Source organism: uncultured Psychroserpens sp., assembly GCF_947500255.1.
Lineage (GTDB): Bacteria > Bacteroidota > Bacteroidia > Flavobacteriales > Flavobacteriaceae > Psychroserpens.
This window is the reverse complement of sequence record NZ_CANMRL010000001.1, coordinates 922,747-980,417: the sequence shown is the minus strand read 5'-3', so window position 1 is coordinate 980,417 and position 57,671 is coordinate 922,747. Positions and strand designations below refer to the sequence as shown.

Sequence of the window (57,671 nt, the reverse complement as noted above, 5' to 3'; positions counted from 1 at the left end):
GATAAGTTACAAGAAGTTCTTGATCAAAACGTTATGAATGGAGGTGAATACCAGATTAATGATGGTATCAAACGTATGATGGCCGATGGAAAGGTCTTTAAAACAGGTACGGTAGATGAGTGGATGGATTGCGGAAACAAGAATGTTACACTAGAGACCAATACTAAAATGTTAGGGTTTTTAAAGGCTGATGGCGAAGAGCAAATGATTGCAAATTCTATCAAAAATAATGGTTCAACTATTATTGAGCCCTGTTACATTGGTGAACATGTAGAGTTACATAATGCAACCATTGGTCCAAATGTCTCTATAGGAAACAATTGTGTTATCCAGAATTCAAGCGTTAAAAATAGCTTAATTCAAAACCATACTAACATTAAAAACGCTAATTTAGACCATGCTATGATTGGTAATCATGTAAAGTACAATGGTGGTTTTAAAGCCATTAGTATTGGCGATTACTCTGTTTTGGAATAATTCTTGAATTATCTTTCAAAGCATACGAAGAATTTTATAATGAAAACTAAACTATACACCCTGCTTCTTGTCTTCGGAATACTTATGTTTCCGCAGAATAGTGTTGCGCAAGTTGATTTCAATAAGCGTCCAGATGATGATTTGGGAAATGTAGAAGATAAATTTCAAGAGTATTTCTTTGAAGCTCTTAAACAAAAAGGCATTGAAAACTATCAAAAATCTGCTGATGCGCTTCTCAAATGTATCGAACTAAAAGATAATGACCCTGTTTTATATTTTGAACTAGGAAAAAATTACAAAGCACTTAAGAATTATGGAGCAGCAGAAGATGCTTTAAAAAAAGCGGTTTCAAAATCACCTGAAAACGAGTGGTTTTTAGACGAGTTGTATGATGTGTATATCTTACAAAATGATATGGATAGAGCGCTTAAAACAGTTAAGCAACTGGTTAAGTTTCATCCAGATTATAAACAAGATTTAGCATCTCTTTACATTAGAGTAAAAAAGTATAAAGATGCTTTGAAGTTACTTGACGAAATGGATGAACAGCTTGGCTATAGTGAAGATAGAGATTACTTACGAAACCAAGTATATAATATAACAGGGAATGATGAAGATCGTATAGAAAACCTTGAGGAGCGCGTAAAAAGCAATCCTGAAGACGAATCAAATTACCTACGCCTTATTTTTAGATATAGTGAAACAGGTGAGACTAAAAAAGCATTTGATGCAGCAAAACGTCTGTTAAAATTAAATCCAGAATCACAATTAGTGCATTTGGCTTTATATAAATTTTATTTAGATGAAGGTAATGCTACGAGCGCTATAGCATCTATGAAAGTGGTTTTGACAAGCCCAATAATTAAGCCCGAAGCCAAGGCTAAAGTGCTTAATGATTTTGTGAAATTTGTAGGAGAAAACCCAGAATACGAAACAGATTTGATTGAAGTCACATCATTAGTAAGCGAAGATAAAAGTGTCAAAACTTTGTTAGAGCTCGGCGATTATTACTTAAAATCTAACGATAAAGAAAAAGCCTTAGGATATTATCAAGACGCTTTAAAACAAGAGCCAAATGAATTCAAAATTATTAGAGATGTACTTCTACTTCAGATAGATTTGAATAAGGATAAAGAAGCCGCTCAAAAAAGTATGGAAGCCCTTGACATCTTTCCAGCCCAACCTATTCTATACTTAATTAATGGTGTCGCTAATAATAAAATCAAACAGCCTGAAAAGGCCATTGAAAGTTTGGAAATGGGTGTTGATTATGTGGTTGAAAACCCTAAAATGGAAGCCGATTTCTACAAGCAATTAAGTGAAGCATATAAACAGATTAATAATATAACACAATCTGAGACGTTTGCTAAAAAGGCAGCAGCCTTATTGAAAGATCAATAATATATATGAGGATTTTAAAAATCAGTTTAATTTGTCTGATCATTACATTAGGCATTTCATGTAAATCAGCACGAAGTGTTGTTGCATCAGGAAAAATAGATGATAAATTATCGGCAAAACAATTAATAAAGGAAAATGGAAAGCGTGATGCCAAGTTTAAAACACTTCAAGCTAAAGTTAAAATTGATATTATTCAGGACCTTAAAGAATCATCATATACGCTCAATCTTAGAATGGAAAAAGATAAAACCATTTGGATTAGCGCTACGCTAGGCTTAGCTAGAGCTATAATTACACCAAATAGCGTGAGATTTTATGATAAGATAAATAACCAATATTTTGATGGTGATTATAAGTTGTTGAGTGATCTCTTAGGAATTGAACTTAATTTTGATAAAGTACAGAGTTTATTAATTGGAGAGCCACTGTATGATTTAAATGATGACAAGTATATCATTTCAACTAATGAGAACTCTTATATCCTTCAACCTAAAAATCAAGACTTGTTTTTAGAGTTGTTTTTACTACTTAATCCATCACATTTTAAAATGGATTCGCAACAATTATTACAACCTTCAAAAAAACGATTCCTTCAAATAGATTATTTAGGGTATCAAAAAGTAGATAAGGAAATTTTACCTCAAAATATGAAGATCATTGCAGTAGAAGATAGCGAAGAACTCAATGTAGTGATGGAGTACAAGTCGGTCTCAGTAAACGAAGACGTTAGGTTTCCTTTTAAAATTCCATCAGGTTTTGATGAAATCATATTAGAAGATGCGAAATAGATCTATTTACATAGCGTTTCTTTTTTTACTGTTCAACAGCTTTTTTATAACAGCACAAAGTGATAAACAAAAAGCTTTAGAAGCCAAACGTGTTAAATATCAAAAGGAACTAAAGCAACTAAATGCATTATTGTTTTCTAATAAGAAAGAAGAGAAATCTGTAATTTCTTTAGTTGAAGATCTAAACTACAAAGTAAGTGTAAGGCGTAACTTAATAAAGGTCACTAATGATCAAGCTAATTTGCTAACGCGTGAGATTAATGCAAATCAGAATGAAATTTCAAGTTTGCGAGATCAGTTAACGACATTAAAAAAACAATATGCAGAGATGGTCGTGAAGTCTTACAAGAATAAATCTGAGCAGAGTCGAGTGATGTTTTTGTTATCTTCTGAAGATTTTAAACAAGCGTATAAAAGGTTACAATATATCAAGCAGTATGCAGATTATCAAAAAGAACAAGGGGATTTAATTAAGGCTAAAACTAAAAAGCTTCAAGAGTTAAATACTGATCTATTACGTCAGAAAAAAGATAAAGAACAATTGGTTGCTGAAAATAGAATTGCTAAAAAAGAACTTGAAAAAGAACTCAAAGAACAAGAAAAACTTATGGCTACCATACGAAAGAGTATGAGTTCGTATACCACTAAGATTAAAAAGAAGCAGCAGGAAATTGATGAGATCGACAGAGAGATTAATCGTATTATTAGAGAAGCTATAGCAGAATCTAATAGAAAAGCAGGAAAATCATCGTCGTCTAAAGGATTTGCTCTAACACCTGAATCTAAATTAATTGCTAAGAATTTCGCATCTAACAAAGGGAAGTTACCTTGGCCAGTTGAAAGAGGTGTGGTGAAAATCCGTTTTGGTACACAGCCTTCACCGATTGACAGAACAGTACCTATTAAAAGTAATGGTGTTAGGATCGCCACAGCTAAAAACACACAAGTAAAGGCAGTATTTAATGGCGAAGTCTCTAGAATAATTGTGGTTAAAAATGGAAACCCGATTATCATGCTTAGACATGGTAATTATATTACCATTTATAGAAACTTATCTAAGATTTACGTAAAGAAAGGTGATAAGGTGACCACAAATCAAGTGATTGGTGAAGTATTTACTAACGGACAAGGCGAAACCATTTTAGGTTTTGCCATATTTAAAGATGCCAAACCACAAAATCCAGCGAATTGGATTTACAAAATGTGATAGCATTTTGAAACACATTATTTGAGATTTACAAAATGTGATAGCATTATTGAGGATTTACAAAATGCGGCTCCATTTAAAAGAAGTTGTGAGAGCTACACTCTCGCAACCACATATCCTTTTCTAGTTTTTTTATAGTGTTTCCCATTCCAGAAGTAGTAACGCTTCCCTTTAACTCTTACAATTTTGTAATGTTTCGGAGGTGTTTTTATAACCGTTACAGTTGCAGGTCTAGCAACTACACGAGTAGCACAAGATGATGAACTTAATAGGCATACGGCCGAAAAAATAAGGATTAAAGTTCTCATAGTATTTTAGATTTGATTCTACTATAAGACTTTCTGCTTGAAAAAAGGTTTAATTATTCAAATAAAGCTTTTAATTCTGTGGCATCTGCAGGCTTCATTTTACCAGCAACAACCAAGCTTAATTGTTTACGGCGTAAAGCGGCATCATAACGTTCTTTTTCTAGTTTAGTTTCGGCAATAAGCTGAGGTACTTTTACCGGACGACCTGTTTCATCGACAGCTACAAACGTATAAATAGCTTCGTTAGCTTTAATGCATTCACCAGACTCTCTATCTTCAATCCAAACATCGAGATAAACCTCCATAGAGCTTGTAAATGCTCGGGAGACTTTAGCTTCAATAGTCACAACACTTCCTAAAGGAATAGATCTATTAAAAGCCACATGATTTACAGAAGCTGTTACCACAATTCGTCTACTATGACGACGTGCAGCAATACTAGCAGCACGATCCATTCGTGCTAAAAGTTCACCTCCAAAAAGGTTGTTTATAGGATTGGTTTCACTAGGAAGTACCAAATCGGTCATGATAGTCTTAGACTGAAAAGCTGTTCTTGGCTCCATTAAAATAGGCGTTTAATTTCGTGCAAAGGTAAGATGAATTTAAATCTTAGCTAAACGATTTAATGAAATTATAATGAAATAAAAGAAAGCTACCTTACCATCAGTTCTAGTGATTGAGAGCAAGGTAGTTGTATTGTGAATTAGTCCAATGCCTTCACCAATAACCAAGCATCGCGGTTGTGTGTACGTTTTATAGTTCTCAGGGCATTTAAAGCTTCAATTCTGTCAGTATGACTAGAATATACGACTTCATGGAGTCCGTAACGATTAACACCAATTTTACGTGCTTTAAACCCTTTGTCTCTTAGCTGCTTGACCTTTTTATCTGAGTTAGCTTCAATACGAAACGCTCCAGCTACGATATGATAGTTTCCTGTTGGCTTTTCAACTGTTAAAGTTACTGCAGGTAAAGGGTTATCAATGATAAATGTTGCTTCCTGTACTCTGGCATCTAATTGTTGATTAGCTTCATCTTGTGCTAATTCGTTGTGGTTTTCAATTTGATTTACATAATAATTAGACGCAGTAAAACCACCAAGCGTTAAAGCGATCAATGCTATAGCTGCATATTTAAGATAAGGTCTAGTTTTACGTGTTTCTGGTGTAATAGTTAACGGAATAATGTCTTCAAGCTCTTCAACCTGTTCTTTGTAAACCTCTCTGGTAATATTAGAAGACGTCAATTGAGATAAACCAAACGCATCAGTAAGGTAATTGATATGGTGAGAAGGATCGAAATTTATTTTTCCTTCAGTATTTAAAATTAAGTCACCAATATTGTGCAATGTAATTGTCTCGCCTTCAATTAAATATGATTTAATTGCTTTTACTTGTTTTGCGACTTTTTCTACAGCAACCTGATATGGTATTTTTTCAATTTCAGCTATATAATTAGCTAATAACCCGTCATTATTTTGCAATTGCTCGTTAAAAGACAATGCTTTTTTTGGTGGATAAAATGAATGTGTAGTTTCGTGCACTTTTGCCGAAACACGATGTGTTAAAAAAGCACCAAATTGAGGTACAGTAACACAATCGTATCTATATAGTAAATCGCTGATGTAAGTCTCTAATTGCATAAAAACAAAGTTAAAAATTTTTAAATGCGAATAAAACATCCCATTAAGTATTTATTAACAAGTAAATTTTGTTTCTTGCGTGTAGAAAATATACTATATGACTGATCAAGATTTAATTCATGTGCTAGCATTACAGCATATACCAAAAATAGGAGATGTAATCGCTAAGAAATTAATCAATCATTGTGGTTCTGCTGAAGGTGTTTTAAAAGAAAAGAAAGCGAATCTGCTCAAAATAGATGGTATTGGATTAACAACAATTAAGGGCATTTTTGATTCGACACATATACAAGCAGCTGAAGATGAATTGCGATTTATTAAGGCCAATGATATCGTCAGTTTGTATTTTACCGATGAAGACTACCCCGAAAAGTTAAAACACTGCATTGATAGTCCAATTTTACTATTTCAATCAGGACATATTACACTAGAGAAAAAACGAATTATTAGTATTGTTGGCACACGAAAAATTACGACCTATGGAGTTGCCTTTTGCGAAAAACTCATTGAACAACTCAGTTCTTTTGATCCAGTAATTGTTTCAGGTTTTGCTTACGGAACGGATATCACAGCTCATAAGTCTGCGATTAAAAATAATTTGCAAACCATTGGTTGTTTAGCACATGGTTTAAATCAAATTTATCCTAAATCACACAAAAAATATAGGGTTGATGTTGAAAAGCATGGTGGGTTTCTAACCGATTTTTGGAGTAGTGCAATTTTTGATAGAAATAACTTTTTAAAACGAAACCGAATTATTGCTGGTATAAGCGATGCCACCATTGTGATTGAATCTGCAGAAAAAGGTGGTAGCCTCGTTACTGCAGATATTGCGAACTCCTATAATCGTGACGTGTTTGCAGTTCCAGGTCGTGTAACCGATACCCAAAGTATTGGCTGTAATAACTTGATAAAAACGCAACAAGCGCATGTATTATCTAATCCATTAGATATTGCTTACATGCTTAATTGGCAATTGGAAGACCATAAAAAAGCACCAATACAAAAACAGTTGTTTGTAGAATTGACTTCCGAAGAAAAAGTAATTTATAAGTATCTCAAAGAAAACGGAAAGCAATTGTTAGATGTGATTGCCCTAAACTGCCAAATGCCTATTTTTAAAATTGCAAGTATGCTGTTAACAATGGAATTGAAGGGTGTGATTAGACCGTTGCCAGGAAAACTATTCGAAATTATTTAAACCAAGGTTCTACAATAAGTAATAACAGAACAAGACCATAAATAACATCTAACCAGAAATAGTGTAGCAGTCTCGCCAAGTAGATAATCAATACCAACGGAAAACCAATTAAAGCAATGTAATTTTTGTTTTTAACTTCCATGAGGCTTTGTTTCCAGAGTAAATCGCCATTTTTACTTGTAGGAAATGCATGTGCTGCAATAGAAATACCTAACCAATTAAAAACTAATCTTAAAACACCATCATTTGAATCCAGTGAATACCCCAAAACAAACATCAATATAGCAACGAGTGTTGAGATAAAAAATGGACCAATAGAAATTAAGAAGACTTTTAAATAGCTTTCTGGAATATCATGAATGACATATCCAGCAGGACTTTCAAATTGTAAATATTTCACTTCATGAACTTCTATGTCTAATAGATTGCAAACTATTTTATTTGCAAATTGATCAAAAATAATTCCAGGAAATGTTATTATTTGAATTAAAAGCCCAACGATACTACCCATATAAGTCTTGACTATATAAAATTAATATCCAACCTTTTCACGTACACGTTTCAAGACATCGTCGGCAACATGTTTTGCTTTTTGAGCTCCAACAGCTAAGGCGTCATCAATCTCGTTGAGGTTGTCCATGAAGTGGTTGTAACGTTCACGCTGTACGGTAAATTTATCTAAGACTAATTCATATAGCGCTTGTTTGGCATGGCCATAACCATAACCACCATTCTCGTAATTGGTTTTCATTGTAGCTATATCTTCTTTTGAAGCTAGTAAGCTATATAAAGCAAAACAGTTACATGTTTTCCAATCTTTAGGATCTTCAAGAGGTGTACTATCGGTTTCGATAGACATGATTTGTTTGCGCAATTTTTTTTCTGGTAAGAATATATCGATAATATTCCCTTTACTCTTGCTCATTTTAGCACCATCAGTTCCGGGAACCAACATGGTGTTTTCATGAACTTTCCCTTCAGGCATAACAAATGTGTCTCCTACTTTTGCATGAAAACGTGAGGCTACGTCTCGTGTCATTTCTATATGCTGCAGTTGATCTTTTCCTACTGGAATAATATCAGAATCATATAATAAAATGTCTGCAGCCATCAACATTGGATAGGTGAACAGTCCTGCATTAACATCTTCTAAGCGATCGGCTTTATCCTTAAAGCTATGTGCTAGAGTCAAACGTTGGTATGGGAAGAAACAGCTTAAATACCAAGATAATTCTGTTACTTGTGGAATATCACTTTGTCTATAAAATACAGTTGTATTAATATCTAATCCAAATGCCAGCCAAGTAGCAGCAGTAGAATAAGTGTTTTGGCGCAGCGTTTCAGCGTCTTTGATTTGAGTTAACGAATGCATATCTGCAATAAATAAAAACGAATCGTTTTTATCGTCATTTGCCATTTCAATAGCAGGTAAAATAGCACCTAGTATATTTCCTAAGTGAGGTGTTCCTGTACTTTGTATTCCTGTAAGTATTCTTGCCATGTTCATTTTCCGCGAAAGCAGAAATCCGTTTTAGTAAATTAAACTTATATCGTCAGCAAAGGTATTTTTTTTAATTAAATAGCTCAAAACAATTATGTACTTTTGGCGGATATGATTTTTTTTAAGTACATCTTTTGGTTAATATACCGTATTTGGTTCTACATTTTAGTAGCACTGCCTATTGTTGTACTACTTCCTATTTTGATCATTTCAATTTTAAAAGAATCTTGGTATCCATTCTTTTTTAAACTCGCTCGTTTTTGGGCGCGTTTTATTTTAATAGGTATGGGTTTTAATGTTACTATAGAATATGAAGAAACACCCGAATCGGGAAAGAGTTACATGTTTGTAGCTAATCACACATCGATGACAGATATTATGCTCATGTTAGTTACTGTAAAAAACCCATTTGTGTTTGTTGGAAAAAAAGAATTGGCAAAAATCCCATTATTCGGATTCTTTTATAAGCGTACTAGTATTCTGGTAGATAGAAGTAGCTCTAAGAGCAGGCAAGGTGTGTTTTTGAGAGCCCAAAGACGATTACAACAAGGGATGAGTATTTGTATTTTTCCTGAAGGCGGTGTACCTGATGAGCATATCGTATTAGACGAATTTAAAGATGGTGCTTTTAGAATGGCTATTAATCATCACATTCCAATTGTTCCTATTACGTTTGGCGATAATAAAAAGCGATTTCCGTATATATTTTTTAGTGGAAGTCCTGGGAAAATGAGAGCCAAAGTACATCGATTTATCTCAACCGAAGGTTTAACAACTGATGATACAAAACGTATAAATAGTGAAACACGCACCTTATTGTTAAATCAATTAGAAACGTATAATTCTTAAACAAAAAAGCTGCTCTTGGCACAGAGCAGCTTTTCGTCATCATTGCGAAGTTTGCAATAACTATCTAACCAACTAAAAAACCTAAAACTTAAAACTAAGTCCTGTATAAACACCAATGAAGAATGGTTGAAAATCACCAGACGTATCATTGAATGTGTTAATTTGATACTTGAACGTTGGTTCAAGATTAAATCGTAATTGTTTTGAAATGTTATAGTTAACTCCAATTCCGAAATTGGCACTATAACTCATATCATTAATATTTGTAGCCTCACCTAAAAGCGCTCTATCACCATTATTTTGAACCGAGTAAATTTCATTGTTACTTAAAAATAATGTGCTAAAACCACCAATAAGATTTAGGCCTATTTTTTTATCTATTAAATTGTATTCAACCTCAATAGGAACTTCAATAAAACCTAACTGTTGATCTATTGAACCTTGTTCTTTTGTAAACAAAATTTCAGGTCCAGTTGTATAGCTTATACTATTAGCACTTATAAATGTTGTTGTAGTATCGTGTAATTTAATGTTTTGTAACTGACGGCTTGAGCCAGAGCTACTTGGTCTACTAAAAGCAACAACATTATTCGTAGTATATCCTAGATCTACCTTATTAATTCCTGCTCTAATTTTTAATTTTTTATTAATCGCATAGCTACCTTTAACACCATAACTTACATTGATATCACCTTCTTTGGTATTGTTTATAAATTGATCATCAATAGGCGACCCTTTTCCTAAGGTATTAAAATAAACAGGCGCTACGTTAGGAGCGATACTCCAACGTTTTATAGGCTCTTCAGTTTCATCAACTTCATCTTTATTTTGCTCAGCTTCGGCAATTGCTTTATCGATAGCATTTTCTTCTTTAAAAGGGTCTTTTGTTTTAGATGTATCTATAGTAGTAGTCCCGTTTTCTTTTTCAGAATTATTTGCCGAAGTTACCTGAGTCTCTTTAGATGATGATGTTTCTTTAATAAGCTTGTCAATTTCAGACTTTTCCTTTTTAACAGGATTCAAATCTATATTTTTATTCGGTTTAGGCGTATTAGAGTTATTGACTACAGCATTCTTTTCGTTATCAATAGACGCCTTGGTTTTATCTTTATTCGTATTATTAAGCTTAGTGTTGTTTTGATTTGCAACAGCATTTTCTTTTAAAGATTTGTTTTTAATTAAAGAAGAGTTTTTAGATGATGATTTTTTCTCGTCTTCATTAGAAGATGCAACATTAGTTTTAGTTGTTGAATCGTCAGTAGTCGTTAAATTATCATTTAATTGTTCAGAAGAGTTATGAGTGTTTTCTCCATCTTCAGAACTATCATTATCGACAATCGGGTTCTTATCTTGATGGCTTGATGAATTTAAGTCTGAAGGATCTTCAGCATCATTACTATCATTTGTAGAATTAGTATTCGATTTATTAGTGTCAACAACTTGCTGTTCGATTGTATTATCACCATTAGTATTAAATAATGTGTTTCCTACAGTAAACAACAATAGTAATGCAGCAGCAACACCTGCTAATCGCCACCAAATAGGAATAACTCTACGTTTACGTTTGTCTTTGTGGAGTTCTTGTTCTATATTTTCCCAGACAGCCTCAGGAGGTGCAACCTCAAAATCTTTGAGTTGCTCCTTAAAGAGTTTGTCTATGTTTTTCTTTTCACTCATTATAAACTTTGCGAGTTGGGTCTCGTTTTGTATTGTTCTATTTTATCTTTTAAAATCAATCGAGCTCTAGCTAGATTTGATTTTGATGTCCCTGTCGAAATATCTAACAGGTTTGCAATTTCCTTGTGCGAATAATCGTCCAAAGCATATAAATTAAATACCAACCGATAACGATCGGGTAACTCTTGAATGATATTCAGCAAAAAATCAATACTTATATTATCATCATCAACTTCTACGCTTACATCTTCAATTTGATCTTCATTAATAATGTCAAAAACACCAGCGCTTCTATAGCGTTGAAGAGCTGTGTTGATGGTTATACGTTTCATCCAACCTTCTAAAGAGCCTTGATTTTTAAACTGATCAAACTTTTTAAAAATCGTAATGTAAGCGTCTTGCAAATTATCTTCTGCTTCTGCATAGTTACGTGAATACTTCAAGCAAATCGAAAACAGTTTACTCGCATATAGCTTATATAGTTGACTTTGTGCTTGAGCATCATTTTTTTTACATCGCTCTATGAGTTGTTCTAAACTCAAATGGTTAGGTTTAGTTAGTTTTTATTCTTCTACTGGAACTTCAACAATTAAATACGTGTCTAGACCACTCTCATCATCACCTTGCCAAAACCTAAAGGTATAAGTTCCTGTGTTAGTCACTTTAAAATTAAAAGAGACTTCTTCTTCTTCATTAAGATCATTACAGCCATTATCTGGAAATACAGCTGTAACAATTGCAATATCACGTTGATTTAAATCACTTTCATAAAATAAGTTATTGTAAACATGGCAATCTGTTGGCTTAATGTAAGTCAACAAAATCTCGTAGGTTTCACCAAATTGAAATGTTTCTGGAATAACCACAGATTCAATAGGTAGCGCTTCATAATAAAAATTTGGGTTGTTGTCATCAGAGATATCACATGAGAACAACGAAAACATTAAAAAACTTAATAAAAATATCTTTTTCATATTCATTTAAAATTTAGAAATACGTATCGATTTCTATTATTAGATGCACAACATAACAAAAGGTTGCGTCTAAAAACAAAAAAAATCCCAAAAAGAGGGATTTTTTTATATTATGTTAGTCTTTCGACTTAAGAATTGATGTTTTCTCGAACTTTTTCTTCGAGCTCTTCCATCAATTCTGGATTATCTTTTATTAATGCTTTAACGGCATCTCTACCTTGACCTAACTTGGTGTCACCATAGCTAAACCATGAGCCACTTTTTTTAATAATTTCAAGTTCTACGGCAATATCTAATATTTCACCTACTTTAGAAATACCTTCACCATACATAATATCGAACTCACACATTTTAAAAGGAGGAGCTACTTTATTTTTCACCACTTTAACTCTTGTTTTGTTTCCTGCAACATTACCATCAGACTCTTTTATCTGTGTAGATCGTCTAATATCTAATCTAACTGAAGCATAAAATTTAAGTGCATTTCCACCAGTGGTCGTTTCGGGATTTCCAAACATCACACCAATTTTTTCACGTAATTGATTAATGAAAATTACGGTACAATTAGTTTTACTTATAGAACCTGTTAATTTCCTAAGTGCTTGAGACATTAAACGTGCATGCAATCCCATTTTAGAGTCTCCCATTTCGCCTTCAATTTCACTTTTAGGTGTTAATGCAGCAACCGAATCGATCACTACAATGTCAATCGCTCCTGAACGAATCAAATTATCTGCAATCTCTAAAGCTTGCTCGCCATTATCAGGTTGAGATATGATGAGGTTATCGATGTCTACATTTAAATTCTCAGCATATGTTCTATCAAAGGCATGCTCTGCATCAATAAAGGCAGCTATACCTCCAGCTTTTTGAGCTTCGGCAATAGCATGTAAGGTTAATGTGGTTTTACCAGATGATTCTGGACCATATATTTCTATCACTCTTCCTCTAGGATAACCACCAACGCCTAAAGCGATATCTAGTCCTAAAGATCCCGAAGAAATTGCATCTACATCAACGACTGCTTGGTCGCTCATTTTCATAACAGTTCCTTTTCCATAGGCCTTGTCTAGTTTGTCTAAAGTTAGTTTTAATGCTTTTAATTTTGCGTCTTTTTCACTGCTCATCGATCTGAATATTTTTAATTGAATACTTGTTTGAAGCGGGTAGCTAAAATACAATAACTTTTAATTTTTTTTAGGGTTATGACGCAACCTTTTTAAACTTTTTGCATCTACTAATTGAGATTGGGAAATCTTGCTATGATAACCAAGCCTTAACTGGCTTATCCTAAATTCAATTCTTACAGAGGAATGAGATTTTTTAGAAAAATTATTTTTAACAAGACATTAGGTGTTTCAGGAGCTGTAACAGTAAACAGTAACTGTAAAGCCGATGGAGGCTAACTCGTATTATTTTTAAGATGAACATTTTAAAATATTAATAACGAGTTAGTCCTCAAAAAAGCCCTTTAGTCAAACTAAAGGGCTTTTTTATGCTGTTAATTTGTTTTTCTACTAAAAATAATACCTTTGCAACTTAAATTAATCTTTAACCTTAAAATTGGTATAGCATGCAACTGTACAATAACTTAAGTGCTAAAGAAAGAGCAGAACTTATCGAACAAGCGGGAAAAGAACGCTTGACCATCTCTTTCTATAAGTACGCCAAAATTGGCAACACCGAAATTTTTAGAAACCACCTGTTTTTAGCTTGGGACGAACAAGAGGTCTTAGGCCGCATTTATGTTGCTCATGAAGGAATCAACGCGCAATTATCTGTTCCTGCAGAAAATTTTGAAACTTTTAAAAACCACTTAGATACGATTACCTTTTTAGAAAATGTAAGACTAAATATTGCTGTCGAGCATGATAACTTTGCCTTTTTAAAACTGAAAGTGAAAGTGCGTAAAAAAATTGTAGCAGATGGTTTAAACGACGATACTTTTGATGTCACCAATAAAGGCGTTCATGTAGGTGCCAAAAAATTCAACGAACTCATAGAAGACCCAAATACTGTTTTGGTTGATATGCGAAATCATTATGAAAGTGAGATTGGTCATTTTAAAAATGCGGTAACACCAGATGTAGATACGTTTAGAGAGTCGTTAGATCTCATTGAAGAAGATTTAAAAGAACATAAAGAAGATAAAAATCTTGTAATGTACTGTACTGGCGGAATTCGATGTGAAAAAGCTAGTGCGTATTACAAACATAGAGGGTTCAAAAATGTGTTTCAATTAGAAGGCGGTATTATCAATTATGTGAGGCAAGTAGAAGCTAATGACTTAGAGAATAAATTTCTAGGTAAAAACTTTGTGTTTGATCAAAGACGATCAGAACGTATTAGTGATCATGTTATTGCTAATTGCCACCAATGTGGTGAACCTGCAGATCTGCATACCAATTGTGCTAATGAAGCTTGTCATTTACTGTTCATTCAGTGTGATACATGTAAGGAAAAAATGGAAAATTGTTGTTCTACATCGTGTATGGAAGTCAATAGACTGCCTTATGAAGAACAAAAAGCATTACGAAAAGGTCAAGGGAATAGTAACGACATCTTCAAAAAAGGTCGTGCAGATCACCTGCCTTATAAAAAGGATTTGAGAAATATTTTTGACTCATTTTCTAAATAAGCTAGATAGCCTCAATTAGTATAAGTTTAAGACTTAGATGCTCATTTATTTTACTTAATAAATAATAGTATCTTTACATTTGAAAATAAATACTAATCGTCATTCGGCAACTATCTAAGTTGCCGAATTATATATAAAATTTCATGAGTTGTAACAGTTGCTCAACTGGAAAGGATGGACAACCAAAAGGATGCAAAAACAATGGTACCTGCGGCACAGATAGCTGTAATAAACTTACTGTTTTTGATTGGTTGGCCAATATGTCGTTACCACAAGGACAAGAACCCTTTAAAGGGATTGAAGTTCGTTTTAAAAACGGACGCAAACAATACTATAGAAATACCGAAAACCTTACACTAAGCATAGGAGATATTGTAGCTACACAAGCTAAATCTGGTCATGATATTGGCATGGTAACACTTACGGGAGAGTTAGTGAGGGTACAGATGAAGCGTAAAAAAATCAATATCGACGACGAAGAAAATGTCTTGAAAATTTATCGCAAGGCTAGTCAGAAAGATATCGACATTTGGTCTTCAGCACGAGATAAAGAAGAGCCAATGAAAGTCAAGGCAAGACAATTTGCAATTGATTTAAAGCTTCAGATGAAAATCTCAGATATCGAATATCAAGGCGATGCAAGTAAAGCGACATTCTACTATACGGCAGAAGAACGTGTAGATTTCAGAGAGCTTATCAAAGTATTTGCTCGCGAATTTAGAACACGTATTGAAATGAAACAAGTTGGCTTTCGTCAAGAAGCTGCGCGATTAGGAGGTATTGGTTCTTGTGGAAGAGAATTATGTTGTTCAACTTGGTTGACCGATTTTAGGTCGGTAAGCACGTCTGCCGCACGATATCAGCAATTGTCTTTAAACCCATTAAAGCTTGCAGGCCAATGTGGAAAACTAAAATGCTGTTTAAATTACGAGCTTGATGCGTATTTAGATGCTCTAAAAGCATTTCCAAAAACAGAAACAAGATTATATACAGAGAAAGGAAAAGCTGTTTGTCAAAAAACAGATATTTTCAAAGGGCATATGTGGTATGCTTATGAAGGTGAATGGATGAATTGGCATAAATTAACTACAACTCAAGCCAATGAAATTATAGAAAAAAACAAGCAAAAAGAAAAAGTAGCTAGTTTAGAAGAATACGCTTCAGAACTAATTGAAGATACTAAAACAGAGTTTGAAAACGTTGTTGGTCAAGATAGTTTAACGCGCTTTGATAATCCAAAACGTAAAAACAAACGTAGAAATAATAAGGGGAAACAGAGACGACGTCATAAATCGAATAATAACAATGCAAAAAAATAAGTATTGGATCATTTGTTTATTAGTAGTAGTCATTACAATCTCTTGTGACTCTAGCCGAGTGTTTGACGAATACAAATCTGTTCCTGATCAATGGGATAAGGATAATTTGATTGAATTTAAGGTCACACCTCCAGATTCAATAAATAGCTATAATTTATTCGTTAATTTGAGAAACACCGAAGATTATAAATACAGTAATTTATTTCTTATAATCGAACTTAATTACCCAAACGGAAAAACCTTAAAAGATACTCTAGAGTATGAAATGGCAAATCCTGACGGAACATTTTTGGGAACAGGTTTTACCGATGTTAAAGAAAATAAATTGTGGTATAAAGGTTATGAAAACCCTTTTATTTTTGATGAATTGGGAGAATATACAATCAATATACAGCACGCCATGAGACAAAATGGAAGTGTTGATGGTATTAACAAATTAGAAGGGATTACAGATATAGGTTTTAGAATAGAGCATTCAAAAACAAATTGATTATGGCAAAAAAAACAACGACAAAAAAGAAGGCTACTAATAACACAGCTCAAGATTTTTCAAAATATGTAAGACGTTTTTGGATGATTTTTGCAGGAGGTGTTTTCGCATTCTTCTTAATGTTTTTACTAGCATCATGGGGTTTATTAGGCGATATGCCCGATCACACAATTCTTGAAAACCCTAAAACATTTTTAGCAACTGAGATTATTTCTTCAGACGATAAGACTTTAGGCAAATTTTACCTAGACGATAATAGAACTCCTGTTGATTACGATGAATTACCTAAGAACTTGGTCGATGCCTTAGTGGCTACTGAAGACATTAGGTATTATGAGCATGCTGGTATTGATCTTAGAGGAACCTTAAGGGCTATTGTAAAAATGGGAAGAGGCGGCGGAGCAAGTACTGTTTCTCAGCAATTAGCCAAACAGTTGTTTACAAAGCAAGTGTCTTCTAACAAGTTTCAACGTATTTTTCAAAAAGTGAGAGAATGGGTTATTGCTATTCGATTAGAACGTCAGTATACTAAAGAGGAAATTATTGCCATGTACTTCAATATTTATGACTTCGGAAATAATGCCGATGGGATTAGAAGTGCATCTCGTATTTATTTTGGAAAAGAGCCTAAAGACCTTGATTTAAAAGAATCTGCAATGTTGGTTGGGATGTTTAAAAATTCATCATTGTACAACCCAATACCATCTCGAAATCCTATTGGAGTTAAAAACAGACGTAATGTTGTTTTTGCTCAAATGCATAAATATGAATACATTTCAGAAACAGAAAAAGATAGTCTTCAAGCAACAGAATTAGATCTTAATTTTTCTCCAGAAACACATCGAGAAGGAACGGCAACTTATTTTAGAGCGTATCTCGATAAGTTTATGAAAGACTGGATTAAAAACAATCCAAAGCCAGACGGCGAGACATATAATTTGTATAATGACGGACTCAAAATTTACACAACCATCGATTCGCGTATGCAGAAATATGCTGAAGATGCCGTAGCACGTCATATGCCTAGGTTACAAGCAGAGTTTGATAATCAAAATACACCTAAGCGTAATAAAACAGCACCTTTTTTAGAACTTGATGAAAAAGAAATTAAAGACTTAATGAACCGAAGCATGACACGATCAGAACGTTGGCGTGTTATGAAAGCCAATGGTAAGTCTGAAAAAGAAATTAGAGACTCTTTTCAAAAGCCAACCCAAATGAGCGTATTTGCTTGGATTGACGGAAAGCCTAGCGAAATAGATACGGTTATGAAACCTATTGATTCTATGCGTTATTATAAATCTTTCCTACAGCCTGGAATGATGTCTATGGATCCTCAAACAGGCCATGTAAAAGCTTGGGTAGGCGGTATGAATTTTAGACACTTCCAGTATGATCATGTAAAATTAGGTAAGCGCCAAGTAGGTTCAACATTCAAACCATTTGTATATGCTACGGCAGTTGATCAATTGCATTTATCACCATGTGATACGATACCAAGACAACAAATTACTATTGAAGCTGATAAATATGGAAATCCAGAACCTTGGACGGCAAAAAACTCAGATGGTCGATATGATGGTTTCTTGACATTGAAAGATGCTCTAGCCAATTCGGTTAATACAGCAACCGCTCGTTTAATGGATAAAGTTGGACCAGAACCAGTAATTGATATGGCCAGAAATTTAGGAGTTGATTCTGATATACCTCCTGTACCTGCAATAGCATTAGGTACTCCAGATATTAGCGTTTATGAAATGGTGGCAGCCTATTCTACGTTTGCAAATAAAGGTGTATATAACAAACCAGTTATGGTCACACGAATTGAAGACAAAAACGGAACAGTCTTATATCAATTCACTCCAGAGACCAAAGATGTTTTGAGTGCCGAAGTAGCTTATACAACCGTTAATTTAATGCAAGGTGTTGTAGAATCTGGTTCAGGAAGTAGATTAAGAGGTAGTTGGAGAGCGAGTCAAACACTATACAAAGAAATCATTACTGGATATCCATACGAATTGAATAATCCAATAGCAGGTAAAACAGGGACAACTCAAAATCAAAGTGATGGCTGGTTTATGGGAATGGTTCCAAACCTAGTTACAGGTGTTTGGGTTGGTGCTGAAGATAGAGCGGCACACTTTAAAACGATTGCTTATGGTCAAGGAGCTTCTATGGCCTTACCAATCTGGGCTTTGTATATGAAGGCATGTTATGCAGATGAAGAACTGGGGATTTCAAAAGATAATTTCGAAAAACCAGCGAACCTTTCTATTGAAGTAGATTGTAGTAAGTGGAAAGGTAATGATGGAGAAGGTACAGATCCTTCAGATGAGCTTGATGATGTACTCGATTTTTAAAGCTTTATTTTATTATAAAATCGCAAGCCATTCATTTTTGAATGGCTTTTTTATTTCGTAATTTTCCAATGCTAAATTAAAGACAAATGATTAGTAAAAAAGTAGCTAATGTCCAAGAGGCACTTAAAGGTGTTGCAGATAATATGACATTTATGTTTGGTGGCTTTGGATTATCAGGAATTCCTGAAAACTCTATTGCCGAACTAGTGCGTTTAGGTGTCAAAGGCCTAAAATGTATTTCTAATAATGCAGGTGTAGATGATTTTGGTTTGGGCTTATTATTACAGGGCAAGCAAATAGATAAAATGACGTCTTCATACGTTGGAGAAAATGACGAGTTTGAAAGACAGATGTTGTCTGGAGAATTAGAGGTTGAGTTGATTCCTCAAGGCACCTTAGCTGAGCGCTGTAGAGCTGCGCAAGCAGGTTTTCCAGCGGTATATACTCCAGCAGGTTATGGAACTGAAGTTGCTGAAGGTAAAGAAACCAGAGAGTTTGATGGAAAAATGTATGTGTTAGAGTATGCTTTTAAAGCAGACTTCGCTTTTGTGAAAGCATGGAAAGGTGATGAAGCAGGGAACCTCGTTTTTAAAGGAACTGCTAGAAACTTTAATCCCAATATGTGCGGCGCAGCTAAAATAACTGTTGCTGAAGTTGAAGAATTAGTTCCGGTTGGAACATTAGACCCCAACCAAATTCATATTCCAGGTATTTTCGTTAAGCGTATTTTTCAAGGAGAACGTTATGAAAAAAGAATCGAGCAACGAACTGTTAGACAAAGAGATTAATTATGTTAGATAAAAATGGAATCGCAAAACGAATAGCGAAAGAAGTTCAAGATGGTTATTATGTTAATCTTGGTATTGGTATCCCAACACTAGTAGCTAACTACGTGCGAGATGATATAGAAGTTGAGTTTCAAAGTGAAAATGGTGTGTTGGGAATGGGACCGTTTCCTTTTGAAGGTGATGAGGATGCAGATATAATTAATGCTGGAAAGCAAACGATTACCACATTACCAGGTGCTAGTTTTTTTGATTCGGCAACTAGCTTTTCGATGATACGAGGACAACATGTAGATTTAACTATTCTAGGTGCAATGGAAGTTGCAGAAAACGGAGATATTGCCAATTGGAAGATCCCTGGAAAAATGGTTAAAGGCATGGGAGGAGCTATGGATCTTGTAGCTAGCGCAGAGAATATTATAGTCGCCATGATGCATACAAATAGAGCAGGCGCTTCTAAATTATTAAAGCGATGTTCTCTTCCTTTGACTGGTGTAGGCTGCGTAAAAAAAATAGTGACAAATCTTGCAGTTTTAGAAGTAACTGCTAACGGATTTAAACTTTTAGAACGTGCTCCAGGAGTTTCTGTAGATGATATAAAAAATGCGACAGAAGGGACTTTAATTATTGAAGGCGATATTCCCGAAATGAATTTATAAAAAGAAGATTTCTATAAAAACATGAAGCCACTTTTTAAGTGGCTTTTTTATTATCAAATAAAAAAAGAATAATATTAATTGTAGGAAAATTCTATTTTACAATAGATAAATGTTAAAAAAAGATGTATTTCATCGATTAATTATGTGTTTTAACTGATTAATTGAAAATAAGTTTCATATTAGCAGAACCAAATCGAAACAACCAAATTTACTATTTACTAACATTTATGATTTGCCCCAAATCTATCATAAATTTTAACCGAATGAACTTTTTTGCCCCAAATCTACCAAAACCTACACCTACTGAAAACAAGTTTATAACTGGTTTTCAAAACACCCTAAGATTGCTCAAAAACATCTTAACTTTAACTAAAAAAATATTCATGCTATAGCCCTTTTGGAATAGCATGAATAAGTTTTTTAGTGTATTCTTTTTTCGGATTATTGTAGATTTCATCTGCATCATCTAGTTCTTCAATTTCACCTTTATTCATAACAATCAATTGATCTGACATGTATTTCACAACTGCCAAGTCATGAGATATAAAGATGTATGTGAAACTATAATTATCTTTAAGGTCGTTCAATAAATTTAGTACTTGAGCCTGAACAGAAATGTCTAAAGCAGAAACTGATTCGTCGCAAATTATGAGTTGAGGTTTTAAGGCAATCGCTCTAGCGATTCCAATTCGTTGTCGTTGTCCACCAGAAAATTCATGAGGGTATCGATTGAAATAGGTGTCGTCCAATCCAACTTTTAAAAGTAGTTCTAAAACAATTGTTTTTCTGTCTTTGTCATTACTTCCAATACCATGAACTTTCATAGGTTCCATAATCGCTTTACCTACTGTAAGCCTCGGATTTAAAGATGCATAAGGATCTTGAAATATGATTTGAATATCTTTTCTAAGTTTTCGTATGGCACTCTTAGAGAGCTTAGTAATATCCTCTCCTTTATAGAGTATAGAACCAGCAGTAGCTTTATCTAATTGTAAGATGGCATTTGAAAGTGTTGACTTACCACAACCAGATTCCCCTACTAAGCCTAGGGTTTCTCCTTTATATAATTTAAACGATACATTATTAACAGCCTTAAAAGATTCAGGTTTTGAAAACCAACCCGATTTTGAGACGAATTCCTTTTCTAGGTTTTTAACTTCCAAAAGAGGGAGCTCATTATAGATTTGTTTATGCTGTAACGCTCTTTCTTCCGAAGTAATAATTTCAGAATTTGTCGTACCACTTATAAAATCATCAATGGTTGGTAATTGTTTTAATCGACTATCCATAGAAGGTCTAGAGTTTATCAACGCTCTTGTATATAGTTGTTCGGGAGATTTAAAAATATGAGATACATTACCTTGTTCTACAATATCTCCTTTATACATTACCACAATGCGATCTGCAATTTCGGAAACCAATGATAAGTCGTGCGAAATGAAAATAATACTCATCTGTTCTTCTTGTTGTAACTGTTTTAATAGTGAAATAATTTCTTTTTGTACAGTCACATCTAGTGCAGTAGTAGGCTCATCGGCAATTAGAATTTTTGGCTTACACGAAATAGCCATAGCAATCATGACACGTTGTTTTTGTCCGCCAGAAATTTCATGAGGATATGCTTTATAAATACGTTGAGGTAAAGGGAGTCTTACTTTTTCAAAAAGTGATAAAGTCTCAGTTTTAGCCTCAGATCTTGAAAGTTGAGTGTGTCGCAATACTATTTCACAAACTTGCTCTCCACAGGTCATCGAAGGGTTTAAAGAACTCATGGGTTCTTGGAAAATCATAGCGATTTCTTTACCTCTTATATTCTGAAACTGTTTTTGATTGAGTAAGGTGAGGTCTTGTGCATTAAATTGTATTGATCCTTGGGTGATTTTTGAGATATTCTTCGGAAGTAAACCCAAAATAGCCAAAGAGGAAACCGATTTTCCAGAGCCTGATTCTCCAACAATACCCAAGACTTCATTTGTATGCAAATGATATGATATGTTGTGAATGATCTCATTTTCAGTTTCTTCGGAAAAAAAAGAAATAGAGAGGTCATTTATGTCTAACAATTTATGTTTTTGCATAGGTAAATGTAGTCAATTTCTGTTATTGATTTACGGAAAAACCGTAACCAATTTTTTTATGATTGCAGTTCAACGAAAACGCAATAGTTAAATTTTGATATTAACAAAATTTTAATACTTTCACGATCGAAAATTTAACATTAATACTAATTTTTTAAACAATTAACATGAAAAAAACATTTACACTAACACTATTGTGCTTTCTATCAATGTTTTCCGTTTTTGCTCAAGAGACCCTTGAACGAAATTGTGGAGCGATGGAAAACTTAGAATTAAGAAAACAATTAGACCCAGGCTTAGAAGCTCGAATGCAGAAAATTGAAACGTTTACTCAAAACAAGGTTCAAGAAATGCAAATGAATAGAGTTGATGGAAACATCATTACTATTCCAGTAGTGGTACATGTTTTATATCGTAATAGCACTGAAAATATTAGTGTTGCACAAATCCAATCACAACTAGACGTTTTAAATGAAGATTTTAGACGAACAAATCCAGATGCTGATAATACATGGTCTCAAGCTGCAGATTCTGAGATAGAGTTCTGTTTAGTAACGGTAGATCCAAATGGAAATGCAACGACTGGTATCACAAGAAAGTCAACAACACGACAAGATTGGGGAACGAGTGATGATATGAAAAGATCATCTTCTGGAGGTGTTGATCCATGGAATACAAGTGAGTATTTAAATATGTGGATTGTACCAAGAATGACAAGTGGAGGAAGAACAATTTTAGGATACGCACAATTCCCTGGAGGTAATGCTGCAACTGATGGAGTTGTAATGGCTTACAATTACTTTGGAAGAGTAGGAAATGTTTCTGCACCTTTTGATGGTGGTCGTACAACGACTCACGAGGTAGGTCACTATTTTAATCTACGTCACATTTGGGGAGATTCTAACTGTGGAAATGATTTTGTAGCAGATACACCTACACACCAAACTTCTAATGGTGGATGTCCTGTTGGACAAGTATCTTGTGGTTCTACCGATATGGTACAGAACTATATGGATTATACTGACGATTCTTGTATGAACTTATTCACTCAAGGTCAAAAAGATAGAATGCGTGCAGTTTTAGAAGCTGGAGGCGTGAGAAGAAGCTTAGCTTTATCTGATAAATGTGGTGGTGGAGCACCAACACCAACATGTACAGATGGTATCCAAAATGGAGATGAAACAGGAGTAGATTGTGGAGGTTCATCATGTGCGCCTTGTCAAACAGCTTGCTCTGATAATGAAGTTAATTTATCAATTACTTTCGATAACTACCCAGAAGAAACTGCTTGGACATTAACAAACAGTGGAGGACAAACAGTAGCCTCTGGAGGAACATATGGTAGCCAAGCAGATGGTTCTACATATACAGAAGATTTATGTTTACCTGATGGATGTTATACATTTACAATCACAGATGTTTATGGAGATGGTATCTGCTGTTCTTACGGAAATGGTTCTTACAGCCTTACAGGTTCATCTGGAGTTCTTGCTTCTGGAGGATCGTTCACAAGCTCTCAAGCAACAGACTTCTGCTTAGGAGGAGCACCAGCACCAACATGTACAGATGGTATTCAAAATGGCGATGAAACAGGAGTAGATTGTGGCGGTTCATCATGTGCACCTTGTTCAACACCAGGAACAACAGTTTTAAGTGAAGGTTACTTCGAGACTGGATGGGACGGATGGTCTGATGGTGGTAGTGACTGCTTTAGATACAGTGGTACTAGATCTTATGAAGGTAACTACTCAATTAGATTAAGAGACAATTCAGGAACGGCTTCAGCAATGACATCTTCAGCTTTAGATTTAACATCTTATGATCAAGTAGAAGTAGAATTCTATTTCTATGCAAACAGCATGGAAGCAGGAGAAGATTTCTGGTTACGTTACTATAATGGATCGTCTTATAGCACTGTCGCATCTTATGCTAGTGGAACTAACTTTAATAACAATACGTTCTATACAGCTACAGTAACATTAAATGCTTCAGATGTTAATTTTGCATCTAATTCTAGATTTAGATTCCAGTGTGATGCGTCAGCTAACGCAGATCAAGTCTATATTGATCAAGTAACTATTAGAGGTATAAATGGTTCTGGTAGAGTAGATACTATTAGAGCGCTTGGAACGGATCATAGACCAGATAATTCATTTATGTCTGAGGAAGATTTCATTATCCACCCTAACCCAGTAAAAGGAAACACATTATTTGTGAAGTTACCAGGAAATGTAAGTGCTTCTTATAGAATCATGAACATGTTAGGTCAAACAATGATGAAAGGAGATTCTGTAAAAGAAATTAATGTTTCTAGTCTGAAATCAGGAATGTATTTCATTGAAGTTAATGATGGTGAAGAAACAATGACCAAAAAATTCATTAAGCAATAAACACTAACCGTTTACTTAATGTTAAAAGTCCAGATTTTATTATCTGGACTTTTTTTATGAATTTTTCAAGCTTTGTAAGTAAAATCTGAAAATGACTTACGGAAAAACCACAAATATTACATAAAACGTAAAATTTTTGGATTAAATCTATGGATACTATAATAAAATATATTTAACTTCAAGTGAATTTGAATAAACTTTCAAAGCTATTAATTTTAAACTTTAAATCCTTCGACAGATGAAACAGAGACTACTCCTGCTCATTTTTACAATGAGCGTTTCCTTTGCAATGTCACAAAGTAAAACACTTTGGCAAAAACAAACAATTGACAATTCAAAACAAATTAAAGCAAGCAAACAAGACTTACCCAGGACACAAACATTTACATTAAATATAGATGTGTTAAAACAGTCATTAGTTAACGCTCCTCAACGAAATAATCTATATGATGTGTCTTCAGGAGTTGTGTTATCATTTCCAAATGATGAAGGTAAGCTTGAACGATTTAGAATAGCCGAATCTTCGACAATGAGCCCTGATTTACAGGCAAGATATCCAGAGATTAGGTCTTATGTTGGACAAGGCATTGATGATCCATCAGCGATTATTAGATTTAGCGTGTCTCCTTTAGGGTTTCAAAGTATGCGTTTATCAGCAAATATGCCTGCTACATTTATTGAGCCATATACCGAGGACTTAACACTATACACGGCTTACAAAAGAGCAGATAAATTAAATTATAACAATGATTTTGAGTGTGAGGTAACCGATCAAGTTAATCAAAAATTGGATAATGGAGATGTTGCATTGAGAAATGCCGATGATGGTATTTTAAGAACGTATCGATTAGCAGTATCAACTACAGGTGAATATACAGCTTACCATGGTGGAACTAAAGCCTTAGCTTTAGCTGCAATTAATACAACCATGACACGTGTTAATGGTATTTTCGAAAATGATTTTAACGTAACTATGATACTCATTAGTAATACTGATGACGTGATTTATACAAATTCTGGTAGTGATCCTTATGGAAATACAACAGGAGGATATAATACACAACTTCAAAATACATTAACAAATGTAATTGGAGAAGCTAACTATGATATTGGTCACTTATTTGCAAACTTGCAAAATAATGGTAATGCAGGTTGTATAGGATGTGTTTGTGTAAATGGACAAAAAGGAAGTGGATGGACATCACTTACTATACCAGAAGGAGATCCTTTTGATGTTGATTATGTTGCTCATGAAATGGGACACCAGTTTGGAGGAAACCATACTTGGACTCATGGAGGAAATGAAGGAACTAATGCACAAATGGAACCAGGAAGTGGGTCTACAATTATGGGTTATGCTGGAATTACTGGAGCTACAGATGTACAATCTAATAGTGATCCGTATTTTCATGCAAGATCAATAGAACAAATTACTAATTATATAAAGACAACAAGTTGTCAGACTAATACGGCTACAGGTAATGCTGTACCTTCAGTAAATGCAGGTGCCAATTATACGATTCCTAGAGGTACAGCATTTGTGCTGGATGGTTCAGCAACAGATGCAGATGCTGGAGATGTATTGACCTATTGTTGGGAACAATATGATGAAAACAATGCAGCAACAACCAACCCAAACGTTAATGCAACATCTGGAGTGGCGTTTAGATCTTTCAATCCTACTACAGATACGAAACGATATTTCCCAAGATTATCTACGATTAAAACAGGTGCAACATCTTGGCAATGGGAAGCTGTTCCTAATGTAGCTCGTAACTTAAATTTTAGATTAACAGTAAGAGATAATAGAGCAGGTGGAGCAACCAACAATAGTGACGATATGGTTGTAACTGTTAATGGTACTGCAGGACCTTTTGTAGTGAACACACCAAATACAAATGTAACCTGGAATGCAGGAACTACTCAAACAGTAACTTGGAATGTTGCAGGGACTACTGGAAATGGTGTTAATGCAGCAAACGTTGATATTTTCTTATCTACCGATGGAGGTGACACTTACCCTATAGCACTTGCTTCTGGAGTTGCTAATGATGGGTCTCATGATATTGTAGTTCCTAATAATCAAGGAAATCAAAACAGAGTCATGGTAAAAGGAGCTAATAATATTTTCTTTGATATTTCTAATTCTAATTTTACTATCGCAGGCCAAGTTGTTTGTAATGCAAATGTACCAACAGGTCTTGCTGCATCTAATGTGGCTGCTACAACGGCAACATTAAGTTGGGATGCTGTTCCTGGAGCGACTTACGATCTAAGATACCGTCAAACAGGGACATCAACTTGGACAACAACTGCTGTTACTGGAATCTCATCAAATATTTCTGGACTAACCACATTAACTCAATATGAGGCGCAAGTAAGAAGTAAATGTTCTGGAGGTAGTAATTCAGCGTATAGTTCCTCTATAAACTTTACTACAACAGATGTGCAATTGAACTATTGTAACTCGGCAAGTACAAATACAAATGATGAGTATATAAGTAGAGTACAATTAAATACAATTGATAATGCTTCTGGACCACAATTTTATTCAGATTTCACTAGTATTTCAACAACCTTAACTAAAGGTTCACAATATACTATTACTGTAACACCAACTTGGACTGGTACAGTATACAACGAAGCGTATTCTGTTTGGATTGATTATAATAGAGATGGTGATTTTACTGATGCAGGAGAGCAAGTATTTACACAAGGAAACACGCAAGCTACTTCAGTAAGTGGAAGTTTTACAATTCCGTCTGGAGCTGTTGAAAACTCAACAAGAATGCGTGTATCAATGAAGTATAATGCTTTACCTACATCTTGTGAAACCTTTCAATATGGAGAAGTAGAAGATTATACTGTAATCATTGAAGGTAACGGTCCAGATACTGAAGCTCCAGTGATTACTTTAAATGGCGCATCAACAATTAATTTAAATCCTGGAGATACATATAACGAATTAGGTGCAACAGCTACCGATAATGTTGATGGAGATATTTCAGGAAATATTATCATTGCAGGTGACACAGTAAATACTAATATACTTGGAACATATGTAGTGACCTATAATGTTAGTGACGCTGCTGGGAATGCTGCAACCGAAGTGACTCGAACAGTTGTAGTTGCCGATACAATAGCGCCAGTTATTACGCTTATAGGTGCTTCGACTATTAATCTAAATGTTGGAGACACATACAATGAACAAGGAGCAACAGCAACAGATAATTTCGATGGTGATCTTACATCAAGTATTGTTATTTCAGGTTCAGTTAATACATCTACAGCCGGAACGTATGTTGTAAATTATAATGTAAGTGATTCATCTGGTAATGCTGCAAATCAAGTTACAAGAACCGTTAATGTAACAGCAGATACAACACCACCTGTAATTACTTTAATAGGTGCTTCAACTATAAATCTAACAGTTGGAGATGCCTATAACGAGCAAGGTGCAACAGCAACAGATAATCAAGATGGAGATTTAACCTCTAGTATTGTTATTTCAGGAACAGTAGATACTGCAAATGCTGGATCTTATGCAGTGACTTATAGTGTAAGTGATTCCGCAGGAAACAATGCGCAAGCAGTAAGAACAGTAAATGTATCAGATCCTTCATCAGGATGCTCAGGTGGAATTTCAACATTCCCTTATTCTGAAGGGTTTGAGAGTTCTTTTGGAGCTTGGACCCAAGCAACAGGTGATGATTTGAATTGGACAAGAGATGCCAATGGAACACCATCTAATGGAACAGGACCATCAAGCGCTACCGAAGGATCATTCTATATTTTTGTAGAAGCTTCTGGGAACAACACAGGTTACCCTAACAAACAAGCTATATTAAATTCACCATGCTTCAATTTATCTGGATTGACCGAAGCAACATTTAGTTTCAAATACCACCAATTTGGTTCATCAAATATGGGAAGTATAGACTTAGAAATAAGTGATGATGATGGTGCTAGTTGGACCTCTATTTGGAATAGTACAGGAAACCAAGGTAACCAATGGTTAACGGCTAATGTTAGTTTAAATGCTTATGTTGGAGGTAGTGTTCAATTACGCTTTAACAGAGTTACAGGAAGCACATGGCAAGCAGATATTGCTATTGATGATATTAGTTTAATTGAAGGAGAAGTTGTTGTAGAGAGCTGTTCTGGAGGAATAACATCATTCCCATACTCTGAAGGTTTTGAAACCTCTTTAGGTGCTTGGACACAGTCTGGAGCAGATGATTTAAATTGGACTAGAGATGCTAATGGAACACCATCAAATGGTACAGGACCGTCAAGCGCTAATGAAGGCACTTTTTATGTCTATGTAGAAGCCTCTGGAAACAATACAGGTTATCCAACAAAACAGGCCATATTAAATTCTCCTTGTTTTGATTTAAGCGGACAAGCTTCAGCGAGTTTTAGTTTTAATTACCATCAATTTGGTTCATCAGATATGGGAACTATTAGCTTAGAGGCCAGTGATGATAATGGAGTAAGTTGGGTAAGTATCTGGAATAGTTCGGGTAACTTAGGAAACTCATGGCAGTCGGCTAATGTTAGCTTGTCTTCATATGCTGGAGGAAGTGTTCAACTACGTTTCAATAGAGTGACAGGTGGTACGTGGCAGGCAGATATTGCAATTGATAACGTAAGGCTTTTCACTGCTCAGGCTAAAGGGGAGACTTCGAGACCAGAAGTAGAAAACGTAAAAGAAATCACATTATATCCAAACCCTGTTAAAGGAAATGTATTAAATGTGAAGTCTGATTATTCAGATATCCAATACGAAATCTATAACACAGTTGGTCAACTCGTAGGAAAAGGAATCGTTAAAAATGATATCATAGATATTAGCCATTTGGATGGTGCTATTTATCAAATACGATTTACTTCGGAAGGCGAAACGTTTACTAAACGATTTATAAAACAATAAAAATTAATTAACTAACTAATTTTTAAAGTCCAGATATTTTGTCTGGACTTTTTTTATTGCATCTGCTATAAATACTAGAGTTAGCCCAGTTTAAACATGAACGATCTCGTTATCATGTAATAAGTTATCACCTCTTAACCTCAAGAAAATCTGAGCAACAGCAATGGTGTCTTTTTCACAATACGTGATGATTCTATCGATTTCTTTTTCTTTGTAGTACACGTGATATACTTGACTACCATCAATATCATCTTTTGGTGATGGTATCCCTAAAACATTAGTTAATAGCTTTAAAGAGGTATAGGTTTTATAGTCTCCAAATTTCCAGAGCTCTAAAGTGTCAAGATGAGGTACTTCCCAAGGTTTTTTTCCAAAGAGATTTAACTTATATGGTAATTCTATGTTGTGAATAATCATACGACGAGCGATATACGGAAAATCAAATTCTTTCCCATTGTGTGCACAAAGTAGGTGTTTGTTACTACTGAAATGTGTAATCAATAGGTTTTTAAAATCTTCAGAATCTTTATTTCATCACCATAAAAAGACGTCACTCTAAACGTTCTGATGTCTCCTTCCATTTTAAAATACCCAACAGATATACAGATGATTTTTCCAAATTCTGCCCATATACCTGCACGTTCATAGAATTCTTCTGCAGTAAACTCATCACGTCTTTGGTATTGAGACTTATGTTCCCACAGTTCTTGTTTGGTCTTGTCAAGATCAGAAAACTGTTCAGACTCTGGAACAGTTTCAATATCTAAAAATAGAATATTTTCTATATTTAATTTTGTTATCATGCCTATTTCGGTTTAAATGAAATGTTTAATTAATCTTTAATCTTTTGGTTAGTTGTAATTGATTGATTAATGAGGTCGATGGCTTTTTCAAGCAATTCATCACGACCTTGTCTAATACCTTCAATAGTTGGTTTTACTTCAACGTCTGGAACAATACCTACGCGTTGGGTTTCGGTTCCATCAGGATAATATACGCCAATTCCAGAGATCATTGTTCGTAATCCACCAGGAAGATCAATTCGAGAAACGTTACCATCTGCACCAGCAGTAGTGCTTCCAATGATGGTTGTTTTATCGCCAGCTCTAAATGCCATTGCAGTATACTCTGCTTGACTTTGAGAGATCTCATTTACAATAATAATGACCTTTTGTCCCTTGTAAGACCAGCCTCTTTTCACACCAACTTTGGCACCATCTCTAAAAACAAACTCGCCTGGATTATCAATACTTCCAGATGTAAATTTAACAAAATTTGTGCGATTAGAGTTGAGATAGTTTCCAAGTGTAAATGGGACAAAGGTTGATGGGTAGTTTCTTATATCCACAATAATACCTTTGGTGTCTTTAAAAGCTTCTTTGAGAGAGTCAACATCTTGTTCTTTGATGTTTTGTAATGTCACATAACCAATATTATCATTCAGCTTTTTAAAGCTAGATTCTGTTCGTTCCTTATACCAACGATAGTGACCTTTTATATTATTTTTATAATAAAGATCTAAGGTTTTGTCAAAATGATTTCCTTCACGTTTAACTTTGAGATTTATTGTATTATCTGCAGAACGTAAAATGTCAAAACTAATATCACGTAATCGTGTAGGCTGATTTGATGCTGGATAATAAGGATTCATTTCTGAAACTATATTGGGAATAGATTTTCCATTGATATGCGTAATTACATCGCCTAATTTTAGACCGCAAGTTTCACTTTTTTCATCATTAAATAAATCATCAACTACTAATTTGTTTTCAACAAACTTGACGTGAACAGGTGCATAATAATCACCTCGATCCTCTTGAATTTTATTATTTCCGCCCCAAAGATTAGCATGTGTGTCTTTGATATCTCCAATCATTTGAATGGCTGCTAACTCATATTCAAGTTCATTTTTCGCATTGATAAACTTAGGAATATACTCTTCCAAGCACGTATCCCAGTCTTTGTCCATTAAGTGTCTGTAAGGAAAAAAATAATTGATCATGTTCCAGTATTTATATACAGAAAGCAGTCTGAAACCAGCATCAGGATACTTCATTTCAGAGTATGTTTTTTCATTTTTAAACTTAGGGTTTCCTACATTTGGTTGCATACCAATATAGAAATGAGTTCCCTGATGTCTGTTTTTTTGTATGTATAGTAGTTTTTCACTTAATGCACTTGAGATTTCATCACTTTTTATCCAATCTATGTTTGGTTTTAAAAAGGCGTCTTTATTCGTCTTTTTACAATTTTTACATGGAGCTACCTGCCCTAAATTTTCTATCCAAGAAATAAGAATATTATCTCGCTCTTTATTAGTTGTTGCTTTTTGGTATTTAGGAAGCATTCTAAACAATTCATAATCCCAGTTGTAGTTGCCTTTACCAATTTCAGGGTGATGATATTTTAAAAAGCCCCATACACGCCCTAAGAGCTCTAAATTTTTAATTTGTGTATCACTTAAAGCATTAAATGTAATATTAGAGCCTTTGTCAAACTCTTTATCCATTTGCGCTTTGGAAAGTGCTTTTTTAGGTGCTTGATCCAAAGGTTTTCCATCTACTGTAACTTCAAGATGATCAACCCATATTTTTCCAGTACCTACTAGTAAACCTCCTACAAGGATTTCTTCAGCACTATCTTCTAATTTGAGTTCTATTTCATATTTTTTCCATTCGTTTGTACCTTGAAGTTTCTTAGATCGCATATTATCAAACCCTACGTTTGGATCAATACGCATCCATAATCCAGCCCATCCACCTTCAACATTTTCAGTTTTAAGATAACCAGTAAGCTTTATCTTTTTTCCTCCAAAACTTGCAGGTATTTTATAAGATAGTGCTCTAAAACCTTTTTGACCTGAGATGCTTTCTATGGTTCCCGAAACCGTTCCGTTTTGAACAATAGAGGTGTCAAAACCTATTTTATAGCTACCATCACCAAAAGATGTCCAGTCTTTAGATGTTTCATTGTCAAGAGTTTCAAAATCTAAATTAAGGTTGTTCTGAGCAATGCTAATAAAAGCAATACTCACAAAAGATAGTGTAAGTAATATGTTTTTCATGATTGATTAGTTTTAAATCAAAAAAAGAAAGAATTACATAGAAGCTCGTCTAACGATTTGTTAAATAACAAAACATTAAGACTTTGTATTCAGCATTTTGTAGCCTTCTTCGATGTACAGACCAATATCGTCAGTAAATGTTTTTGTACCAATATCTGGTGATTTTTGATGGCCTAATCGTATAATAATAACATTGTCATTTGGCTCAACAAAAACATATTGTCCTAAATGACCACGCATCATAAAAAAGTGCTTGTCACCTATTTGACGAAGCCACCATCCATAACCATATTCTGGGCTTTCAGGGAAACGGGGTCTAACAGATTTTGCTACAAATGCAGAATCTAAAATTTGTTTACCATTCCATTTACCATGGTCTTTATAAAGTTTACCAAAGCGTGCAAAGTCTTTTGCATTACTAGCAATGCAGCAATATGCTTTTACTAAATCATGACCTTCACTATCAACTTGCCAAAGTGTAGCATTTTCAGACCCTAGAGGCTTCCAGAAACTTTCTTCAAAATAATCATACAGCTTTTTACCTGTTGCTTTTTCAATAACCATGGCTAGCATTTGGGTGTCACCACTAGCATATTTAAACCCTTGTCCTGGCTCATCAACTACTTTTAAACCGTTCATCACTTTCGCGAGATCATCATCAAAATAAGCACGTGTTGTAATGGATAGAGGCGAATAATAGGCTTCATCCCAATTGGTTCCAGATGCCATTGACGATAAGTCTCCAACTGTCATTTTCGCTGCTTTTCCGTCACAGAATGCTGGGAGAAAATCACATACAGGCTGATCTAAACTCTTTATATAACCATCCATAATTGCTTTTCCCATTAACCCAGAAACATAACTTTTTGCCATAGAAAACGAATTTGATTTAGAGTCTTCATTAAAACCATCATAATACTTTTCAAACCAAATACTGTCATTTTTAATAATGAGGTAAGCGATTGTGCCCCATTCTTGGTTTGCTTTTTCAAGCTTTGGAGTTGTGGTTACCGAATTATAGTTTTTGTGATTTACCCAAGGTTGAGGAGTATCTGAGGCTTCTATAGCTTGATTATCAAATTCTTTATAATCTTCTAGAAAGGCTGTGGTATGACCTTTCATGTAAATGGTTCTTACTGCTTTTATAAGGTAATCGGTATCTGTGATATACAACACAAGAATGATTAAGCCGAAAAGCAATACTAAGACTTTAAGGAATTTTTTAATAAATTTCATAGGAAGTAAGTTATGTGTTAGCTTGACGTTGTTTTAGTTTCTCTTTATAAAAACGCTTATCTGCGATATATAGTGTTTTATTAAAAGTAGCAATTATATTTTGTTTGGCATCTACAAGACTCATGGTCTTAACAATGTCTATTTCGTTTTTATTTAGTATCTGTTGTTTAATAGTTTCGATTTCCTGCTCAGAAAAAATAAATTCTCCATAAATCTTACTTTTTGCAGGCTTTTTATAGCGTGCTTCAACCGATTTATCCCAAACGACATAGTCTTCACCTAAGATTTGCATCAACTGAATCATATAAATGGGATCTGTGGCAGATAACATACTTCCACCAAAGATTGTACCTACAAAATTTCGATTTTTCCAATTGGGTTTCATCATAATGACAACTTTATATAGATCATCACTAACTTCAATGATTTTCGCTGTGGTTCGCCTATACATAGGAGACCAATTAAAACCATATTTATAAATAGTAGCTGGTTTAAAAAAACGTTCTAAAAATCGTGTAGCAACTTTGTACATTAAAATAGGGATTGCTGTTTGTACGGACTTTCAAGTTCTAACAGCCATTTTTTTCTATGTAATCCACCAGCATAACCAGTGAGACTTCCGTCGCTTCCAATCACGCGATGACATGGGACAATAATCCACAATGGGTTTTTACCATTAGCATTGGCGACAGCTCTTATGGCTTTTACATCGCCAAGGCGTTTTGATAATTGTAAATATGAGATGGTTTTTCCGTATGGAATTTCTTCAAGAAGAGTCCATATTAATTTCTGAAATTCGGTGCCTTGCGGATTTAATTTTAAATCGAATTTGGTTCGTGTTCCTTCAAAATAATCTCTAAGTTGAATAACACAATCTTCTAAGACTGTTGGAATGATATCTGTTTCTTTTTCTTCGGAATTTAAAACTGTTACTTGGGCAATACCATCTTCATCACCAATAATCTTGGTGTATCCTAAAGGTGAATTAATGATACAGGTTTCCATATTATTCCTCTTTATCTTCAGAATTAGTGTCGTCTAAAATCCCTAGTTTTTTTGCCCTTGCTTCCCAACTTTTTCTTGCCATATGTTGAAGATCGGATACATTATCACTTTCATCCATAATCTCCATACCTAGTAAGGTCTCGATCACATCTTCCATCGTGACTAAGCCACTAACCGAACCGTATTCATCGACAACTAAAGCCATATGGTTTCGACTTTCAACTAACTGTTCAAATAATTTAGGAATAGGTAAGTTGCGTTCAACAACAATAATATGTCGTTTAAGCTCAGACAATTTTTTAGAACCGTTATCAAGCGCCATTTCTTTAAATACTTCGTCTTTTAAAACCAAGCCCTTAATATTATCTGGATTGTCTAAATAAATTGGGATTCTTGAGAATCGCAGATTCATATTTTTATTAAAAAAATCTTCAACAGTTGTTGTTTCATCTTCGGCTTTCATTACAGTTCTAGGTGTCATCACATCTTTAGCAAAGACTTCTTTAAACGTTAAAAGGTTTTTGATAATCTTGCTTTCACTTTCTTGAAACACACCTTCTTCTTGTGCCATATCTGCCATAACATGAAAGTCTTCACGACTTAAAACACTTCCATGATGTCCTTTACCACCAATAAGTTTTGTGGTCAATTGCAAGATCCATAAAATCCCTGTGTATTTTAATGGAATAATTAAAAGTTTTAAAGCTTTGGTAGTGAAGTTTGCCAGCTGCTTCCAATACGTAGCTCCTATCGTTTTTGGAATAATTTCTGAAGCAACTAAAATTAAAACAGTCATAATGGATGAGACAACACCAACCATTAATTCTTCAGTAAATTCAATACCAAAAACACGTCTAGTTTGTGTGCCATATAGCTCGACATAAGCGACTTTGGCTTGCACACCAACTAAAATAGCACCAACCGTGTGTGCTATAGTGTTTAATGTTAGTATGGCAATTAAAGGACGGTCAACATCTTTTTTTAAGGCTTCTAAAGCGTTTGCATAGGCTTTGCCTTCCTTCTTCTTAACGTTGATGAATGTTGGTGTTACACTTAGCAATACAGCTTCTAGAATAGAACATAAAAAAGAAAAGAAAATAGAAACAAATGCGAATAATAAAAGTAAAGCCATTAAATAAGTTTATTTAATGGCTAATTTATAGAATATTATAGAATATTCTTTTGATTGATTGGTTTTAATTGCCTTTTGCTCGTTTAGCATCTCTTTCTGCACGTTCTAAATCGCGTTTTGCACGCTCTAAATCTCTTTGTGCTCTCTCTAGGTCACGCTTAGCTCTCTCTGCTTTTTTAAACTCTTCTTTTTTACGATCTGTACCAGAGATGAAATATTTTAATTCTTTTCCAAGCTCGGTGATTTTTTGTGTAAAACCTTTAGATGCTACTTCGCTATCTAATGACATTCTTAGATGTCCTTTAGTTAACTTACATTCAAAAACCTCGTCTCCATTTTTACTATCGGTCCATAGATAGGTGTTACCATCAACTTTTAAATTGCTATTGCCTAAGTTTTTGATAAGCATAGATTTTACACGTTCATTTTTAGACTTGTGAAAACTTGCTCTGAACTTATAATAATCATCTGTTGTTTTTATAGATATTGAACTATTAGAAGTTTCGTCATCATCATTATCTATTGAAATAGAGTATGATGTTCCAGAAGTTGTATTGGTTTGTGGAGGTGTTGGAGGTTCTGGAGTTGTTTGTGCATTTAACGTGTGCATTGAAAGTAAAACGCAAATAATTGCTAAACTTAACTCTTTTTTTACATCAATAATTCTGATGCTATTTTGTCTGTCTTTTGATTTTGAAAAATTCATAACTGTTCGTTTTTAATGATTGTTTGATACAAATGTACAGGACGGTAAGAGTCTAAAAAAGAAAATGCTAGGCGTTAACCTAGCATTAACCAACACGTTATGTTGTATTAACTTACTTTAAATTCTAGGCCAACATTTCTAATACTTTCGATAGAAATTGAAGGGTCTTGTTTAAAATATTTACGAAGTCTACTTATAAAAACATCCATACTTCGTCCTGAGAAAAAATCATGACTATCCCACACCGCTTTAAGAATATCTTCGCGTTTTAAAAGTTGATTTTTATGATCGAAAAGAAAGATAATTAACTCTGCTTCTTTTAGCGTGAGTTGTTTATTATAGTCATTACACGAGAGCTCTAAACGCTTAGTGTCAAATGTATAGTTGCCAATCTTGATGGTGTCTTGTTGTGGTAATTGATTTACAGCTTTTTCGGTACGCCTTAGAATGTTGTTTAATCTTAATACCAATTCATCGGCTTCAAAAGGTTTAACGATATAATCATCGGCGCCCAATTTCAAGCCTTTTATTTTATCTTCTTTGAGTTTACGAGCTGTTAAGAAAATGAAAGGTGTTTCTGGATTGATGTTAATGACATTCTCAGCTAACGTGAACCCATCCATTTTTGGCATCATAACATCGAAAACGCAAATATTATAATGTTCTTTTTTAAATTGTTCCAGCGCTTCTTTCCCGTCTTTTGCCCAAGTAATCTGGTAACCTGAAATTTCTAAATATTGTTTTAAAATATGTCCGAAGTCTAAATCATCTTCTGCTAAAAGAATATGTTTCATGCTTTAAATTAATTAAATGGAATAGTTAATATAAATGTTGATCCTTTCCCTTCTTTGCTTTCAACAATAATATTTCCGTGGTGTGCTTTTATAATTTGATTTGTGTAATACAAGCCTAAACCCAAACCCTTGACATCGTGAATTTCTTTATTCCCAGCTCTAAAGAACTTATCAAAGACTTGTTTTTTATCTTTTTCTGAAATACCAATACCATTATCTTTTATTGAAATTTTCAACTCGCTATTGCTTTTAACCTTACAATCAATGATAATGTTGTCACTTGCATATTTTACAGCATTTTCAAGAATATTCAGTAAAGCTGTAGTGATATAGAATTTATCGAGTTGAATTGTTTGTTTTGACCCTATAAATTGTCTGTTCACAGTAACATGCTCTGTTTTGACTGCTAGTAAGAAATCATCCAAAATAGTATTGATATAATTTTCAATATGCACTTCTTCTTTGTGCAGTTGTATTTCATTATAACCTAAACTATTGGTTAAAACTTGGTCAATGAGTTTTTGAAGTCGCTTATTTTGGCGTTCAATGGTATTTACTGTATTATCAACAAGTTTAGGTTGTTGCTGTACCTCATTGCTTTTTAGCATTTTTGTTGCCAATGTCAAGGTAGCTAATGGTGTTTTAAGCTCGTGCGTAATATTATTGACGAAATCGGTTTTAATATCTGCGATCTTTTTCTGAGTGATTAAACTTTTTATAGAATAATATAATAATCCAATCACGACCGAAAAGATTAAAAGCGAGAGTAGAAGCAGTCCAGACATTTGTTTAAAAACGATCTTTTCCCAACCGTCTATGTCCATTTTATCTTGAGTTTGAAACAATAAGTAAAATACAATTTCTTTGTTTTCGCCATTAATTATTCTACTAGAAGTATGGTCTGTTTGCCATAATGTTGTGCTTACGCCAATTTCTTTATCTTCGGAAATAGGATCGCCTAAAACAATACGTTTAGGTGTTTTTTCAAAATCGAAAATAGTGTCATTCTTAATAGAATCTTGTAAAACAATAGCCTTTACTCTTTTATGAAACTTAATCCCATAAGGGATATTATTTTTTACTAATTCTTTCTGATACTCGCTGCGATAGGTATCGTTAATAGAATCAATTACAAATTGTAACCCATCTAAAATATCAGCTCTGGTAGCTGTATTGGCTTTATAATCTGCTATGGTATTTAGAAAGTTATCTTGCCAAATATCTGATAACGAATCTAAGGCGGGAGAAAAGTCATCAATTTGTGAAATGGACCGTCTTGTTTCTGTAATAAAAGCCTCCTTTTTTAGCTTGTAGGTGTTATTAATCAAGTAGCCTTGAATAATAGATAAAGCTATTAGTCCCAGAACTGAAACAATAATTAAGAGGTTTATTTTTTTCTTCATGCGGTTCATAGTGCCTTAAAATTAAGAATCGTCTTTGATAAATGAGAGCATATTGTCTAAAAAGACACTATGCTCGTCATAAAGGTTGATTGTTTGATTGATGAATTCATAAGGTTTTATTTAATAGACCTGTAACGTCTTTTAGAATTCCAATTGTGTGATTTAGTTCCTTGGTTTGTTTCTGTAATTAGATCATTGTTTAAAGTTCTCATGATATATTGATTTTAATGATTGATGATGATACAAATCTAGAACGAAGATTTAGAAAAACCCTAAAAAAAGCTAGAGGTTAACCTAGCATTAACCTAGGTATACATAAAACAGTAGGTATTATAAGCGTTTGACAGTATTGTATGATTTCTGTTAACATTCAAGGTTTCACTAAAACCAATGGATTATTTTTGTAACTTTATAATAATTATCAATATACCTTGTTACAGGTATTGATTTTTTCCTCCCTAATATAGAATTTAGTAGCTAGTTACTCCTGAAAGAGTAACCACATGTCTTGTGCTTAAGATTTAATAGAAGCTAATCAATAAATCAACATATAATTATGGAAACCTTTGAAACATTCAACAATAATCAGAAGATAACGATAAATATCACTGATGTGGAATCCATTGCGAAACAAGTTGGACCTACAGTCTTTGCACTTAAAAAAAAGAATAACCCTATGGATTTTGAAATTCTGGATAATGTCTCTAATTCTGCATCTTTCTCAAAAGAGAAGGCCGTACAACGCGCAATTTTAGCTGCTAAATTTGTTTTTATTGTAGATGTAAATCAAGAGCCAAACAAACAGAAGGCCAAAGAACGAACACTTATTCGATATAGCGTTTATGACCAGGATAATCGTAAAACCTATTATTCTACTCTTGTAGATTTTGAAGATGAATTTAAAGATGTTTCTGCTGAACAGTTTTCAGTAGAAAAGACTATTGAAATTGTTTTAAATGATGACCTGAAGAACAACCATAGAGAATTTGTTAAATCATTAAATCAGTAATTATGAAAAGAGTTCTTACCTTTTTGTTCAGTCTAAGTGCATTAATTGTAAATGCGCAAGAAGAAAATAAAGCATCAATTAACGATTTTAATTTCGAGAGTACTGCTAACCCTGCGTTTACTATCATCGAAGAAGCACCAACAGCAATTAACACACCTGATAACATTAAGAGTTTAGCTCTGTATGTGTCTAATGGATTTTCTAATGGAAACATTGCTTTAGAGACCAATCCATATTGGCTTATTCCTAATACTAAGGATAAATCTTATGAAGACTATCGTGGATTAAAAAAAAATAGAAAAGGAGAATATATTATTGATCCGTTTAAGGCATTACAGACCAACACCTCTTTTTCAATAGCTTATACCAATAAAGAGTTTCAAGGATTTGAAGAAGAAAAAAAGGTTGCGGCAATAGGTTTGAGAACTACCTTATTTCAATTATTTAGTAGAAAACAAACGGATAAAATAGTTAATATTTTAAGCGATATTAGTCAGCCTTATTCTAATGATGCACTTAATAAATATAATGGAACCTTAGTTTTTTCTAATGCAATTGTAACTAGGGAAATGGCAGATGAGTACGTCAAGAATAAAACGATACCGCAAAATTATGTTGATATTGCTAATACCGTTTTAAATCAAAATCCAGACTATAAATCAACTTATGCAGATGGAAAAAGTTTAGCGACTGCTTACTTTGATGAAATCACTGAAAGAATTGTAAAGTTCTATTATAATCCTAAAAACATTAAACCGGTTTTACGATTGGATGGAGCTCTAGCATACAGTTTGCTTTTTAAAGAAAACACATTTGATAGTAATACAGCAAAGCGTTTAGGAGGATGGGTTACACTAGATTTGGCGCTCCCGTTTAATGATAAAAACTACTTCCATTTGTATGCTATTAGCCGATATATTGATAATGGCTTTAACATTGATGCCGAGCAGAATTATTTCGATACAAGTTTTTGGGATATTGGAGGGAAACTTGAATTGGAACTAGGAAAGTTCAATTTGTCCTATGAATATTTGCAACGTGACGGTGATGATGAACAATACAGGTCTGTAGGTAATATTACGTATCAAATCAATAAAAAAATAAGTCTTACGGGAGGGTTTGGTAAAGATTTTCCTGTTGGTGAGGATAACCTAATTACAGTCCTTGGCATAAATTGGGCATTAACTTCCAACGAATCTTTGCCCTCTAAATAATGTAAAGCAAAAAAGGGTCAGTTTGACAAATGAATTGATCCTTTTTGTTTTAATACAATAGCTTCACCACATCCTTCGCAAAGTAACTTGCAATCACATCTGCTCCAGCACGTTTAATGGCTGTAATTTGTTCAAGCATCACGGCATCATGATCTAACCATCCTTTTTCGGCGGCAGCTTTAAGCATGGCATATTCGCCAGAGACCTGATAGACAGCTACAGGAACATCAACTTCATTTTTAATATCACGAACAATATCTAAGTAACACAAGCCAGGTTTTACCATCACAATATCTGCACCTTCATCAATATCCATTTCGGTTTCTCGAAGTGCTTCAAAGCGATTAGCAAAATCCATTTGATAGGTTTTTTTGTCTTTCGGAATGTCTTTAACATCAGCAGGAGCCGAATCTAATGCATCACGAAACGGACCATAAAAAGCAGAGGCATATTTCGCCGAGTAGCTCATAATACCAGTATCTATAAATCCATCGTCTTCCAATGCTTCTCTAATTGCCAAAATACGCCCATCCATCATATCGCTTGGTGCTACAAAATCTGCTCCAGCCTGAGCATGAGATAAGCTCATTTCAGCTAAAACATCAACCGTATCATCGTTGACAATCTTCCCATTTTCAATAATACCATCATGGCCATATGATGAATAAGGGTCTAAGGCCACATCTGTCATCACCAACATTCCTGGGCAAATATTTTTAATGGTTTTGATAGCGCGTTGCATGAGTCCGTTTGGATTTAAAGCTTCGGTGCCTTTGTTATCTTTTAGGTGGTCTGGAACTTTAACAAATAAGAGCACAGATTTCAACCCTAGTTTCCAGAGTTCTTTCACCTCATGTTCTAATAGATCTAAACTATAACGATAGTAATTTGGCATAGAAGCGATTTCTTGCTTGATTCCTTTACCTTCAACTATAAAAAGAGGAACTAAAAAATCGTTTGGAGAAATAATCGTTTCACGAACTAAACTTCTAATAGCGTCGTTGGTTCTTAATCTTCGGTTTCTTCTTAATGGATACATAGTTCTAATCTAAATTTCTTATAAACTTTTCTTCATTGATATAAACATCATCTTCACCTTGCTGATCAAATGGATTTTCTAAATGTGACTGAATATTATCTAAGGCTACTAAAATAACACTAAACATGATAGGCACAGCATATTGTAATCCAAAATTGTAACTCGTCACATTATGCGCAAAGTGTGGTCCATAAATGATAGGTAAAATTACAATGAATATATCACTATAGGTTCTAAGCGTTCTAGGTGTTCTATACTGATAAATGTGTTTGATACGCTCAAAAGAGATCATCATTTTACTTAAAAACTGATTGGAACGTGATGCCTCTCCAGATGGTAGGCCATGTGATCGCATGCTTTTGATAAATTTCGACAAATCTTCAAAACTAGTATACACTGCCTTTTCGTTTTCATCTAGCTCATTTATAGGATTATTAAATACATGTTTACAAGAATTTAAAAGCCCTTTAAGATGACTTTTTAATTCATCTTTGAGTTCTTGAGGCGGATTTTCCAGCCAGTCGGAAACTGCAAAATACAGTGCTCTACCGTGAGCTTTTATGGATCCATATTCATCCAATGCGACTTCACGACGTTTATAAGCGCCACCAATAGAGAATACAATTGGAAACACGATGGCAGTACCAATAAGTGTTAAAGGAAAATCGGCTTTGATTTCAAAATGTATGCAAAATGCTGTTGAAGCTATTGCTAATCCAGTGATAACAAATGTTTTCCAGTTAATAATTAAAAATGCGCGTTTAAGTAGTTTCATTTACACCCAATTTTTAGGTTGTTTTAATATATTAATTAATTTTTCTTCTTCGCTGCCAGGTTCAGGATGGTGATCGTAAACCCATTGCACATGAGGCGGTAGACTCATTAGAATACTCTCAATACGTCCGTTAGTTTTGAGTCCGAATAATGTGCCCTTATCATGAACCAAATTAAATTCTACATAACGACCACGACGAATCTCCTGCCAATCACGTTGCTCTTTTGTGTACTCTAAAGTTTTACGCTTTTCTAGTATAGGCACATAAGCTTCTAGGAAACTATTGCCAACTTCAGTAACAAAATCATACCAGTTTTCCATACTCATGTCGTTGGTTGCTTTGCAGTAATCAAAAAATAAACCACCAATACCACGACCTTCATTGCGATGTGCATTATAGAAATATTCATCACATCGGGCTTTATATTTTGAGTAGAATTCTGGATGATGGTTATCGCATGCTGTTTTACAAACCGAATGAAAATGTGTAGCATCGTCTTCAAACAGATAGTAAGGCGTAAGATCTTGTCCGCCACCAAACCATTGATCTACAATATTACCGTCTTGATCATACATTTCAAAATAACGCCAATTAGCATGAACTGTTGGTATCATTGGACTTTTAGGATGTAATACGAGACTTAATCCGCAAGCAAAAAAATCGGCATCTTTAACACCAAAATATGTCTGCATGGAGTCAGGTAATTTTCCATGAACACCAGAAATATTGACGCCACCTTTTTCAAAAACGTCTCCGTTTTCAATTACACGAGTTCGTCCGCCACCTCCTTCTGGACGCTTCCAAAGATCCTCTTGGAATTTTGCCTTGCCATCAATAGCTTCTAATTTTGAAGTGATAGTATCTTGTAGTTCGTGTATGTAATTGAAAAATTTATCTTTCATCTTATACCATTGTTTTGTTACAATAGGTTACTTTTTCAAAGTCTCTGATATTGATTGCTATAAAACCTATTGAAGGAAATATATGTTTAAGTTGCTGAACTATCAATTTGGAAAGTTTGCTTTTTTGTTCATTAGTTCTTCCTTCCATTACATTACCAAAAACATGAATAAAGTCTTGTTTTTTCCCTCCAACAATATAGTTTTCTTTAAAGGGGTTTAATCGTACTTTTATGTCATCTTCATCAAATAATCCAGACGTAACGGCAGCTTGATGCACTGTCAAAAGTGTATGGTCTGGAGCATTTAAGTTTAGTACGTTTTCTGAACAATCTATTACAAAATGAGGCATAGTGAGTTATTTATATAGTTCGTATAATTCCATATCTAAAGGTTGTTCACCAGTTGGAGTAAATGCATTTTTTAATGTTTCTATCCATTTAAAACCATTATGTTCTGCAACCTTAACACTAGATATATTATCCTTGTTAACAATAATTTGCATTGTATTTAATTGTAAAGTTTCAAAGGCATATACAGATAAAGCACTTATCGATTTCGATATTAATTTTTGTCCTTTAAAGGGATAGCCAATACAATAGGCAAATTCTCCTTGTTTTTTGTTCCAATCTAATTCTTTAATATATACTATTCCAGCAAGTTGACGTGTTTCAGAATGTTTTAGCGTGAATAAAAACTCTTCTTTTTTCTGAAATTGATTGGTTTTTTTTTGAACAAAGAACTGTGATAGAGTTGGGTTTAAATTTTGCTCTAATGTCTTTGGAAAATAACGTTTAAAACGATCAGCATTGGCGACCATAAGATCACAGATTTTCCAGGCATCACCTTCATGAATTGGGTTGATTTCAAAACCGTCAAATTGCGCAATCATTATACTACTGGTTTATGTTCTGGAAGTAAATTGTCTTGCTGAATAAGCTTAACAGTTTTTAATGATGCTGCTGTAACACTTAGTGGTAAAACGAGAATCCATCCTATAACAGGAACTAATAAAAGGAGCATAAATACAATACCATTACCAATAGCTACACCTCTGTTTTTTCTTATAAACCGAATGCTCTCTCTATATTTAAAATGACGTTCTAAGGTATAGTCCATATTACCAAACCCTGCATAATACGCTTGCAATAAAAATAAAAGTGCTGTTGAGAAAATATTAATCACTGGTATAAACTTGAGCAATAATAGAGGAATAGTAAACAGTAATTCTTTACCTAAGTTTCTCACATTAATTCTAATACCTCTCCATAACTGTTCTCTAGAAGTTGTGTTTCTATGTTTATGTTTTTCTATACCAGTTAGATAGGATTCAATTTTTTCAGAAACAGGACTCATAAATGGCGCAGACAAAGCCATGATGATATGTTTATAAAGAATTAATCCAATAGCTAGAACTACAATAGCACCAATAAATGTTGAAATAGAAGTGAAGGTCTCCTTGCCAAATTCCCAAGGCCAAACCCTAGCAATATAGTTTCCAATATTATCAGATAATCCATAAGCAGAGAACCCAATAACGATTATGGTGATGATACTAATTGCGATTGGAATGAAAAAGAATTTCCAAAGATTTAGCTTTGAAATTAATGCCAAAGAGCCTGTGTATGCCTGTATGCCTTGAATTATATTTTTTATCATAATATATTGAGAAAAAGTAGAACTTTTAAACTTTGTACTCTTTTACAGCATCAATAAATGCTTTGGCATGATCTAACGGAATGTTAGGTAAAATACCATGACCTAAATTTACAATATATTTATCCTTACCAAAATCGTTGATCATTTGGTGCACCATTTTTTTAATTTCTGAAGGAGGAGAGAATAATCGTGTAGGGTCAAAGTTACCTTGTAAAGTTATATTTCCGCCAGTTAAATAACGCGCATTTTTTGCAGAACACGTCCAATCTACACCTAAAGCAGAGGCTCCAGATTTTGCCATTTCACCTAAGGCGAACCAACAGCCTTTTCCAAAAGCAATTACAGGAGCGTCCTCTTTTAAAGCATCGATAATTTGCTGAATGTATTGCCAAGAAAACTCTTGATAATCTACGGGAGATAACATGCCTCCCCAAGAATCAAAGACTTGTACAGCATTACAACCTGCTTTTACCTTTTCTTTTAAATAGGCGATGGTAGTATCTGTGATTTTCTGTAATAATTGATGCGCAGCAATTGGATTTGTAAAGCAAAATTCTTTGGCTTTATCAAAGTTTTTGCTGCCTTGCCCTTGCACACAGTAACATAAAATTGTCCATGGAGAGCCAGCGAAACCAATCAATGGGATCTCATCATTTAATTTTTCTTTAGTGGCTTTTATCGCTTCGTATACATAATTCAATGCTTCTTTAACATCTGGTACGATTACATTATCAACATCCTTTTGTGAGCGTACAGGGTTAGGCAAATACGGACCAAAATTAGGTTTCATTTGTACCTCGATATTCATTGCCTGTGGAATCACCAAAATATCGCTAAACAGGATGGCGGCATCCATACCATAGCGACGAATAGGTTGCACTGTAATTTCACTTGCCAACTCAGGTGTTTGACAGCGTGTAAAGAAATCATATTTAGCTTTGATTTCCATAAATTCAGGAAGATAACGACCTGCTTGACGCATCATCCAAACTGGTGGACGTTCAACGGTTTCTCCTTTTAATGCTCTTAAAAATAAATCGTTTTTTATCATGTTAAACGTAATATTCGTTTACTAATTCAATAACACTTTCAACAGTAGGAACTTTAGCAATCCTTACATCTTCAAAGTGTTTACTTGCTTCTTTTGCTGTGGTGTCTCCAATACAAAACGCAATGACGTCATCATCATTTTCTTGTTTATAACTTTGTACTGTGGACGGACTGTAAAACATAACACCTTTTACAGAATCTTTAATTTTTACGGCGTCGTATTTGGTTTCGTAAGCTGTGATTTCATTAACCTCAATATGATTGTCTTTGAGTATTGTTGGTAAGTCGTCTAAACGAATATCACTACAAAAATAAGTAACCTCTGTACCATCAATATACTCTACTAGGTGCTCGGCGAGTTTTTTTGAGTTGTTCTCTGTATGCTTAACTTTTCCTATTTTTCGTTCTGTTAGACGTTTGGTACGTCTTCCTACACAATAGATGTTCTCAAATTGTAATTCTTGAGGAGCAAAATTCATAAGTAGTGCTTCTACTGCATTTTTACTCGTAATAATGACATTTTTAGGCATTGGTCGTAAGGCCTTTGATGTCATACGGTTCAAGCTAATCTTTATAAAGTCTGAGCTTTCAGAAACCACATCATCATGAAATAATTGCTTTTGATCATCGGTTAAGGTCTTGGTAGAGTAGATGTTTACATCTTTTGATGCAATTTTAATATCATCCATTAAACGTTTTCCGCCACGCTCGATAATATAGTTGGCACAAAACTCAGCTAACTCTTCATGCTTACCTAAATCGACTGTGCGTTGAACTTCTATTTTTTTGCTGCCATCAAGACTTAGCAATACGCCTTGAAAGTGAACTTCTTCATTTTTAATAAATGCCAAAGCACCAATAGGAGCAGAACACCCACCTTCTAAGAGGTTTAGAAATTTACGCTCAATAGAGGTACATGTTTCTGTGTCTTCATGATTGATTTCAGCACAAATGGTCCTTGTCTCTTCATCACTTTCGAGCGCTGTAATCATAATTGCGCCTTGTGCAGGAGCAGGAAGCATCCAATCTAAATTAAAACTTTGTTCAGGTCGTAACCCAATACGTCCTAGACCAGCTGCTGCAAAAATAGCGGCATTCCAATTGTTGTCTTCTAGCTTTTGTAACCGAGAATTAACATTTCCGCGTAAATCAACTAAGCTATGTGTAGGATAACGATTTAACCATTGCGCTCTTCTACGTAGACTTCCAGTGGCAATTACAGCGTTACGTTGTGATAAAAATTCTTCATTGTTTTTATAAACTAAACAATCTTTAACATTGCCACGTTTCAAAACAGCAGCTTGTACTATCCCTTTTGGTAATAAGGTAGGTACATCCTTAAGTGAATGCACGGCAATATCAATCTCTTCATTGAGCATTGCGATATCAAGGGTTTTTGTAAAAACACCAGTAATACCTAGTTCATAGATAGGCTTGTTAAGTACCAAATCTCCAGTTGATTTAACTGGGACCAGTTGTGTTTTGTAACCTAAATGTTCGAGCTGTTGTTGAACGGTTTTGGCTTGCCACAGCGCAAGTTCGCTATCGCGAGTTCCAATTCTTATAAGTTTAGACATTGTCTGTAGTTGCTTCTAGTTGAAACACTTTTTTAATGAGTTCAAGGCTGTCGTCTGTAGATACATCGTCACCTTTTAAATGGTGTGCAAAGTGATTGGTAATTTTTTGAATGATGTTATTGCTAATTAATTCGGCTTGCGCTTCATTAAAATTATTCATTTTTTTTCGTTGCGTATCCAATTCGGCAGTAGCAAAATTGGTAAGCTTATGTTTTAATGCTTTTATTGTTGGTGCAAATTTTCGAGTTGCCAACCAAGCATTAAAGTCGGTTTTAATCTCTTCAATAATAGTTTCGGCAACAGGAATATGTGCTTTTCTGCGTTCTAGAGTTTCATCGGTAATTTGAGATAGATCATCAAGATGAACTAATGTCACATTATCTAAATCTGTCACATTATCATTAACATTCTTCGGAATGGATAAATCTAAAATTAATAGTGGTTTTGTAGTTTGAATACAATATTTGTCTACTGTTGGGTTTTGAGCTCCAGTAGCAACAATCAAAATATCTGATGAATTGATTTCTTCCTGAAGATTTGCATAATCTTTAACCAATAAATTGAACTTTCCAGCAACTGCTTCGGCTTTATCTTTAGTTCTGTTGATTAAAGTGATATGTTCATTTTTAGTGTGTTTTACTAAGTTTTCACACGTGTTTCTTCCAATTTTACCAGTTCCGAATAATAAAATGTTCTTTTCTGAAACATTTTTAATCGTGTTCATGATGTATTGAACAGAAGCAAATGAAACAGATGTTGCACCAGATGAAATATCGGTTTCTGTTTTTATTCGTTTTGATGCTTGAATAACGGCATTAACTAAACGTTCTAAAAACGGATTGAATAATTGGTGTTTCTTAGACAGCTTTGCACTGACTTTTAACTGGCTAATAATTTCAAAATCACCAAGAATTTGACTGTCTAGACCTGAACCAACTCTGAAAATATGAGAAATAGCATCCTTATTTTTGTAGACATATGCTACTTTTTGAAACTCTTCAACTGTACCTTTAGTGTTATCGCAAAGCAATTGAATGAGTTGAAAAGGATGTTGAGCAAAACCGTAGATTTCGGTTCTATTACATGTTGAGGTCACAATTAAGCTGTCGATACCATTTTGTTTTGCCTGTTCTAAAACGGCAAGTTTAGACGTTTCATCTAAACTAAAATGACCACGCACTTCGGCATCTGCTTTTTTATAGCTGAGACCAATTGCATAAAATGTTGTGCCTTTCGACATATTGTAGTGCTCCATACCTGATTTGGAAAATTACGATAGCAAAAATAAAAAGGACAATCGAAAAAAAACAACGCTAGAAGAACTTTAAGTATCGTTTGTGGTTTTTTAAACTCATTTCTTAATATTATATGATAAATGTCATACTTTTGTAGTAATAACAGTACTTTAAAAGCTATTAGTTTAGAATGAATCTAAATAACAACAAAAATAATTCTAATTTTCAGGGCTCAAAAAATATCGCTAGAGGTTCATTTGATGAAACAAAATTAGACGACGGATTTTTCGTACTAGCCTATCAAAATGAAGCGCCTCATATTCAAACCCTTGAACGTGAGATTGATAGCAATTTCATTCAATTTCATTTTTGTATTAAAGGTTCAAGCGAGTTTGTTTTCAATAATGGGAATTACCGTTTAAAGATTGAAGAGGAAAACTCACTATTGTTGTACAACCCTCAGCGTGATTTACCCATTCATTTAGAAGTCCACCCAAATTCATGGTTGGTTTCTGTTTTGGTTTCCATTAAAGAGTTTCATGGTTTGTTTTCTCAAGAAGCAGATTATATTACATTTTTAAGTGAGGACAATAAGGATAAGAAATATTACAAGGACGGTAAGATTTCGCCATCTATGGCAATTGTTCTCAATCAATTGATCAATTATAATTTGAATTCTTCTATTAAAAATCTATACTTCAAAGGAAAAGCTTTAGAATTGTTGAGTTTGTATTTTAATAGAAGTGAAGATGCAGATATTGAACAATGTCCGTTTCTTGTTGATGAAACTAACGTGATTAAAATACGAAAAGCCAAGGATATTATCATTGCCCGTATGGCAGAACCACCTACTCTTCAAGAACTTTCGGAAGACATAGGCTTAAGTCTTAAAAAGCTAAAAGAGGGCTTCAAACAAATCTATGGAGACTCTGTGTTTAGTTTTTTATTTGATTATAAGATGGAAGTAGCTAGAAAATTGTTAGAGGCTGGTGATCATAATGTAAATGAAGTTGGACTTAAAGTAGGCTATAGTACATCGAGCCATTTCATTTCTGCATTCAAAAAGAAATATGGTACTACACCAAAAAAATACTTAATGACCTTGGGCTAAAAGTCGAGATCTAAACCGCCAAGATATTCATCTCTATTAATGCTTACCCGCTTTCGTGTTTTATGTTTAATTAACAACAACACATCTTCAATGATATCTTCTTCAGTTGTACCATTATTAATAAAACGTCCACTATTTCTAGACGTGTAATATGGTTCTACATTGTATCGATCATTAGTAGGTGTTTCAAAAGCTACAAAATGTAAATACTCAGACTCTCTAGACTCATTAGCTCTTGTTCTTTTAAAAATAAATACGGTTAATGATTTTTTGGTATCTGTTTCCAATTGACGTTTTTCAAATAACACAATAGAATCTTTTTTCTTAATACTGTTGTTACTAATTAAGAGCCCAGACTTAGCATAAGTCTCTAAATCTACTGTTTTTAGAACATCGGTAGTCAATAGTTTTAAAAAATGCAATTTGGCAACTAGCATCGCTTGAGCCTTTTCATTGTAAATGGTTTCCTTTTTTAGCTGTTCAGGAATGCTAGCTCTCTCTTTTTTAAGAAGTGCATAATAGGTTGTTAGTGCCTGAATATTTTTACTAAGAACAAGTTTGTTATAAAATGCTACCACCGATTTTTCTTCTCTAAACGGAAATAGGAGTTTGGTATAACCATCTAGCATATCATTTTCATCTAGTCTAGCATATTTACTTTTATTTAAACTTCGTTTGATTTCAATTTTAGCATCATTAATAAGTTGCTTTTTAGTTGACTTGTAAACCTTTGGTTTCACAATATTACTGTCTAGAAGCCTAACTAATAGTCCGTAAACAGGTTTTTTGTATTCTTGAATAGAGGCGTATTGCAACATATCAGGATACAACTGTTTCATCACTTTCAATGAATCTGAACTAATGTCGTAAAAACTAAATCCAGAATATCGACTACCTAAAGGAATGTCTATTTGCATTAACTCTTTAATGAGTTCGTTAGAAGATTTTGAAGTTCTAGATAATAAGGTGCTTATAATTTTGTTTTGAATTGAAGGTTTGGCATATGAATTTTCATAAAGCTTCTTTATAAAATCTATTGTTGCTGGGCTTTGGTCAATTCTTATAAGCTGACCTACAAGATTTGTTTTTATGTTTTCTTTGTCTTCGGGAAAGTCATGATTTTCGATAATATCTTTAATTGCTGAAGCATGAGATTTATTAAAGTTTATTTTGGTGTAACCTTTAAAAACAATACTGTCATTTGCCTTAAGAGCCTCAAAGAATCTGGCTGTTTTGTCAGCAAAAATATCTTCACCTAATAAAGAGTCCATTGGTGTGAACGATTCGTAAAATTCTGTTACAAATTTAGAAGGCTTAGCGATACTGTCTTTAAGGGTAGATAATTTAAAAAGCGTTCCTTTTTTCTGAATGTATTTAATCCATATTTCTTTGCTACTCAGAGAATCGCGATATTTGAATGTATATACATTATTACCGTTTTTGGTGTAACGTTTTTCATCATGAACCGTGAGCTTTTTCCTTCCTTTATTGTAGTAGTTATATGCGTATTTTTTTCTATTAATTCTATTCCATAGACTATCAATATTTTCATGCATTTCTAAATCATGAAATTTAGTTCTTGAGACGTATATTTCTTCATTAGATTTTGAGGTAAACGTATTTCTTTTAATATTTTGTTCATAGGGCTTGTTTTTACGCATGGTATATCCTGTGAACACCAAAGGTGCTTTAGTAGGTGATTTCACGGTAAACAATAAGGTTGTGTCTGTGACTGTTTCAAATGGTTCATATTGTGCCGTATTAACTACAAAAGAATCAAAATATGCATTGGCATTATCTTCTTGCATTCCTGCATAACCAAGCAGATAGTAACTTCCATCCTTGACTACAGATTTCAACCATATTTTTTTACGACTTATAGAGTCGATTTCTGCCGAAGACTCATAGCTGCTGTATGCCCCTTTTTTTAGAGTTCCCTCAATCTCCTCAATATCTAATTCTTTATAAAAATTGGTGTGAATAAATTTTGCCTCAAAGTCATCTTCTTCGATATATTGAGTATCGTGATTTGGTGATTCTTGAAAGAAATAGTAGTCAGAATCAACATAACCTTGAACTGATTTTTTCCCAGAGTTTTTTAAGTTATCTGTAATATAATATTCGGGAAACTTAAAGGTGTATTTTTTAAGAGGATCTGTAAAATTAATATATTCTGAAGATGTTGTTTTGAATTTGATAGAATTAAAGATTTCTTCATGATAGTTCAAAACAAAATCTTTTTTGCCACCAAATTTTACAACTATAATCTCTAATGGGGTTTTATAAATATGATACTTTTGATAATCACCTTTTTTGGTTTTGTTTAAAATACTAATACCTGGAAAAGGCAGATCAAATTCTTTTTTTTCGATAATATCTCCTGGAATATCCTCATATAGTAAGTTTTTAATATAATCAAGACTTACTTTTTCTTTTTCACTAGGTAAATATTCGTAAGTACTTAGTCTGTTAATGGTTAAGTAAGCACCATTAGTCATATCTGGTGCTATATAATATTTTACTCTATTGAATGTGAACTCTCTTAACTTATCAAAGCTTTTAATTTCAATAAATTGATCTGGAGTTGAGTGGTAAGATAACTCGGGTTTAGTGAATAAGTTTTCTAATTTCTCTTTTTCATTTTTTGCAAAATCTGTCTGCTTAGATGTTAATGGTTTTACTGTGTAACCTCTATCTTTAAGCATTTGTAACATTCCTTTTTCTCCAGCTAAATGTGCAGCACCAACACCAGAAAAAACAGTCTTTTTGTGCATGAGAGAGTCAAGAACAATTACCATATTTTCATTTCGCTTAAAAAGCATATGCTCTCTATAAAATTCTGTATTGGTAGCAGATCCAATAGAATCTAGTAAAGCAATATTTCGCTCTCTGTAAACATTCTCTTGAAGTAAATATGGGTTTTCAGTTTTTATAAGCTTACTAAACCATGCATCAGGTTCCTTTTTGATAGGGTTGTATGCTGCTTTAGTAGTTAAAAAGCGAGATTCGTTAATATCCTCAAGACCTACAATTTGTTTGTTGTTTTTCTTTCCAGCCTGAAAAATAAACATGTCGAGATAGGTTTCTTCTTCAAAATTATCAGAAAATGAATTTTTTCTATACAAGTAGCCATTTATAAGATTGTTGTCAAAACGGATAATATTTCTAACCATGAGTTCATCAACAGGTTTCAACTTAAATAATCTTGAATAAAAATTATCGCCATAAGAACCATTGTAGTCATTATACATCATGTTTAAATCTTCATAAGAATACTCAAGCCATTGCGTTGGATCAGATTCTAAAGCCACGCATTCACTTTTTTCTAAGGCTTCATAGAATACATCATCTAATCTAAAAGCTACTTTTTTACTAACATGCATTGTACCGTAAATGTAAGAGCTCTCTAATAAGCCATTGCCTGAAATCTCCCAGAGTAAACTGTTATTTTGAGCAAAGCCTAAAGTTGTAAAAAAAGTGATTAGGACTGAAAGTATTATTTTTTTCATAAAGCTTAATTAGAATTGTAAATATAGAATAAGATGACTAGTAGTGAAAATTATAATGAGTAAACTCCCCTTTTTAAATAGTGAACGTCCAAATATTCTGTCTATTATGAAATACTGTCGTATTTTTGCAAAAACAAATTAAAACACAATTATGAAATTATTCTCAACATTATTATTCGCCTTATTAGTTACATTTTCAAGTTTCTCTCAATCTCACAAAGAAGAAATCACTAAAAATGCTGAGACTTATTATGAGTATATGACCAATCAAAACTTTGATGGAGTTTTGGATTATATGTACCCAAAGGTATTTGATACAGCATCTAAAGAACAAATGAAAGCTGGAATGGAACAAATGTTCAATTCGCCTGATATGAAAATAGAGTTTGTGTCAAACACTGTAACTGATGTTACGGATAAGATGGAAGTGGAAAATATAACCTATGCAGCTATTTTTTATAATAGTAAAATGAGAATGACATTTATTTCTGAAAAAGACAAATCAGAAGAGGAGCAAAAAAGCTTTTTAGAATTTATGGAAGGAATCATGAAAACTCAATTTGGAGAGACTAATGTCACATCTGATTTAAAAACAGTGTCATTATTGATTAATATGGATGCCAATATGTTCGCTATAAAAGACCCAAAGTATGATGGTTGGAAGTTTATAGGTAATGATGACACAATGAAAGAATTAGTAAATTCAATAATTCCAGAAAGTGTAAGAACAGCATTGCTTAAAGAAAAGAAGTAACCCTGGCTTTGTTGATGTGTTTATGCAAAAGCATGTGATGCTATATCTTGTTTTGGAATGACGAGTAATGTGAATTTTCAAACAATTAGTGTCGAATTACAGGTTTTAATGACTTGCTACAAAAAATATGTAAATGAAAAAAGGAGTTTTACTCGTAAATCTTGGTTCTCCAGATAGCCCAGAACCTAAAGATGTAAAAAAGTATTTAGGTGAATTTTTAATGGATGAACGTGTGATAGATGTGCCACTTTGGGCAAGGACATTACTTGTTAAAGGCATTATACTAAATACACGACCTAAAGCATCGGCTAAGGCGTATCAAAAAATTTGGTGGGACGAAGGTTCGCCATTAATTGTTATTTCCGAACGATTGCAAAAATCAATTCAGAAAAAAACAGATTTACCTGTAAGTTTAGCCATGCGTTATGGAAGCATGACCATAAAAAAAGGACTCCAAGAATTGGTTGATAAGGGCGTTGATGAGGTGTTTTTGATTCCTTTGTATCCTCAGTTTGCTATGGCAACGACTGAAACGATTTTGGTGTTGGCCGAAGAGATACGTCAAGCACATTTTCCGCAGATACAAATCCAAGATCTAAAGGCTTTCTACAACGATTCAAATTATATAGAAGTGTTGTCTAACTCTATTGCTAAGCATTTAAAAGGTAAAGATTACGAGCATTTACTATTCTCGTATCATGGTGTTCCAGAGCGACACATTAGAAAGAGCGATATCACAAAGTCGCATTGTAAAATAGATGGAAGCTGCTGTGCAACTGCATCACCTGCTCATGAATTTTGTTACAGGCACCAATGTAAAGAAGTGACACGATTGGTTGCTGAAAAACTAAACCTCAAAGAAGACACGTATTCTACATCCTTTCAATCACGATTAGGGTTTGACCCATGGTTAAGACCTTACACAGATAGAACCATTGAGCGCTTGGGTAAAGAAGGTGTGAAAAAAATGGCCATTGTTACACCAGCATTTGTTAGTGATTGTTTAGAAACCCTTGAAGAAATCGCAATGGAAGGAGAAGAGATTTTCCATGAAATGGGTGGAAAGGAATTTACAACTGTTCCATGTTTAAATGACGATCAAGAGTTTGTTGATTTGATATCAAAATGGATCAACCAGTGGGCAACAACTGAAACCGTTGTTGTGTAATGACTAAAGTATCATCACAAGATTTAGGAACTCAGCCTATTGGCAAATTACTAATTAAGCAGGCTGTTCCTGCTTCAATTGGAATCTTAGTGATGTCACTCAATATATTAGTCGATACAATTTTTGTAGGACAATGGATTGGTGCTACGGCTATTGCAGCTATTAATGTTGTGCTTCCAGTGTCCTTTTTTATTGCTGCCTTAGGTATGGCTATTGGTATAGGAGGGTCGTCTATTATCTCAAGAGCTTTGGGCGCAAATAATGAGACCAAAGCACTTCAAACATTTGGTAATCAAATTACATTAACATTACTACTCACAGTGGCATTGGTTGTACCAGGGCTGTATTTTGTTAACGATATCATACCTGCTTTTGGAGGAAAAGGTGGGATTTTCGAACCTGCTAAAATTTATTACACGATCGTGCTTTATGGTATTCCTTTTCTAGCATTTTGTATGATGGGAAATACAGTCATAAGAGCTGAAGGGAAACCAAAGTTTGCCATGTATGCTATGATGATTCCGTCTATAGGAAATTTGATTTTAGATTATGTGTTTATCAATGTTATGGATCTGGGAATGGAAGGAGCTGCTTGGGCTACTACAGGATCATACCTTTTGTGTTTTGTATTTATTTTATGGTTTTTTCTTTCTAAAAACTCTGAATTAAAACTAACGAACTGCTATTTTAAATTACGACTACCTATTGTTAAAGAAATAAGCTCATTAGGTTTTGTAACACTTTCTAGACAAGCTATTGTAAGTGTTACTTACTTATTTATGAATAATATTTTATTTGATCTTGGAGGGGAAACTTCGGTAACTGCCTATGCAATTGTTGGTCGTATGTTGATGTTTGCACTTTTTCCTGTTTATGGAATTACTCAAGGATTTCTCCCAATAGCAGGTTTTAATTATGGAGCCGAAAAATACGATCGTGTAAAACAAACGATTTATACAGCTTTGAAGTATGCTGCAGGTTTAGCAACTTTGATCTTTATAATGCTTATGATTTTTCCAGAAGGTATCACTAAATTATTTACCACAGATGCCGAAGTTATTAAAGAAACACCATCAGCTATGCGTTGGGTATTTGCTGCAACACCAATTATAGCGATCCAACTTATTGGAGCTGCTTATTTTCAAGCTGTGGGAAAGGCTATTCCAGCTTTATTACTAACCCTAACACGACAAGGAATATTTTTTATTCCTCTAATTTTTATTCTGCCAACTTATTATGGCGAGTTAGGGGTTTGGATGTCATTTCCAATTTCAGATGTATTATCAACAATCGTAACAGCCTTCTTTTTACGTCGAGAAGTGACGTTAAAATTGAATAAGACAATGGCATAATATTTTTTTATGCTTATTTTTAAAGCTACTAATAAAACCACCAACAAAATGAGACTAATTACTGTATTGTTGTGTCTTTTTTTCTTCGGAAATACAGCACAACTTGAAGCCCAATCTTTTAATGAATCACAATACGATGCGCTGGAGTATCGACTTTTAGGCCCTTTTAGAGGTGGACGAAGTGCTGCAGTAACAGGTGTCCCCAATAAACCCAACCTCTATTACTTTGGAGCAACAGGTGGAGGAATATGGAAAACATTAGATGGCGGACGGTCTTGGGATAATATTTCTGACGGATTTTT

Annotated in this window: 49 protein-coding genes and 1 pseudogene (2 of these 50 only partly in view); 21 read left to right on the top strand and 29 right to left on the bottom strand. The window is 34.0% G+C overall.

Going from position 1 to position 57,671, the window contains the following annotated elements:
- The 4 genes in view from Q0783_RS04180 to Q0783_RS04165 are tightly spaced (at most 39 nt apart) and all read left to right on the top strand, a layout consistent with a single transcriptional unit that may run on beyond the window.
- On the top strand, positions 1–477 hold the 3' end of the coding sequence (locus Q0783_RS04180) for a sugar phosphate nucleotidyltransferase (RefSeq protein ID WP_298893516.1). The gene continues 543 nt to the left of window position 1, outside the view; only the last 477 of its 1,020 coding nucleotides appear in the window; its start codon lies beyond the left edge, outside the window; its stop codon occupies positions 475–477.
- Between the two features lie 39 nt (positions 478–516).
- Positions 517–1,878 carry a tetratricopeptide repeat protein gene (locus Q0783_RS04175; RefSeq protein WP_298893514.1) on the top strand — a complete coding sequence of 454 codons (1,362 nt, stop codon included), beginning with the start codon at positions 517–519 and terminating at the stop codon, positions 1,876–1,878.
- A 5-nt stretch (positions 1,879–1,883) separates the two neighbouring features.
- The gene (locus Q0783_RS04170) at positions 1,884–2,666 is read left to right on the top strand and encodes a DUF4292 domain-containing protein (protein WP_298755328.1); all 783 of its coding nucleotides are present in this window, start codon (positions 1,884–1,886) and stop codon (positions 2,664–2,666) included.
- Positions 2,656–3,873, top strand: a complete 1,218-nt coding sequence (locus Q0783_RS04165) for a peptidoglycan DD-metalloendopeptidase family protein (protein WP_298893512.1) — start codon at positions 2,656–2,658, stop codon at positions 3,871–3,873. Before Q0783_RS04170 ends, Q0783_RS04165 begins: the two co-directional genes overlap by 11 nt.
- A gap of 95 nt (positions 3,874–3,968) precedes the next feature.
- Here Q0783_RS04165 and Q0783_RS04160 read toward each other — a convergent pair whose 3' ends face one another.
- The 3 genes from Q0783_RS04160 to Q0783_RS04150 form a co-directional block, all read right to left on the bottom strand.
- A complete protein-coding gene (locus tag Q0783_RS04160) occupies positions 3,969–4,181 on the bottom strand; it encodes a DUF6515 family protein (protein WP_298893510.1) in 213 nt (70 codons plus the stop codon).
- Positions 4,182–4,234: 53 nt separating this feature from the next.
- Entirely contained in the window at positions 4,235–4,744 is a 510-nt protein-coding gene (locus Q0783_RS04155; RefSeq protein WP_230934535.1) for an acyl-CoA thioesterase, read from the bottom strand.
- Positions 4,745–4,884: 140 nt separating this feature from the next.
- A complete protein-coding gene (locus Q0783_RS04150; protein ID WP_298893508.1) occupies positions 4,885–5,823 on the bottom strand; it encodes an SPOR domain-containing protein in 939 nt (312 codons plus the stop codon).
- Between the two features lie 97 nt (positions 5,824–5,920).
- On the opposite strand from Q0783_RS04150, the gene dprA reads away from it, so the two are divergent.
- Positions 5,921–7,024: a DNA-processing protein DprA gene (dprA, locus tag Q0783_RS04145; protein ID WP_298893506.1), complete on the top strand. Its 1,104-nt coding sequence runs from the start codon at positions 5,921–5,923 to the stop codon at positions 7,022–7,024.
- On the opposite strand, the gene Q0783_RS04140 is transcribed toward dprA, so the two are convergent.
- Positions 7,017–7,535: a hypothetical protein gene (locus Q0783_RS04140; RefSeq protein ID WP_298893504.1), complete on the bottom strand. Its 519-nt coding sequence runs from the start codon at positions 7,533–7,535 to the stop codon at positions 7,017–7,019. The two genes, dprA and Q0783_RS04140, sit on opposite strands and share 8 nt — an antisense overlap.
- A 21-nt stretch (positions 7,536–7,556) precedes the next feature.
- Positions 7,557–8,525, bottom strand: coding sequence for a tryptophan--tRNA ligase (gene trpS, locus Q0783_RS04135; RefSeq protein ID WP_298893502.1), 969 nt, complete (start codon positions 8,523–8,525; stop codon positions 7,557–7,559).
- Between the two features lie 111 nt (positions 8,526–8,636).
- Between trpS and Q0783_RS04130 the strand changes: the two genes are divergently transcribed.
- Positions 8,637–9,374 (top strand): lysophospholipid acyltransferase family protein, encoded by a 738-nt coding sequence (locus tag Q0783_RS04130; RefSeq protein WP_298893500.1) that lies wholly within the window; start codon positions 8,637–8,639, stop codon positions 9,372–9,374.
- A gap of 81 nt (positions 9,375–9,455) precedes the next feature.
- Here Q0783_RS04130 and Q0783_RS04125 read toward each other — a convergent pair whose 3' ends face one another.
- The 4 genes from Q0783_RS04125 to recA form a co-directional block, all read right to left on the bottom strand.
- Positions 9,456–11,051 (bottom strand): hypothetical protein, encoded by a 1,596-nt coding sequence (locus tag Q0783_RS04125; protein ID WP_298893498.1) that lies wholly within the window; start codon positions 11,049–11,051, stop codon positions 9,456–9,458.
- Entirely contained in the window at positions 11,051–11,593 is a 543-nt protein-coding gene (locus Q0783_RS04120; RefSeq protein ID WP_298893496.1) for an RNA polymerase sigma factor, read from the bottom strand. Before Q0783_RS04120 ends, Q0783_RS04125 begins: the two co-directional genes overlap by 1 nt.
- 21 nt (positions 11,594–11,614) lie before the next feature.
- A complete protein-coding gene (locus tag Q0783_RS04115; protein ID WP_298755311.1) occupies positions 11,615–12,025 on the bottom strand; it encodes a hypothetical protein in 411 nt (136 codons plus the stop codon).
- A 128-nt stretch (positions 12,026–12,153) separates the two neighbouring features.
- Positions 12,154–13,152 (bottom strand): recombinase RecA, encoded by a 999-nt coding sequence (recA, locus tag Q0783_RS04110; RefSeq protein ID WP_298893494.1) that lies wholly within the window; start codon positions 13,150–13,152, stop codon positions 12,154–12,156.
- Positions 13,153–13,598: 446 nt separating this feature from the next.
- Here recA and Q0783_RS04105 point away from each other — a divergent pair, with 446 nt between their 5' ends.
- From Q0783_RS04105 to Q0783_RS04080, 6 genes are all read left to right on the top strand, one after another.
- Positions 13,599–14,663 carry a rhodanese-related sulfurtransferase gene (locus Q0783_RS04105; protein WP_298893492.1) on the top strand — a complete coding sequence of 355 codons (1,065 nt, stop codon included), beginning with the start codon at positions 13,599–13,601 and terminating at the stop codon, positions 14,661–14,663.
- A gap of 143 nt (positions 14,664–14,806) precedes the next feature.
- Complete coding sequence (gene ricT, locus Q0783_RS04100) at positions 14,807–15,982, top strand: regulatory iron-sulfur-containing complex subunit RicT (protein ID WP_298893491.1); 1,176 nt, start codon at positions 14,807–14,809, stop codon at positions 15,980–15,982.
- Entirely contained in the window at positions 15,969–16,472 is a 504-nt protein-coding gene (locus tag Q0783_RS04095) for a gliding motility lipoprotein GldH (protein WP_298893490.1), read from the top strand. Before ricT ends, Q0783_RS04095 begins: the two co-directional genes overlap by 14 nt.
- Positions 16,473–16,474: 2 nt before the next feature.
- Positions 16,475–18,832 carry a transglycosylase domain-containing protein gene (locus Q0783_RS04090; RefSeq protein WP_298893489.1) on the top strand — a complete coding sequence of 786 codons (2,358 nt, stop codon included), beginning with the start codon at positions 16,475–16,477 and terminating at the stop codon, positions 18,830–18,832.
- Between the two features lie 86 nt (positions 18,833–18,918).
- Entirely contained in the window at positions 18,919–19,620 is a 702-nt protein-coding gene (locus Q0783_RS04085; RefSeq protein ID WP_298893488.1) for a CoA transferase subunit A, read from the top strand.
- Positions 19,621–19,622: 2 nt separating this feature from the next.
- A complete protein-coding gene (locus Q0783_RS04080) occupies positions 19,623–20,276 on the top strand; it encodes a 3-oxoacid CoA-transferase subunit B (protein ID WP_298893487.1) in 654 nt (217 codons plus the stop codon).
- Positions 20,277–20,662: 386 nt separating this feature from the next.
- Here Q0783_RS04080 and Q0783_RS04075 read toward each other — a convergent pair whose 3' ends face one another.
- Positions 20,663–22,354: an ABC transporter ATP-binding protein gene (locus Q0783_RS04075; RefSeq protein ID WP_298893485.1), complete on the bottom strand. Its 1,692-nt coding sequence runs from the start codon at positions 22,352–22,354 to the stop codon at positions 20,663–20,665.
- 167 nt (positions 22,355–22,521) lie between these two features.
- Between Q0783_RS04075 and Q0783_RS04070 the strand changes: the two genes are divergently transcribed.
- Together Q0783_RS04070 and Q0783_RS04065 are read left to right on the top strand one after the other, a co-directional pair.
- On the top strand, positions 22,522–24,744 hold the full coding sequence (locus Q0783_RS04070; RefSeq protein ID WP_298893483.1) for a M43 family zinc metalloprotease: 2,223 nt from the start codon (positions 22,522–22,524) through the stop codon (positions 24,742–24,744).
- 238 nt (positions 24,745–24,982) lie between these two features.
- A complete protein-coding gene (locus Q0783_RS04065; protein WP_298893481.1) occupies positions 24,983–29,677 on the top strand; it encodes an immunoglobulin-like domain-containing protein in 4,695 nt (1,564 codons plus the stop codon).
- A 90-nt stretch (positions 29,678–29,767) separates the two neighbouring features.
- Here the strand turns inward: Q0783_RS04065 and Q0783_RS04060 are convergent.
- The 9 genes and pseudogenes from Q0783_RS04060 to Q0783_RS04020 form a co-directional block, all read right to left on the bottom strand.
- Positions 29,768–30,480: pseudogene (locus Q0783_RS04060) on the bottom strand (3'-5' exonuclease).
- Positions 30,481–30,509: 29 nt separating this feature from the next.
- The gene (locus tag Q0783_RS04055; RefSeq protein ID WP_298893480.1) at positions 30,510–32,741 is read right to left on the bottom strand and encodes a S41 family peptidase; all 2,232 of its coding nucleotides are present in this window, start codon (positions 32,739–32,741) and stop codon (positions 30,510–30,512) included.
- Positions 32,742–32,816: 75 nt separating this feature from the next.
- Positions 32,817–33,977: a serine hydrolase gene (locus Q0783_RS04050; protein WP_298893479.1), complete on the bottom strand. Its 1,161-nt coding sequence runs from the start codon at positions 33,975–33,977 to the stop codon at positions 32,817–32,819.
- A 10-nt stretch (positions 33,978–33,987) separates the two neighbouring features.
- On the bottom strand, positions 33,988–34,509 hold the full coding sequence (locus tag Q0783_RS04045) for a DUF4442 domain-containing protein (RefSeq protein ID WP_298893478.1): 522 nt from the start codon (positions 34,507–34,509) through the stop codon (positions 33,988–33,990).
- A complete protein-coding gene (locus Q0783_RS04040) occupies positions 34,509–34,982 on the bottom strand; it encodes a methylated-DNA--[protein]-cysteine S-methyltransferase (protein WP_298755283.1) in 474 nt (157 codons plus the stop codon). Before Q0783_RS04040 ends, Q0783_RS04045 begins: the two co-directional genes overlap by 1 nt.
- Before the next feature lies 1 nt (position 34,983).
- Positions 34,984–36,114 carry a hemolysin family protein gene (locus tag Q0783_RS04035; protein WP_298755282.1) on the bottom strand — a complete coding sequence of 377 codons (1,131 nt, stop codon included), beginning with the start codon at positions 36,112–36,114 and terminating at the stop codon, positions 34,984–34,986.
- Positions 36,115–36,178: 64 nt separating this feature from the next.
- Positions 36,179–36,820: a hypothetical protein gene (locus Q0783_RS04030; RefSeq protein ID WP_298893477.1), complete on the bottom strand. Its 642-nt coding sequence runs from the start codon at positions 36,818–36,820 to the stop codon at positions 36,179–36,181.
- Positions 36,821–36,927: 107 nt separating this feature from the next.
- A complete protein-coding gene (locus Q0783_RS04025) occupies positions 36,928–37,614 on the bottom strand; it encodes a response regulator transcription factor (protein ID WP_298755279.1) in 687 nt (228 codons plus the stop codon).
- 8 nt (positions 37,615–37,622) lie between these two features.
- Positions 37,623–39,017, bottom strand: coding sequence for a HAMP domain-containing sensor histidine kinase (locus tag Q0783_RS04020; RefSeq protein ID WP_298893476.1), 1,395 nt, complete (start codon positions 39,015–39,017; stop codon positions 37,623–37,625).
- 556 nt (positions 39,018–39,573) lie between these two features.
- On the opposite strand from Q0783_RS04020, the gene Q0783_RS04015 reads away from it, so the two are divergent.
- Both Q0783_RS04015 and Q0783_RS04010 read left to right on the top strand, forming a co-directional pair.
- Positions 39,574–40,026 carry a hypothetical protein gene (locus Q0783_RS04015; protein ID WP_298893475.1) on the top strand — a complete coding sequence of 151 codons (453 nt, stop codon included), beginning with the start codon at positions 39,574–39,576 and terminating at the stop codon, positions 40,024–40,026.
- 2 nt (positions 40,027–40,028) lie between these two features.
- Entirely contained in the window at positions 40,029–41,240 is a 1,212-nt protein-coding gene (locus tag Q0783_RS04010) for a hypothetical protein (RefSeq protein ID WP_298893474.1), read from the top strand.
- Between the two features lie 49 nt (positions 41,241–41,289).
- On the opposite strand, the gene hemB is transcribed toward Q0783_RS04010, so the two are convergent.
- From hemB to hemA, 9 genes are read right to left on the bottom strand one after another with little or no spacing between them, the layout of a single operon-like run.
- A complete protein-coding gene (gene hemB, locus Q0783_RS04005; RefSeq protein ID WP_298755273.1) occupies positions 41,290–42,279 on the bottom strand; it encodes a porphobilinogen synthase in 990 nt (329 codons plus the stop codon).
- A 4-nt stretch (positions 42,280–42,283) separates the two neighbouring features.
- Complete coding sequence (locus Q0783_RS04000; protein ID WP_298755272.1) at positions 42,284–43,054, bottom strand: hypothetical protein; 771 nt, start codon at positions 43,052–43,054, stop codon at positions 42,284–42,286.
- Positions 43,055–43,957, bottom strand: a complete 903-nt coding sequence (hemF, locus tag Q0783_RS03995; protein WP_298893473.1) for an oxygen-dependent coproporphyrinogen oxidase — start codon at positions 43,955–43,957, stop codon at positions 43,055–43,057.
- A 1-nt stretch (position 43,958) separates the two neighbouring features.
- Positions 43,959–44,306: a 5-carboxymethyl-2-hydroxymuconate Delta-isomerase gene (locus Q0783_RS03990; protein ID WP_298893472.1), complete on the bottom strand. Its 348-nt coding sequence runs from the start codon at positions 44,304–44,306 to the stop codon at positions 43,959–43,961.
- A gap of 6 nt (positions 44,307–44,312) precedes the next feature.
- Positions 44,313–44,846: a GNAT family protein gene (locus Q0783_RS03985; protein ID WP_298893471.1), complete on the bottom strand. Its 534-nt coding sequence runs from the start codon at positions 44,844–44,846 to the stop codon at positions 44,313–44,315.
- Positions 44,846–45,613, bottom strand: coding sequence for an EI24 domain-containing protein (locus tag Q0783_RS03980; RefSeq protein ID WP_298893470.1), 768 nt, complete (start codon positions 45,611–45,613; stop codon positions 44,846–44,848). Before Q0783_RS03980 ends, Q0783_RS03985 begins: the two co-directional genes overlap by 1 nt.
- A 25-nt stretch (positions 45,614–45,638) precedes the next feature.
- Positions 45,639–46,664: a uroporphyrinogen decarboxylase gene (hemE, locus tag Q0783_RS03975; RefSeq protein ID WP_298893469.1), complete on the bottom strand. Its 1,026-nt coding sequence runs from the start codon at positions 46,662–46,664 to the stop codon at positions 45,639–45,641.
- Position 46,665: 1 nt separating this feature from the next.
- Positions 46,666–48,240 carry a hydroxymethylbilane synthase gene (gene hemC / locus Q0783_RS03970; RefSeq protein ID WP_298893468.1) on the bottom strand — a complete coding sequence of 525 codons (1,575 nt, stop codon included), beginning with the start codon at positions 48,238–48,240 and terminating at the stop codon, positions 46,666–46,668.
- Positions 48,233–49,495 carry a glutamyl-tRNA reductase gene (hemA, locus tag Q0783_RS03965; RefSeq protein ID WP_298893467.1) on the bottom strand — a complete coding sequence of 421 codons (1,263 nt, stop codon included), beginning with the start codon at positions 49,493–49,495 and terminating at the stop codon, positions 48,233–48,235. Before hemA ends, hemC begins: the two co-directional genes overlap by 8 nt.
- Positions 49,496–49,665: 170 nt before the next feature.
- Here hemA and Q0783_RS03960 point away from each other — a divergent pair, with 170 nt between their 5' ends.
- Complete coding sequence (locus Q0783_RS03960) at positions 49,666–50,586, top strand: AraC family transcriptional regulator (RefSeq protein ID WP_298893466.1); 921 nt, start codon at positions 49,666–49,668, stop codon at positions 50,584–50,586.
- On the opposite strand, the gene Q0783_RS03955 is transcribed toward Q0783_RS03960, so the two are convergent.
- Positions 50,583–54,095, bottom strand: a complete 3,513-nt coding sequence (locus tag Q0783_RS03955; RefSeq protein ID WP_298893465.1) for a TraB/GumN family protein — start codon at positions 54,093–54,095, stop codon at positions 50,583–50,585. The two genes, Q0783_RS03960 and Q0783_RS03955, sit on opposite strands and share 4 nt — an antisense overlap.
- Positions 54,096–54,246: 151 nt before the next feature.
- Between Q0783_RS03955 and Q0783_RS03950 the strand changes: the two genes are divergently transcribed.
- The 4 genes from Q0783_RS03950 to Q0783_RS03935 all read left to right on the top strand — a co-directional run.
- Positions 54,247–54,849 (top strand): hypothetical protein, encoded by a 603-nt coding sequence (locus Q0783_RS03950; protein WP_298893464.1) that lies wholly within the window; start codon positions 54,247–54,249, stop codon positions 54,847–54,849.
- 133 nt (positions 54,850–54,982) lie between these two features.
- Positions 54,983–56,017, top strand: coding sequence for a ferrochelatase (hemH, locus tag Q0783_RS03945; RefSeq protein WP_298893463.1), 1,035 nt, complete (start codon positions 54,983–54,985; stop codon positions 56,015–56,017).
- A complete protein-coding gene (locus Q0783_RS03940) occupies positions 56,017–57,369 on the top strand; it encodes an MATE family efflux transporter (protein WP_298893462.1) in 1,353 nt (450 codons plus the stop codon). Before hemH ends, Q0783_RS03940 begins: the two co-directional genes overlap by 1 nt.
- Positions 57,370–57,417: 48 nt before the next feature.
- Positions 57,418–57,671 carry the beginning of a glycosyl hydrolase gene (locus Q0783_RS03935; RefSeq protein WP_298893461.1) on the top strand. The gene runs 2,839 nt beyond the window's last position, so 254 of the gene's 3,093 nt are visible here — the first part of the coding sequence; its start codon is at positions 57,418–57,420; its stop codon lies beyond the right edge, outside the window.

What these genes read in the sequence shown, in the direction of transcription:
- Q0783_RS04065 (WP_298893481.1), top strand. Translation starts at nt 24,983, where the DNA reads ATGAAACAGAGACTACTCCTGCTCATTTTTACAATGAGCGTTTCCTTT.
- hemE (WP_298893469.1), bottom strand. Translation starts at nt 46,664, where the DNA reads ATGATAAAAAACGATTTATTTTTAAGAGCATTAAAAGGAGAAACCGTT.
- Q0783_RS03980 (WP_298893470.1), bottom strand. Translation starts at nt 45,613, where the DNA reads ATGATAAAAAATATAATTCAAGGCATACAGGCATACACAGGCTCTTTG.
- Q0783_RS03960 (WP_298893466.1), top strand. Translation starts at nt 49,666, where the DNA reads ATGAATCTAAATAACAACAAAAATAATTCTAATTTTCAGGGCTCAAAA.
- Q0783_RS04030 (WP_298893477.1), bottom strand. Translation starts at nt 36,820, where the DNA reads ATGAATTTTTCAAAATCAAAAGACAGACAAAATAGCATCAGAATTATT.
- Q0783_RS04080 (WP_298893487.1), top strand. Translation starts at nt 19,623, where the DNA reads ATGTTAGATAAAAATGGAATCGCAAAACGAATAGCGAAAGAAGTTCAA.
- Q0783_RS04010 (WP_298893474.1), top strand. Translation starts at nt 40,029, where the DNA reads ATGAAAAGAGTTCTTACCTTTTTGTTCAGTCTAAGTGCATTAATTGTA.
- Q0783_RS04095 (WP_298893490.1), top strand. Translation starts at nt 15,969, where the DNA reads ATGCAAAAAAATAAGTATTGGATCATTTGTTTATTAGTAGTAGTCATT.
- Q0783_RS04085 (WP_298893488.1), top strand. Translation starts at nt 18,919, where the DNA reads ATGATTAGTAAAAAAGTAGCTAATGTCCAAGAGGCACTTAAAGGTGTT.
- Q0783_RS03990 (WP_298893472.1), bottom strand. Translation starts at nt 44,306, where the DNA reads ATGCCTCATTTTGTAATAGATTGTTCAGAAAACGTACTAAACTTAAAT.
- Q0783_RS04070 (WP_298893483.1), top strand. Translation starts at nt 22,522, where the DNA reads ATGAAAAAAACATTTACACTAACACTATTGTGCTTTCTATCAATGTTT.
- Q0783_RS03985 (WP_298893471.1), bottom strand. Translation starts at nt 44,846, where the DNA reads ATGATTGCGCAATTTGACGGTTTTGAAATCAACCCAATTCATGAAGGT.
- trpS (WP_298893502.1), bottom strand. Translation starts at nt 8,525, where the DNA reads ATGGCAAGAATACTTACAGGAATACAAAGTACAGGAACACCTCACTTA.
- Q0783_RS04105 (WP_298893492.1), top strand. Translation starts at nt 13,599, where the DNA reads ATGCAACTGTACAATAACTTAAGTGCTAAAGAAAGAGCAGAACTTATC.
- Q0783_RS03955 (WP_298893465.1), bottom strand. Translation starts at nt 54,095, where the DNA reads ATGAAAAAAATAATACTTTCAGTCCTAATCACTTTTTTTACAACTTTA.
- Q0783_RS04165 (WP_298893512.1), top strand. Translation starts at nt 2,656, where the DNA reads ATGCGAAATAGATCTATTTACATAGCGTTTCTTTTTTTACTGTTCAAC.
- Q0783_RS03940 (WP_298893462.1), top strand. Translation starts at nt 56,017, where the DNA reads ATGACTAAAGTATCATCACAAGATTTAGGAACTCAGCCTATTGGCAAA.
- Q0783_RS04115 (WP_298755311.1), bottom strand. Translation starts at nt 12,025, where the DNA reads ATGAAAAAGATATTTTTATTAAGTTTTTTAATGTTTTCGTTGTTCTCA.
- Q0783_RS04170 (WP_298755328.1), top strand. Translation starts at nt 1,884, where the DNA reads ATGAGGATTTTAAAAATCAGTTTAATTTGTCTGATCATTACATTAGGC.
- Q0783_RS04140 (WP_298893504.1), bottom strand. Translation starts at nt 7,535, where the DNA reads ATGGGTAGTATCGTTGGGCTTTTAATTCAAATAATAACATTTCCTGGA.
- Q0783_RS04050 (WP_298893479.1), bottom strand. Translation starts at nt 33,977, where the DNA reads ATGAAATTTATTAAAAAATTCCTTAAAGTCTTAGTATTGCTTTTCGGC.
- Q0783_RS04020 (WP_298893476.1), bottom strand. Translation starts at nt 39,017, where the DNA reads ATGAAGAAAAAAATAAACCTCTTAATTATTGTTTCAGTTCTGGGACTA.
- Q0783_RS04160 (WP_298893510.1), bottom strand. Translation starts at nt 4,181, where the DNA reads ATGAGAACTTTAATCCTTATTTTTTCGGCCGTATGCCTATTAAGTTCA.
- Q0783_RS04175 (WP_298893514.1), top strand. Translation starts at nt 517, where the DNA reads ATGAAAACTAAACTATACACCCTGCTTCTTGTCTTCGGAATACTTATG.
- hemA (WP_298893467.1), bottom strand. Translation starts at nt 49,495, where the DNA reads ATGGAGCACTACAATATGTCGAAAGGCACAACATTTTATGCAATTGGT.
- Q0783_RS04130 (WP_298893500.1), top strand. Translation starts at nt 8,637, where the DNA reads ATGATTTTTTTTAAGTACATCTTTTGGTTAATATACCGTATTTGGTTC.
- Q0783_RS04125 (WP_298893498.1), bottom strand. Translation starts at nt 11,051, where the DNA reads ATGAGTGAAAAGAAAAACATAGACAAACTCTTTAAGGAGCAACTCAAA.
- Q0783_RS04090 (WP_298893489.1), top strand. Translation starts at nt 16,475, where the DNA reads ATGGCAAAAAAAACAACGACAAAAAAGAAGGCTACTAATAACACAGCT.
- dprA (WP_298893506.1), top strand. Translation starts at nt 5,921, where the DNA reads ATGACTGATCAAGATTTAATTCATGTGCTAGCATTACAGCATATACCA.
- ricT (WP_298893491.1), top strand. Translation starts at nt 14,807, where the DNA reads ATGAGTTGTAACAGTTGCTCAACTGGAAAGGATGGACAACCAAAAGGA.
- Q0783_RS04035 (WP_298755282.1), bottom strand. Translation starts at nt 36,114, where the DNA reads ATGGCTTTACTTTTATTATTCGCATTTGTTTCTATTTTCTTTTCTTTT.
- Q0783_RS04025 (WP_298755279.1), bottom strand. Translation starts at nt 37,614, where the DNA reads ATGAAACATATTCTTTTAGCAGAAGATGATTTAGACTTCGGACATATT.
- Q0783_RS03950 (WP_298893464.1), top strand. Translation starts at nt 54,247, where the DNA reads ATGAAATTATTCTCAACATTATTATTCGCCTTATTAGTTACATTTTCA.
- Q0783_RS04000 (WP_298755272.1), bottom strand. Translation starts at nt 43,054, where the DNA reads ATGAAACTACTTAAACGCGCATTTTTAATTATTAACTGGAAAACATTT.
- hemF (WP_298893473.1), bottom strand. Translation starts at nt 43,957, where the DNA reads ATGAAAGATAAATTTTTCAATTACATACACGAACTACAAGATACTATC.
- Q0783_RS04040 (WP_298755283.1), bottom strand. Translation starts at nt 34,982, where the DNA reads ATGGAAACCTGTATCATTAATTCACCTTTAGGATACACCAAGATTATT.
- Q0783_RS04155 (WP_230934535.1), bottom strand. Translation starts at nt 4,744, where the DNA reads ATGGAGCCAAGAACAGCTTTTCAGTCTAAGACTATCATGACCGATTTG.
- Q0783_RS04015 (WP_298893475.1), top strand. Translation starts at nt 39,574, where the DNA reads ATGGAAACCTTTGAAACATTCAACAATAATCAGAAGATAACGATAAAT.
- Q0783_RS04150 (WP_298893508.1), bottom strand. Translation starts at nt 5,823, where the DNA reads ATGCAATTAGAGACTTACATCAGCGATTTACTATATAGATACGATTGT.
- recA (WP_298893494.1), bottom strand. Translation starts at nt 13,152, where the DNA reads ATGAGCAGTGAAAAAGACGCAAAATTAAAAGCATTAAAACTAACTTTA.
- Q0783_RS04075 (WP_298893485.1), bottom strand. Translation starts at nt 22,354, where the DNA reads ATGCAAAAACATAAATTGTTAGACATAAATGACCTCTCTATTTCTTTT.
- hemH (WP_298893463.1), top strand. Translation starts at nt 54,983, where the DNA reads ATGAAAAAAGGAGTTTTACTCGTAAATCTTGGTTCTCCAGATAGCCCA.
- hemB (WP_298755273.1), bottom strand. Translation starts at nt 42,279, where the DNA reads ATGTATCCATTAAGAAGAAACCGAAGATTAAGAACCAACGACGCTATT.
- hemC (WP_298893468.1), bottom strand. Translation starts at nt 48,240, where the DNA reads ATGTCTAAACTTATAAGAATTGGAACTCGCGATAGCGAACTTGCGCTG.
- Q0783_RS04045 (WP_298893478.1), bottom strand. Translation starts at nt 34,509, where the DNA reads ATGTACAAAGTTGCTACACGATTTTTAGAACGTTTTTTTAAACCAGCT.
- Q0783_RS04055 (WP_298893480.1), bottom strand. Translation starts at nt 32,741, where the DNA reads ATGAAAAACATATTACTTACACTATCTTTTGTGAGTATTGCTTTTATT.